We start from the raw sequence: 56,177 nt of genomic DNA, 5'->3' as shown, positions 1-56,177 counted from the left end.
GAGGTAGTGAAGTTTAGCAGCTTCAGGCAAAAATCCGTGCCGCCCAGACGCTGACGTCGTCACCGCTGCCCAGATCCGGCTGTACCAGACCGTTGACCATAAAGGTGGGGGAGACGTGAATCCCATTCTGGCGTGCGTAACGAGCATGCCATTTAATCTCTTTTTGCAGCTCCGGTTCGGCGAACGCTGCGGCTAACTGTACGCCGCTGTAGCGCTCAATCCTCGCGATAATCTCCTGTGGCGTGGCGTCCATATTCGGTCCGCTGCAATGGTCGGTAAACTCAAACTCTTCGCGACGATCGGCGACTGCCTTCATCACCTTATGCGCCGCCGCTTTACCGTCGGGCAGCGTGGAGGCGGCAAGAATGCAACGCACAATCACGCCGGAGAACAGATGCCACGGCTGCGACTGCAAACGAATTTTGACGCTGACATTTTCTTCACCGACGAGGTCGAGCAGCGCGTCCAGCTTGTTGAACGTCTTAACGGAAAATGGGCAGGTGGGTTCCAGAAACACTTCGAAGGTACGTGTTCCATGGCCCCAGACTAGCGGCTGTGCCTGTAAACTCATGTGGACTCCTGATGTTTTTAAGTGGATTTTGGGGATGAATATTTTTGCCTCTTATGGGTCATCCTCGCATACACGGGTGTATGATTAATCCACTTTTGTTGGATTAATTTCAACGTGCGGGCGAGAAAATCGCACGGTATGTTTGAGGAAGGTTCATGAGCAAGGGAAGTACCAATAGTGACGCCCCATTTGGCACGTTGTTGGGGTATGCGCCGGGTGGCGTAGCGATTTACTCTTCAAATTACAGCAGCTTAAAACCGGGCGACATGCCTGACGACGCATCGTTTCGTAGCTATATCGACAACGAATACATGGGCCACAAGTGGCAGTGCGTCGAGTTCGCCCGCCGTTTCCTGTTTATCAACTACGGATTTGTCTTCACCGACGTTGGCATGGCCTACGAGATTTTCTCGCTGCGCTATCTACGCCAGGTGGTCAACGACGCGATTCTCCCGCTTCAGGCCTTCGCCAACGGCTCTCGCCGCGCGCCGCTCGTCGGCTCGTTGCTTATCTGGCAAAAGGGCGGTGAGTTTAATGAAACCGGCCACGTGGCGGTGATTACCCAACTGCTGGGGAACAAAGTGCGTATTGCCGAACAGAATGTGCTGCACTCGCCGCTGCCAGCAGGCCAACAGTGGACCCGCGAGCTGACGCTTGAAGTGAAAGACGGTCACTACACGCTGCATGACACCTTCGACGACACCACCATTCTTGGCTGGATGATCCAGACCGACGATGCACGCTACGGCCTGCCGCAGCCAGCCATTGCCGGTGAAGCGCTGAAGCTTGGCGGCGCGCGTCTTGAGAACCACGGTCAGTTCGACGGCAAATGGCTGGACGAAAAAGATTCGCTCCAGCAGGCGTATATTGCCGCCAACGGTCATGTGATCAACGCTGACCCGTACCAGTATTTCACCATGACCGAAAGCGCCGAGCAGGAGCTGATTAAAGCGACCAACGAGATGCACCTGATGTATCTCCACGCCACCGACAAAGTGATGCGTGACGACAGCCTGCTGGCGTTGTTCGACATTCCGAAAATCCTCTGGCCGCGTCTGCGCCTCTCCTGGCAGCGTCGTCGCCACGACATGATCACCGGGCGCATGGACTTCTGCATGGACGAGCGCGGGCTGAAGGTTTACGAATACAACGCCGACTCCGCCTCCTGCCACACCGAAGGTGGCCTGATCCTCGAACAGTGGCTGAAAACCGGCTATCGCGGCAACGGGCATAATCCGGCGGAAGACCTGCTGAGCGAGCTGGTGGGCGCGTGGAAACACAGCCAGGCCAGACCGTTTGTGCACATCATGCAGGACAACGATCTGGAGGAAAATTACCACGCCCAGTTTATGCAGCGTGCCCTTGAGCAGGCGGGCTTTGAGAGCAAAATTCTCTATGGCCTCGACGAACTGCGCTGGGATGCCGCCGGTCAGCTGATTGACGGCGACGGGCGTCTGGTGAACTGCGTATGGAAAACCTGGGCGTGGGAAACCGCCATTGAGCAGGTGCGTGAAGTCGACGAAGACGAATATGCCGCCGTGCCGATTCGTACCGGTAACCCAAATAACGAAGTGCGCTTGATTGACGTGCTGCTGCGCCCGGAAGTGATGGTCTTTGAACCGCTGTGGACGGTTATTCCTGGCAACAAAGCCATTCTGCCAGTGCTGTGGTCGCTGTTCCCGAACCATCCGTATCTGCTGGATACCGATTTCGACATCAGCGAACACCTGGCAAAAACGGGTTATGCGATTAAGCCTATTTCCGGTCGCTGCGGCAGTAATATCGACCTGGTGAGCGGGAACGATCGGCTGCTGGATCAAACCAGCGGTAAATTTGTCGATAGAAAAAATATTTACCAGCAACTTTGGTGCTTGCCAAACGTCGCTGGAAAATATATTCAAGTATGTACCTTTACCGTCGGCGGTAATTACGGCGGCACCTGTTTACGCGGTGACGAATCTCTGGTGATTAAGAAAGAGAGTGATATTGAACCGCTGGTGGTAATAAAAGATAACGAATTGTAGGTCGGATAAGGCGGAGCCGCCATCCGGCAATCTGCGTCGGGTTGCCTGATGGCGCTTCGCTTATCAGGCCTACGTAAAGAAAGCCTGCAATAAACACAACAACAAGACAGAAAAGGAAATGAATATGCACGATCGGCGACTCGCCGTGCGCGCGGGTGAACTCAAACCCTCCGCCGTCCGCGAACTCTTAAAACACAGTAAACTGCCCGGCGTGATTTCTCTCGGTGGCGGCATTCCTGCCCCGGAGCTTTTTGATACCGAAGGGCTGGAGCTGGCGGTGCAGAAGGTGATGAGCGAACGCTTTAACGACGCCTTTCAGTACGGTTTGACCGAAGGCTACCCGCCGCTGCGTCAGGCCGTCAGCGAGCTGTGTCAGGCGCGCGGTGTGGCGTGTCAGGCAAGTCACGTGTATATCACGTCGGGCTCGCAGCAGTCGCTGGATATCGTCGCCCGCACGTTGCTTGACCCGGGCGATGCCATTGTCGTTGAACGCCCAACCTATCTGGCGGCGCTGCAGGTCTTCCAGCTGGCGCAGGCCAACATTCTGAGCGTCGATACCGACGACAACGGCATGCTGGTAGAACAGCTTGCCGAACTGCTTTCCACCACGCGCGTGAAGGCCGTTTACCTGGTGCCTACCTTCGGCAACCCTGGCGGTAAAACCCTGAGCGATGACCGTCGTCGTCGCCTGGTCGAACTGGCGAAGCAGTATGATTTTGTGATCATCGAAGACGACCCGTACGGTGAAATCAGCTTTACCGATGAAGTGCAGCGTCCGCTGTACCAGCACGCGGTAGAGCTGGGCTGTGAAGACCAGGTGGTTTACACCTCAACCTTCTCCAAAATTCTGGCGCCAGGCATGCGTATTGGCTGGATTGTGATGCCGGACTGGCTGGCTCAGCAGACGGTGATTGTCAAGCAAGCCGCTGATTTGCATACCAATATGCTGTCGCAGGTGATCACCGCCGAGTACCTGAGCCTGGGCCGTCTGGAAAACCAGATTGCGCTTATTCGCGAAGACTACCGTAAGAAGTGTGATGCGCTGGCCGACGCTCTGGAAAGCCGTCTGGGGGAGCATATCGAATTCAGCCGTCCGAAGGGCGGGATGTTCCTGTGGGCGCGCTTCCGCTACCCGTTTGACACCATGAAGTGGCTGGAAAAAACGCTGGAAAACGGCGTGGTGTACGTGCCGGGCGAAGCGTTCTATAACGATAATCCGGATACCCGCACCCTGCGCCTGTCGTACTCTACCGTCTCGCAGGAAGGGTTGATGACCGCCGTGGAACGCCTGGCGAAGTCGCTGTAATTCTGTTTTGCTCCGCGCTGCACTTCAGCGCGGAGTCTCTTCTCTTATTCCTGGTCGGCAATCCGGTCATCAAGCCAGATAAGCATGAGCGACGCCAGAAAGGCGGCTGCCCCAGTACCAATAAATAACAGCATAAAAATATCCCGATTTATTCTTCTTATTATTCTGCTGTTTCCGCAGCGTGATTATTTCTATCCGTGAGGGTTATTTTAATACCATGAGGGGCGGTGGCGAGGGTAAAGAAACTATCGGCATCAATATCGAAATCAAGAATGATTTCCTTATATTTTCCACAGGAAATTAATTCTTTCGCTTCACTAATACTGTTGGCTGTAATGGTAGACATCGTAGGACCCTATTAGAAAACTCAGAAGAAAATAAAAGCTAGCGCTTATCAGATCAACTACTTTTTCCTGGTGTGTTTATCAGATGAAATCCTGATGATGTTAACGGGCAAAACATAATATCTGATTTAACTTAAGCCGCAGATTATCGTTTCACTATGGCGTTTTTATCCGATGAAATCCGGTCAGAAAAGAGCGCTATCTGCTACCTGGAGGGACCGCTATCTAACCCGTTCATTGTAGAGCTAGCGTACCTCGTGAAGAGGAAATCTTTACGCCGGTGAACTTGCTACCGTATTCCCCATTGAAATTGGGTACAAAATAAGCGGTAAAAATGAGCAATGTCGTTCCAGGTGTAAGCGGCTATCAAGGGCCTGCGGGTGGATGGGGGGCCGTCAAAGCGGTGGCAGCCTCGGTGTTTTCACAGAAAGCCGTCGCGCGTGACATCATCGCGATGTTCCGCATGAATCAGGTCAAAGGCTTTGATTGCCCGGGCTGCGCCTGGCCTGACCCTGGCCACCGTTCACCGATGGAGCTTTGCGAAAATGGCGTGAAGGCCGTTTCCTGGGAGACGACCAGCAAGAAAGCCTCACCGGAATTTTTCCGCCAGCACACGGTGGCTGAGCTGTGGCACTACAGCGACTATGAGCTGGAAAATATTGGCCGTCTGACGCACCCGATGAAGTACGACTCCGCGACCGACACCTGGCAGGCCGTTGAGTGGCAGGTTGCGTTTGCCGATATCGGTGAGCAGCTGCGCAATATGGCTTCCCCGGAACAGGTAGAGTTTTATACCTCCGGGCGTACCTCCAACGAAGCGGCGTTCTTGTATCAGCTTTTTGCCCGTGAATATGGCAGCAGCAACTTCCCGGACTGTTCCAATATGTGTCATGGGCCGACCAGCGCAGGCCTGACGCCTTCTATTGGTCTCGGGAAAGGCACCGTCGAGTTGGACGACTTTGAACACTGCGATCTGGTGATTTGCATCGGCCACAACCCTGGCACCAACCATCCACGTATGCTCACCACGCTGCGCGAAGTGGCGCAGCGTGGTGCGCGCATTATCTCCATCAACCCACTGGCGGAAAGGGGGCTTGAGCGCTTTAGCTTCCCACAAAGCCCGACGGATATGCTCCAGGGGCACGCGACGACGCTGAGCAACGAGTATTACCAGGTGAAAATGGGCGGCGATGCCTCGCTGCTTAAAGGGGTGATGAAAGCGCTGATTGAGATGGATGAAGCCCGTATTTTGCTTGGCCAGGAACCGTGCCTCGACCGCGCGTTTCTGGCTGAGCATACCCACGGCTATCAGGAGCTGTATGACGATCTGCATCGCTGCCGTTGGGCGGAACTGGAACAGGACTCCGGCCTGACTCGCCGCCAGATGGAAGACCTCGCGGATCGTTACGATAAATCCAACGCCACCATTATTTGTTATGGGCTCGGCATTACTCAGCACAAGAACGGCACCGAGAACGTTCAGCAGCTGGTAAACCTGCTGCTGCTGAAAGGCAATATGGGCAAGAAAGGGGCGGGGATCTGTCCGCTGCGTGGTCACTCCAACGTACAGGGCGACCGCTCGGTAGGGATTAACGAAGCAGCGTCAGAAGAGTTTCTGGTGCGGCTCGAAGGGCGCTTTAACATCAGCGTCTCTCGCAAACACGGTCGCTCCAGCGTAGAGAGCATTCGCGCCATCGAACGTGGCGATGCTAAAGCGCTTATCTGCATGGGGGGTAACCTGGCGGTGGCGATGCCGCAGCCGCAGCGCACCTTCGAGGCGATGAAAAAGCTCGACCTGCAGGTACACGTCGCCACCAAATTGAATCGCTCGCATCTGCTGATGGCGAAGCACAACTATCTGCTGCCGGCGCTGGGCCGCACGGAACGCGATATGCAGGCGGGGGGGATTCAGTCGGTGACCGTCGAAGATTCCATGTCGATGGTGCACGCTTCCTGCGGGGCGCTGAAACCGGCCTCGCGCTGGCTGAAATCAGAACCGGCGATTGTGGCGGAAATGGCGCGTGCCACGCTGCCGAACTCTCCGGTGAACTGGGAAGCGATGATGAGCGATTATGCGCTGATTCGTGATGCTATAGCCGACGTGATCCCGGCCTTTGCCAACTACAACGCCCGTATTGCCGCACCGGGCGGTTTCCGCATGGATACGCCAGCCTCGCGGCGTGAGTGGAACACGGCAACCGGAAAAGCCAACTTTGTGGTAAGCCGTGAGCGCGCCGTCGAGCGCCAGAATCAGCCTGCTGACTCACTGGTGCTGGCAACGCTGCGCAGCCACGATCAGTACAACACTACTATTTACGGCATGAATGACCGCTACCGTGGGATCACCGGCCGCCGTGACGTAGCGCTCCTGAGCCAGGCAGAAGCGGATGCACGCGGGCTGGTGGAAGGCGATGTGATTAATATTCAAGCGCTGGACGATAGCGGCACACCGAGTACCGATCGCGCGATGTACGGGTTAACGGTGGTTATCTACAGCATGGCGGCAGGCTCCATTGGCGCTTACCTGCCGGAGGCCAACGTGTTGTTGTCGCTCGATGCCGTCGATAGGCAGAGTCTCACGCCGGCCTACAAAAGCGTGCCGGTGCTTATCCGTAAAGCATAAGCCTTGTATTTATCGTCACTAAACCAGCCTTCCGGCTGGTTTTTTCGTTTCTGGATGCCGTCATTTTTGGTAATGAGATTTATTCTCAAATAACGCTTTACAGCCAAATATTAAAGATGTATTTTAAATGCATCTTATGAAGCGGAGGTCATTATGAGCCATCTCAGAATTCCAAAAAACTGGACCATCAAACGTTCCACCCCATTCTTTACGAAAGACAACGTGCCTGCCGCGCTGCTCAGCCACCACAACACCGCTGCCGGCATTTTTGGTCAGCTCTGCGTCATGGAAGGGACGGTAACCTACTACGGTTTCGCCAACGGCGAGGCCACCGAGCCGGAGGTTAAAGTGGTGATTAATGCTGGTAGCTTCGCGACCAGCCCGCCGCAGTACTGGCACCGTATCGAGATGACCGACGATGCGCAGTTCAACATTAACTTCTGGGCCGAACCTGAATTCTCCGGCGACGAAGTCTACAGCGCGAAAAAATCCTAACTCTATTGCTTCCCCATCACCGTTGATGGGGAAGCCCTCCCGATAGTGTAAAACGCCATGATGACATTCTTCACAAACGCATCGACGCGAGTCGATTACGGCGAGCAGGAGTGCTGCCGCGAACAACCTTTACTCCACGCTGCCGAATATCAGGAATATCTATACTGTGAAGGGCCAGACTGTCCTGCTAGCCATACGGAGCGTCCTGCTGACGCCGCATCAATTCGTTAATTCATCAGGATGTCGACATGAAGATTGTTGCTATTGAGGCAAATATTGCCGCAGGTAAAACCACGCTGCTGGACCCTCTGGCTCAGGCGCTATCCGAGAAAACGGGCGACAGCTGGAAAGTCATTCGAGAGCCGGTGGATGAAGACCCGGTGTTTCTTGAACTGCTGCAGGTCTTCGTCGAAAACCCCCACGATGCGGATGCGAGGGTGGCGTTCCAGCTTTATATTACCCGTAGCCGACAGGCGCTTTTACAGGATATTCCGGACGGTAACTACGTGATTGAGCGTTCGTTGTTTAGCGATATCGTGTTCTGCCACGTTAACTTCCTGATGACCGAACAGCCCTCGGCTCGCTATATGTCCTATTTCTATCAAATTAAGCATTACCTGAAGAGCTACCCGCAAATTGACCTGGTGGTGTATGTCGACCGGGACGTGGAGTCATGCTTTAACGCCTGCATGGCGCGGGGGCGGGCGGGGGAGAGCGAATATACGCTGGACTATTTTGCCGATCTTAAAGCCTTCCACGATGCCTGCCTGCCGCAGATTACCCGCCAGTACGGATCTAACCTGCTGACGCATCGCGTAGAGTCAGGGTTTGCCTGTCCGGAAACGCTGGCGGATGCCGTCGTTGAAAGCCTGAAGTAGCAACGTTAAATCTCTTCCACGGCGCAGCGCCATATGAAGGCTGCGCCTGACCTCTTCGAACCTCTCCTGCCGTTCTCTATTCCTCCTTACTGCAAAGCAGCGTCTATACTCCCATTGAGGGGTTTTATTACGACAATAGCTACTCTTAATAGGCTAAATTTATTGGCCTAATTTGGTTTTAATCAATAATTGTATTTTTGTTCAGTTGTTGTTAATTGATCTAGATCAATTTATGTGAATGTGAAAAATAAGTTAAATTATGAATCTGAGCACGCTCTTTACATAAAATTACAAATCGAGTTGCGGACATATCCGTACGTATAAGATCTTATTAATAGAAAAATCCTAAAATATGATTATCTATTTCATTGATCTTCTTGTTTTTATTAAATAATTGATCGATTAAGACGATCTATATTCACCAAATCAATTGATTATAACTATCAATAATAATTAATTGATCGTTTTTGACGATATATATTCACTGCGTATATAATTAAACCGAAATTTAGCAAACAGATTTATAGAATCAGGAACCACAAATATTAGATAAAAACTCAGAACAGGACGTTGGGGTAATATATGAGGCACTGTATTATCTCGGATAACAGTTTTTTTCTTTTGGCATTACAGGATGATGATGTTATCCAGGATGGCAACGTTTCAACGATCAACTCTCGGCAATTGCGGTCGAAGTGCTACTTACGCACATCGGTTCGGGATATCTTCGTTGTTTATATTTCTGATGTTGTAGAACGGCATCGAATACTTGGTTTATTGGCGTCACCGACTTCTCGTTGCCGAATTGTACTGCTATACAAGATGGAAGCTTCTTCCGGGTGCGACTTTCAGGGGCCTTTTCCCTGGCTAGTCTCTGAAAAAATAGGCTTTTCCGATCTTTACTCATGCCTGTATAAGGCGGGTAAATCTATTTACGATCAGAGATTTTTCTCTGAGAAAGAGCTAATTGTTTTTCGCTACCTATGCGAAGGGTATTCAGTATCACAAATAAATAAGCTCGCAGGGTTTAGCGAAAAACACATTTATTATTTGAGGCAGAAAACAAAAAGGATGTTTGGGTTACGTGGCAATAATGCTGCGGCTCTCTCTTTTTATCTTGATATTTCTAAGCTCAACCGACGGTAGGAGTGCCATTTCTGGCAATCAGCAATGGCACTATTGTTGCGAGTAAGGAAATTTCACTTAAGTCATAAAAGTATATCTGGCGGTACGTTCGGTATCACCATTCATCGCTGTTTTTAACAAAATGAGAATAAGATTCTCTATTAATAAGGAGTAGGTTTTATGGGAATTAATAAGGCTGCGCTGGTCATTATCTCTGCACTGTCTATGGCTTCAACGGCTGCATTAGCAGCGGATACCACGACCGTAAATGGCGGTACCGTTCATTTCAAAGGTGAAGTGGTTAACGCGGCTTGTGCCGTTGATGCCGGTTCTATCGACCAGACGGTGCAGATGGGCCAGGTACGCTCTGCAAAACTGGCGACCTCGGGCAGCACCAGCTCTGCAGTCGGCTTTAACATCCAACTGAACGACTGTGATACCACAGTATCGACGAAAGCCTCCGTGGCCTTCTCCGGTACCGCGATTGATACCACCAACACCACCGTTCTGGCGCTGCAGGGTTCAGCTTCCGGTGGCGCGACTAACGTCGGGATTCAGATCCTCGACAACAAGGGCAAACCGCTGGCATTGGATGGCGCAACCTTCAGCAGCGCGACCACGTTGAACGATGGCACCAACGTTATTCCGTTCCAGGCTCGTTACTACGCCACCGGCGCAGCAACGGCGGGTGCGGCGAACGCCGACGCGACCTTCAAAGTGCAATACGAGTAATCCATTCGGCAAGGATGCCACCAGGGCCAGGAAGGCCCGATTATTCGCGAAGGGGTGGAGGGAATAAGTATGCAATGGATGAAATGGGGGCTGCTGGTTTCTTTGCTACCGACCGTTGCTCAGGCTGGGAATCACTGGAACGTCACGGTGCCCGGCGGAAGTATGCGCTTTCAGGGCGTCATTATTGCCGAGGCCTGTAGCGTTGCGGCGAGTGACCGATTGATGACGGTAAAGATGGGACAGGTGAGCAGCCATCGTTTTCATGCGGCAGGTGAAGAGTCTAATCCGATTGCTTTTGATATCCATCTTGAAGATTGCAGCACCGCCGTCAGCCAGCACGTTGGCGTGTCATTTCAGGGCGTCGCGAGCGGTAAAGATCCTGACGTGCTCTCCGTGGGTGAAGGTGCGGGTATCGCGACCGGTATTGGTATTGCGCTGTTTGATGCTCAGGGCGAGCTGATTCCTATCAATCAGGAACCTCGTCGTTGGGTACGGCTTAACGATGGCACGAACACGCTGCATTTTGTTGCGAAGTACCGCTCAACGGACCGTCAGGTCGTCGGCGGCACGGCCAATGCACAAGCCTGGTTTGCTTTGACCTATCAGTAATTAACCGGACACAGGATATGACGGTGAGTACAACAAGGGTAAACATGAATAGAACGTTGATGATGGTGTTCGGAATGCTGTTGATAGCCGCCGGACTGGTTTCTCCTGCACAGGCGGGAGTCGCGCTGGGAGCGACCCGGGTTATCTACCCTGCGGGACAAAAACAGGTACAACTGGCCGTCACCAATACCGATGAGAAAGGCACTTTCCTTATCCAGTCATGGGTAGAAAACGCCGCGGGCGCTAAAGACGGACGCTTTGTGGTGACGCCGCCGCTGTTCGCGATGCAGGGGAAAAAAGAGAACACCCTGCGTATCCTCGATGCCTCAAATAATCAGTTGCCGCAGGACAGAGAAAGTCTGTTCTGGATGAACGTCAAAGCGATCCCTGCGATGGACAAATCAAAGCTTAACGACAACACCCTGCAACTGGCCATTATCAGCCGCATCAAGCTCTATTACCGCCCGGCAAATCTGACGATGCCGCCGGAAGAGGCTCGCGAAAAGCTAACGTTTCGTCGTAGTGCCGGCAAGCTCACGCTGGTCAATCCTACGCCGTACTACCTGACGGTCACTGAACTCAATGCGGGCACCCGAGTGCTGGATAACGCGCTGGTCCCACCTATGGGCGAAACCAGCGTGAAAATTCCGGATGATGCGGGCGGAGAGATTACCTACAGAACCATCAATGACTACGGTGCGCTGACGCCGCGCGTAATCGGCGTGATGCGGTAAACCACGGGAACTTCCCGTATCCCTTGAACAGAATAAGAACAGATAGCCGGGCGATGTCGAACCGGAGGGACTATGTCATATCTGAAATTTGGCCTCGACCATTTGCAGGCCCGACGCATCCGGCTGACGCAACTCTCCGTTGTGACTTTGCTCGCATCACCGGTCTTTCTTGCTCAGGCGGAGCTCTACTTTAACCCGCGCTTTCTGGCCGACGACCCCGCCGCCGTTGCGGATCTCTCGAGCTTTGAGAAGGGGCAGGAGCTGCCGCCGGGCACCTATCGTGTCGATATCTATCTCAATGATGGCTTTATGACGAGCCGCGATGTCACCTTCAGTGCCGGTGAAAACGGCCACGGTTTGATGCCGTGCCTGACGCGCGGCCAGCTTGCCAGCATGGGGCTTAACACGGCGTCGATTAAGGGAATGGATACGCTGGAGCCGCAAGCCTGCGTCCCGTTTACGGACATGATTAAAGACTCGACCGTTCGTTTAGACGTGGGTTTGCAGCGCCTCTATTTGACCATTCCTCAGGCCTTTATGGGGAATCAGGCGCGTGGCTATATTTCACCCGAGCTGTGGGATAACGGGATCACCGCCGGGCTGCTGAACTACAACTTTACCGGCAATAACGTCCAGAACCGCGTCGGCGGCAGCAGCCAGTATGCCTATTTAAACCTGCAAAGCGGGCTCAACGTTGGCGTGTGGCGGCTACGTGATAACAGCACCTGGAGCTACAGCAGCGGGTCAACCAGTCAGAATCAATGGCAGCACGTCAACACCTGGCTGGAGCGGGATATCACCCCGTTCCGCTCGCGCTTGACGCTGGGCGACAGCTACACCAACGGCGACGTCTTTGACGGCATTAACTTCCGCGGCGCGCAGCTGGCGTCCGATGACAATATGCTGCCGGACAGCCAGAAAGGTTTTGCGCCGGTGATTCACGGTATTGCGCGCGGGACGGCGCAGGTCTCTATCAAGCAGAACGGCTATGAGATTTATCACAGCACGGTGCCACCGGGCCCGTTCACTATTAACGATCTCTATGCGGCCGGTAACGGCGGCGATCTCCAGGTCGCTATTAAAGAGGCGGACGGCAGCGTTCAGAGCTTCACCGTGCCGTATTCTTCTGTGCCGGTCTTGCAACGTGAAGGCCACACGCGCTATGCGCTGACCGCCGGGAAATATCGCAGCGGCAACGATCTCCAGGAAGATCCTACGTTCTTTCAAAGTACGTTGATGCACGGGCTACCGGCAGGATGGACGCTTTATGGCGGTACCCAACTGGCAGACCGTTACCGTGCCTTTAACCTTGGCGTTGGGAAAAATATGGGCGAACTGGGCGCGCTGTCGGTGGATATCACCCAGGCCAACGCCACGCTTCCTGATGACAGCCAGCAACAGGGTCAGTCGGTACGATTCCTCTATAACAAATCGCTCAGCGAGCTCGGCACCAATATTCAACTGGTGGGCTACCGCTACTCCACGCAGGGCTACTACAGCTTTGCCGATACCACCTATCAGCGCATGAGCGGCCATAGCGTAATGACCGAAGACGGTCCGGTTTACGTGAAGCCGAAATTCACCGATTACTACAACCTGGCCTACAGCAAACGCGGCAAAGTGCAGGTCAGTATCACTCAGCAGTTGGGACGTACGGCGACCCTGTATTTAAGCGGTAGCCGCCAAAGCTACTGGGGAACCGATAACGCGGACGAACAGTTCCAGGCCGGTTTAAATACCGCCGTCAACGACATCAACTGGACGCTGAGCTACAGCCTGACCAAAAACGCCTGGCAGGACGGGCGCGACCAGATGCTGGCCGTGAACGTCAACATTCCGTTCAGCCACTGGCTGCGTTCAGACAGCCAATCCGTCTGGCGACACGCCAGCGCCAGCTACAGCATGTCTGACGATCTTAATGGTCGCATGAGCAACCTGGCCGGGCTGTACGGCACGCTGCTGGACGATAACAACCTCAGCTACAGCGTGCAGACCGGCTATGCCAGCGGCGGGGAAGGCTCTAGCGGCGGCACTGGCTATGCGGCGCTGAACTATCGCGGTGGCTATGGAAATGCCAACGTCGGTTACAGCCACAGCGACGGCATGAAACAGGTCTATTACGGCATGAGCGGCGGCATTCTGGCACACGCCAACGGCGTCACGCTGAGTCAGCCGCTCAACGATACGGTTGTGCTGGTCAGCGCGCCGGGAGCGGAAGGGACAAGGGTCGAAAACCAGACCGGGGTACGCACCGACTGGCGCGGTTACGCCGTCCTGCCGTACGCCACTGAATACCGGGAAAACCGCGTGGCGTTAGACACCAACTCGCTGGCAGATAACGTCGATTTAGACGAGGCGGTGGTCAACGTGGTGCCAACCCATGGTGCGATTGTGCGTGCGCAATTCAACCCCCGTGTTGGGATGAAGTTGCTGATGACGCTGACCCACAACGGCAAGAGGGTGCCGTTTGGCGCGATGGTGACGTCGGCCGACAGCCAGAACAGCAGCATTGTGGCGGATAACGGCCTCGTTTACCTGAGCGGCATGCCGCTCGCCGGAAAGGTTCAGGCGGTGTGGGGCGAAGGCGACGATGCTCGTTGCGTGGCCGATTACCGCATCCCGAATGAGAGCCAGGAACAGACGCTGATTCAGCTATCGGCCGTGTGCCGCTAAGGACAGAAGAATGAGAAACCCTTTTTACCTGCTCAGCGCGCTCTTTGCGCTGACGGCTACCTGCGCGCTGGCGGCGGACAGCACGATAACCATCACCGGCAACGTCAGGGATAACGGCTGTGCCGTGGCGGGCGAGTCAAAAGACTTTGTCGTCGACCTGATGAACAACGCCGCCAAACAGTTCAACGCCATTGGCGCAACCACGCCCTCCGTCCCGTTTCGCATCGTGCTTTCGCCGTGCGGTGGGGCGGTTTCCGCCGTGAAGGTCGGGTTTATCGGCGTGGCGGATAACGGCAATACCAGCCTGTTAAAGCTGGATAACGGCGCGTCTGCCGCGGCAGGAATGGGGGTTCAGATCCTCAACGGGCAGCAGACCATGCTACCGCTTAACGCCGCGTCATCGACCATTCCATGGACGACGCTCACCCCCGGTCAGACCAATACGCTGAACTTTTACGCTCGCCTGATGGCAACGCAGGTGCCGGTCACCCCCGGTCACGTTAACGCCACGGCGACGTTCACCCTTGAATTTCAGTAAACGGAGGCGCAGATGAAACGCTTTTATTACGGCTGGCTGTGGGCGTTAGCGCTGATGGCCGTCTCTCCGGCGCTTTGGGCTGCCGATGTCACCATCACCGTCAACGGCAAAGTGGTGGCGAAGCCCTGCACGGTATCAACCACTAACGCCAGCGTCGAACTTGGCGACCTCTATACCTTTAGCCTGCTTTCCGCAGGCTCTGTCTCCGCGTGGCACAGCGTGGCGCTTGAGCTCAGCAACTGCCCGGTCGGCACGTCGCGAGTGATCGCGAGCTTCAGCGGCACGGCAGACGCCACCGGCTATTACCAGAATCAGGGCACCGCTAAAAACATCCAGCTTGAGCTCCAGGACAACGGCGGAAACACGCTGAACACCGGCGCGACCACGACGGTGACGGTGGAAGAAGCATCGCAGTCCGCGCACTTCCCATTAAAGGTGAGGGCACTGTCGGTTAACGGCGGCGCGACCCAGGGCACCATTAAGACGGTCATTAACGTCACCTATACCTACGCCTGACCAGGAGAAGAGAGTAATGAAGAACGTGATAGCCCTACTGACGACGCTGCTGCTGGCTGGCTGGTCGTTTAACGCCTGGTCGTTTGCCTGCAAGACCGCCAACGGTACGACGATCCCTATCGGCGGCGGGACTGCCAACGTCTATGTGGATCTCGCCCCGGCGGTCAACGTGGGGCAAAACCTGGTGGTCGATCTCTCGACGCAGATTTTTTGCCATAACGATTACCCGGATACCATTACCGACTACGTGACGCTGCAGCGTGGTTCGGCCTACGGCGGGGTGCTGTCGAGCTTCTCCGGTACCGTGAAATACAACGGCACCAGCTATCCGTTTCCCACCACCACCGAAACGTCCCGGATTATCTATAACTCAAAGACTGATAAACCCTGGCCTACGGCGCTTTACCTGACGCCGATTAGCTCTGCTGGTGGCGTGGCGATAAGCGCCGGTACGTTGATTGCGGTGATGATCCTGCGCCAGACCAACAACAAAAACAGCGATGATTTTCAGTTTATCTGGAACATCTATGCCAATAACAACGTGGTGGTGCCGACCGGCGGCTGCGATGTTTCTGCGCGTAACGTGACGGTGACGCTGCCGGACTATCCCGGCTCCACCGCCATTCCACTAACGGTTTATTGTGCACAGAGCCAGAAGCTGGGCTACTACCTTTCAGGCACCACGGCGGATGCGGCAAACTCTATCTTCACCAATACCGCGTCGGCCTCTCCGGCGCAGGGGATTGGCGTGCAGCTTACGCGCAACGGCAGCGTGCTGCCGGCTAACAATACGGTGTCGCTTGGGACGGTGACGACTTCTGCCGTCAGCCTGGGGTTAACGGCCACCTATGCGCGAACCAGTGGTCAGGTGACGGCGGGGAACGTGCAGTCGATTATTGGGGTGACGTTTGTGTATCAGTGAGGGCGCAGTGTCGGCACGTTTTGCGAGGCGAATTCCAGATTAACGTGATGATTTGATTAGCGTATGAAAATCACTTGCGGCCTGTAAGTGATAGCAGTACCTTTGCCCGGCATCTGCAAAATCAGGTGCCGGGATTGGTCTCCTGAGCATATTCTTACTGGCGGCATATGACGCGCTTTGCGTCTTTTTTATGTCGTTTGCCTAGTCACATCTCAATGGTGGGCTGGGCGGAGGCGTCGTAAGACGCACCGGTGTCCAGTAAGGCCGGCAAGACCAACTCCGTCCGGTTCCGCCACCCGTAGATTGGTCTCTTCGGTGGTGGTTCAAATAATCACTTACTGGAGGTTGCCCCCTATGGCTACGATCCCTACCCAGACTCACCCATCATCCGCCACACCGATAAAAACCGAGCGTCGCTACACCGTCAGCTACGTCCCTCAGCAAGGTAATACCAGCACGCCCTCCCTGAACCTCAGCGGGAAATGGCTAAAAGAGGTCGGTTTCAACATTGGAACAGGCGTCACGGTGAAGATTGCCGGAGGCTGCATTGTGCTGATTCCGGATAACGATGAAATGAAAGCGCTGCGTGAAGAGATTAAGCAGATGAAGCAAGCGGTAAAGGCGGTGAAGGAGGGGGTATTGAACGCGTTGTGATATCCCTGAAAAGCAAAAACCCAGCCATAGGCTGGGTTCTTTAAATAGTGGTGCCCGGACTCGGAATCGAACCAAGGACACGGGGATTTTCAATCCCCTGCTCTACCGACTGAGCTATCCGGGCAACGGGGCGCATTAAACCGTAATCGCCTCGACTCGTCAACGAAATTTATAAAATTTGCGGCGAGTTGCACAATCTATCACCACTTTGCCCGTTTTGCATGTCGGGTCAGGCAAAAAACGCCGTCCAGGCCGCCGAAATCGGCATCGCCAGCAACAGCGCGGGCAGCATATTCACCACCGCAAACATCTTAATCCCGCAGATGCGCAGCCCGGTTGCCAGCAGCAGCAGGCCGCCGACGGCGGTGAAGTCGGCCATCATGGCGGGGGTGGTCAGCGGCAGGATCAGGAATGCGCAGAACGCCAGTGAGAGCTGGATGATAAGCATCGGCACGCTGATGGCGCAAACGGCAAAACCGAGCGAGCAGGCAAAGATCATCGCGGTGAAGAAATCGAGGAACGACTTGGCGATAAGAATGGTCGGGTCGCCGGTCATGCCTTCATGCATCGACCCGAAAATCCCCGTCCCGCTGGCGCAGAACAGCACGATAATCGCCACGAAGCTTTGAATAAAGTTCTCATGCTGGCTGCTTTTGCCCGGCTTGAGCATCCGCTTTTGTACGCTGGAAACGGCTTTATTGATGCCTTTTTCCAGAAAGCAAAACTCGCCAATCAGCGCGCCGACCAGCGTTGCCAGTACCATCACCGGCATATTGGCACATTTGATAACCAGCAGCAGGCCAATCCCCAATGAGGCAAGGCCGAAAATAGAGGTCATTGAAACACGAATACGCTCCGGTAAACGCTGGCTGAGCAGCGCGCCGAGCAAACCACCGACCAGCACCGCGCCGGCATTAATAAATGGGCCTATTACCACGTTAACTCCTGTTACTTATCGATAAGTCCTGCATTATTATGGACTGATTAATCGGTTCAGTGCTTGTTTCTCCGTGGTATAAGTGCATAAAAATTTCGTCTTGCACCCCCTGGTGAATGGTGCCATGATTGCGCGAATTTTCTCCTTTCCTGAATCGGGGCCGCCTGCAATGACATCTTTGCCATTACATCGCCAACGCCACTTCGCCTGCTCGCGAAGGTCTGCCCCTTTCTCATTGCTCACCATGCGGTGAAGCCAACGCACGCTCACTGCAGGACAACAGTAAGATTAGACCATGTCTGCTTTTACTGATGTCTGGCGGTCGGAGCTGTAACCCAGTTGCACCCAGACGCTTTATGGGGCAAAGCCAGCGGCTTTGTCCGGGGCTTTTACTCTCCCTGAGTGGGTCGTTGCGCTTATGAAATCAATGCACATTGCTGCCAGTCGCGAACTGGTCTCCCGTCTCTCCACCCATCGCAGCGTGGTGGCGCTGGACGGCACCGACTTTACCGATGTCGCAGCAGTCGTCATAACGGTGGCAGATAGCCACAGCGGCATCCTGGCATTACTCAAACGTACCGGTTTTAACCTGCCGGTCTTCGTGCTGACGTCGGAAGCTATCAGCGCGCCGGAAGGCGTGAATGCGGTGATTAGCGGAAAAGAGCAGGAGTGGCTGGAGCTGGAAACGGCGGCCTGTCGCTACGAAGAAGACCTTCTGCCGCCCTTCTTCGACACCCTGACCCAATACGTCGAGATGGGCAACAGCACCTTTGCCTGTCCGGGCCATCAGCACGGCGCGTTCTTTAAAAAGCACCCGGCGGGCCGTCAGTTCTATGACTTCTTCGGCGAGAACGTATTTCGTGCCGACATGTGCAACGCTGACGTGAAGCTCGGCGATTTGCTGATCCACGAAGGCTCAGCCAAGCACGCGCAGAAGTTCGCGGCGAAGGTCTTCAACGCCGATAAAACCTACTTTGTGCTGAACGGCACTTCGGCGGCCAACAAGGTTGTGACCAACGCGCTGCTCACTCGCGGCGACCTGGTGCTGTTCGACCGCAACAACCACAAATCCAACCACCATGGCGCGCTGATCCAGGCCGGGGCGACGCCGGTTTATCTGGAAGCGGCGCGCAACCCGTTCGGCTTTATCGGCGGCATTGACGACCACTGTTTTGACGACCGCTATCTGCGCGAGCAGATCCGCGAGGTGGCGCCGGAGAAAGCCGATGACGCGCGCCCGTTCCGCCTGGCGATCATCCAGCTTGGCACCTACGACGGCACGATTTACAACGCCCGTCAGGTGGTGGATAAAATCGGCCATCTCTGCGACTACATCCTGTTTGACTCCGCGTGGGTAGGCTACGAGCAGTTTATCGACATGATGGCGGACACCTCGCCGCTGCTGCTGGATCTTAACGAAAACGATCCGGGGATTTTTGTCACCCAGTCGGTGCACAAACAGCAGGCCGGGTTCTCGCAAACCTCGCAGATCCACAAGAAAGACAACCACATTCGTGGTCAGGCGCGCTTCTGCCCGCACAAACGGTTGAACAACGCTTTCATGCTGCACGCCTCAACCAGCCCGTTTTATCCGCTGTTTGCGGCGCTGGACGTGAACGCCAAAATTCACGAAGGGGAGAGCGGCCGCCGACTGTGGGCGGAGTGCGTCGAGCTGGGGATTGAGGCGCGCAAAGCGATCGTGGCGAACTGCAAGATGATCCAGCCGTTTATCCCGCCGATCGTCGACGGTCGCCCGTGGCAGGATCACCCGACCAAAACCATCGCCAGCGAACGTCGTTTCTTCAGCTTTACGCCGGGGGCACGCTGGCACGGTTTTGAAGGCTACGCGCAGGATCAGTACTTCGTCGATCCGTGCAAGCTGCTGCTGACTACACCGGGCATTGATGCGCAAACCGGGGAGTACACCGAGTTTGGCATTCCGGCGACGATCCTCGCGCACTACCTGCGTGAAAACGGCATCGTGCCGGAGAAGTGCGATCTCAACTCGATCCTGTTCCTGCTGACGCCAGCGGAGTCCGCTCTGAAAATGGCGCAGTTGGTGGCGATGCTCGGCCAGTTTGAGCAGCATATCGAAGACGATACGCCGCTGGCCGATGTGCTGCCGACTATCTACAACAAATACCCGGTACGCTATCGCGACTATACCTTGCGTGAACTGTGCCAGGAGATGCACGACCTGTACGTCAGCTTTGACGTGAAGGATTTGCAAAAGGCGATGTTCCGCAAAGCCAGCCTGCCTGCGGTAGTGATGAACCCGCAGGATGCCAACAGCGAGTTTATTCGCGGCAACGTGGAGCTGGTACGCATCAGCGAAGCGGAAGGGCGCATTGCCGCCGAGGGCGCGCTGCCGTATCCGCCGGGCGTGCTGTGCGTGGTGCCGGGGGAAGTCTGGGGCGGCGCGGTGCAGCGCTACTTCCTGGCGCTGGAAGAAGGGGTGAACCTGCTGCCCGGCTTCTCGCCGGAGCTTCAGGGGGTTTACAGCGAGAAGGATGCTGACGGTATCAGCCGGTTGTACGGCTATGTACTGAAATAAAACGGACCCCTCATCCCGTAGATGAGGGGGTTATGCGGCGCTGCGTCGGTACATACGGCGCGGGTGTCCAATCTTGCCATACAGCATTTCCACGCTTAAAAAGCCCGCTTCTACACAGTGTTCCAGGTAGCGGCGGGCGGTGGTTTTACTCAAACCCGTTTCGCTGACCACTTCATCCACGGAGAAGCAGTGCGCGGCCTGGTCGTTAAACAGCTTTTGCACCAATCCCAGCGTTTTCTCCTCAATGCCTTTACTGCCGCTGTCCTGGCGATAATTTTTGGCCTGAAGCTGGTAGAGCGAATCAACGTTCTGCTGGTCGACGATTTTCCATACCCGCTGCTGCTCGGCAAACTGCACAAAACGTTCCAGCGATTGGCTCAGCCGCTTCCACGATACCGGCTTGAGGATATAGTCAAAGGCGCCGTTACGAATCGCCAGGCTACAGGTGTCCATGTCGCTGGCGGCGGTAATGAAAATGACCGAGCAGTTGGCCTGTACCAGCATGGGGTTGCTGATGAGCGTAATGCCTTTACCGTCGGGCAAATAGTTATCCAGCAGCAATAGCTGCGGCTGCTTGCTCTTGAGCTGTGCCTGAGCGTCCGCCAGTGAAGAGGCTATACCGACGAGCCGCAGGCGCGGGTGCTTGCTGATAAGCTCCGCGTGCAGCTGCGCCAGTTCATGTTCGTCTTCAACAATCAGTACATCGATAAGTTCATGTTGCATAGTCGGTATCTTCCAGTTCCTGTGAGGTACATCTGGCCGTTCCCGTTGCCGGAATAAACAGTGAGAAAATCGTGCCGCGCGGCGTGTTATCGGCAACTTCGATTAAACCGCCAGCCTGGGTGACATAGCTTTCGATCAGATACAGTCCAATCCCGTGATCGCCCCGCGTTTTGGTGGTGATCCCGCGTTCAAATATCCGCTCGCGGATCTCCGGTTTAATGCCGATCCCCTGATCGGCGACCTCGATAATTAACTCTCGATCGTTAAGCTTGATCATCACCTCTACGGGTTCATGCGGAAGCGGGGCGCGCTGCGTCGCTTCAATGGCGTTATCCAGCAGATTACCAATAATGGAGATAACCTCGGACTCCGCCAGCGGGACAAACGGCCTGTCCATCAGGCAGCCGGGGTCAAAGCGCAGTGCGACACCTTTTTCACGGGCGCGAGCGGCTTTCCCCAGCAGCAGGCCACACATTGTTGGCGAGCTAAAGCGTGAGGAGATAAAGTCCAGCAGTTCCTGGGCGTGCTCCGACTGGGCCTGGATAAAGCGAATGGCCTCGTCGTAGCGCTCCATATGCAGTAACCCGGAGAGGGTGGTCATCCGATTGAGCTGCTCGTGGCGCATGATGCGCAGGTTATCAACGTAGCGTTTTACCTGGCTTAGCTGGGCGCTGAGAGAGTCAATTTCGTTACGATCGCGGAAGGTTATCACCCAACCCTGAAGCGAATTCTCCATCATGATCCTTACGCGGCTGGCGATTACTGTTAGATCGTTAAAATGGCAGATCTCATCGTGCGTGTCCTGCTTGAGCATGGTCTCACGGTTGAAGAACGGCATCGGGGTAATGACGTCGCTAATCAACTGTCCCCGCAGCCGACGCGCCGGAAGGCTAAGGCCCAGCAGCTTTCTGGCCGCCTGGTTAATCACCTCGATACGCAGGTTATCGTCAATGGCGATAACGCCTTCGTAGATAGACTCCATCATCGCTTTTTGCTGACGCACCAGCAGCCCTATCTCGCGAGGTTCCAGGGAGAAAATCTGCTTTTTAATACTGCGGGTGAAGAACCACGAGAAGATGAACAGCGCCAGCAGCAGCAGGACGGCGGCAATCAGGATATTCACCACCTTGTTGACGGTGATGCTGTCGAGATAGCTGGTGAGGTAGCCGACGGAGACAATGCCTATCACCTTGCCCTGGTCATCAAAAATAGGGGCTTTGCTGCGTAGCGAAATGCCTAACCCACCCTGGCGAATCGTAGTAGTGCTTTTACCCCGCAACACCTCTTCGTTATCACCGCCGACCAGCGTGGTGCCTACGCGATCGTTAAATACTGAATGAAATAGATGCCGACCTTCATTATCGCCAACGACAATAAAGCTGGCATCGCTGCGTGCGGCTAATCGCTGCATAAAATCATGGATGGCAGGAATATTTTTATCGGCAACCTGTTTACGCAAGCTTGGGATGATAGCAATTTCTTCCGCTTGTATTTTGGCGCGACCGCTCATCTCTTGATAGAGCTGACGACCCATATCGATATAATAATAGCTACCCAGCAGTGCAAACAGCACTGAGAAAAAGGCAACCAGCGAAATAAACAGTTTTATCTGGAATGATACTTTCATTACTCTCACGCAGGGCCGCAATGGATACCGCCAATATATCATCTTTTTTGACGATACCAGCCTGTTTGCCGGAAACTTGTGATCCCTTGCACAGCCGCGCCCTGACAGGGGATTTTCTGAAAAGCGGGTTTAATTAAGGTTAAATTAATAAATGTTATTTATTTGTGCAATTTAGAAAAGAAACCATAAAAACCACGCTTATAAATAAGGCATTAATCACATTAAATAAAAGAAACCATTAAAACCATAGGTGCCATTAAAACTTCGGTTTTAATATGCTTTCACTCACACAAAGTAAGCCTTTAAGCCCTTAGGCTAAACACACAAAATAACCAAAAGGGCTTCATTATGAGCACAACTGATGATTCATTCTCTGTTACCCACGATCCGATAGAAATTCAGCGTCCGGCGCTTAAAGAACGCTGGTGGCATATTATGGATACCTGGAAAGTTGGCATTATTCCACTGCCGCTGTTTTTGCTGGCTGGGGTACTTATCGCGATTGATTGTCTGGGCGGCAAGCTGCCGAGCGATATCGTGGTGATGGTCGCGACGCTGGCGTTTTTTGGTTTTGCCTGCGGCGAGTTCGGTAAGCGTCTGCCGATTGTCGGTAAGCTCGGTGCGGCAGCGATTTGCGCCACCTTTATTCCTTCGGCAATGGTCTATTACGGCCTGCTGCCGGACGTGGTGGTGGCGTCGACCACCACATTCTATAAATCGACCAACATTCTCTATCTCTATATCTGCTGCATTATCGTCGGCAGCATTATGAGCATGAATCGTACGGTGCTGATTCAGGGCTTCCTGCGTATTTTCTTCCCGATGCTGTGCGGCGAAATCGTCGGCATGATTGTTGGCATGGGCGTGGGGATGGCGCTGGGTCTTGAGCCGTTCCAGATCTTCTTCTTTATCATTCTGCCGATTATGGCGGGCGGTGTCGGTGAAGGCGCGATTCCGTTGTCTATCGGTTACGCCACCATACTGCATATGGATCAGGGCGTTGCGCTCGGTCGCGTACTGCCGATGGTTATGCTCGGTGGCCTGACCGCCATTATCATCTCTGGCTGCCTTAACCAACTGGGTAAACGCTATCCGCACCTGACCGGTGAAGGCCAACTGATGCCAAACCGCGCTAACGCAGATACGCAATCTTCGCAGCCAACGGTATCCGGTAAAACCGACGTCACCACCATCGCTTCCGGCGCGCTGCTGGCGGTACTGCTCTACATGCTGGGGATGCTGGGCCACAAACTGATTGGCCTGCCAGCACCGGTTGGCATGCTGTTTATGGCGGTACTGGTGAAGCTGTGCAACGCCGCCTCTCCGCGTCTGCTGGAAGGTTCTCAGGTGGTTTACAAATTCTTCCAGACCTCCGTGACCTACCCCATTCTGTTTGCCGTGGGCGTGGCTATCACGCCGTGGCAGGAGCTGGTTAACGCTTTCACCGTCAGCAACCTGCTGGTCATCGTCAGCACCGTGTCGGCGCTGGTTGCCACCGGCTTCTTCGTCGGTAAAAAAATCGGCATGCACCCGATTGATGTCGCCATCGTCTCCTGCTGCCAGAGCGGGCAGGGCGGTACCGGTGATGTGGCCATTCTGACCGCCGGTAACCGTATGAGCCTGATGCCGTTCGCACAGATTGCAACCCGTATCGGTGGGGCGATTAACGTCTCTATCTCGCTGCTGGTACTGGGCAACTTCCTCGTTTAATCAGGACTGAATAATGAAACTCGCAAGCTTTATCTATCAGGGCGTACGCAGCTACGGCATCGTAAAGACCCAAGGGATGATTGATTTAGGCCGCCGTCTGGGTGACCGCTACGCTGACCTGAAGGCGCTGCTGGAGGGCAACGGGCTGGCGGACGCCACGCGTTATCTCAACGATGCGGTGGATGTACCGATGGATGCCGCGACCTTTTTACCGGTGATTGAACACCCGGAAAAGATCCTCTGCGTGGGCATGAACTACGCCGAAAAACGTAAAGAGTTTGACCAGCATAACCCTGCGCCGACGCTGTTTGTCCGCTTCCCGGACTCCCAGACGGCGCATAACGCACCGGTACTGAAACCGCGTCATTCGCGTGAGTTTGACTACGAAGGCGAGCTGGCGGTGATTATCGGTAAGGGCGGCGAGAACATCAGCCGTGAAGACGCGCTGCGCCATGTAGCAGGCTACAGCTGCTACATGGACGGCTCCGCCCGCGACTGGCAGCACACGTGGTTTACTGCCGGTAAAAACTGGCGTCAGACCGGGGCGTTCGGCCCGTGGATGACCACGGCGGATGAAATTCCTGACCCGCACCAGCTTGCCATCCGCACTTGGTTGAACGGCCGCATGGTGCAGGACGACAACACCAGCAGCATGATCCACAAGGTGGCGGAACTGATTGAATACATCAGCACCTTCACCCGCCTGAGCCCTGGCGATGTGATCATCACCGGCTCCCCTGGCGGCGTCGGCAAAAAGCGTAACCCGCCGCTGTTTATGCAGGAAGGCGACCGTATTGAGGTGGAAATTGAGCACATCGGCCACCTCAGCAACATCATCATGGAAGCGCCAGCGAACACGCTGACGGCAGCGCACTAAGTAAGGCGGCACGATGCACACGCAACCCACTTTCGATTTCCGGGTTACCCAGGTAGCGGAACATCCGGAACGTTTAGATTCGATTCGTTCGCTGCTGGTTGATAGCGGTCTCGGCATGGACAGCGACATCTCGCTGTTTGTTGAAGCCTGGTCCGGGGAAACGCTGGTGGGCTGTGCGGGTCTGGCGGCGAACGTTATCAAATGCGTGGCGGTTGATGAACGCCAGCGCGGCGCCAACCTGAGCGCCCGTCTGCTGGCTGAGGTGGAAAACGTAGCGCTGGCCTTGGGCCATTTCCACCTTTTCCTCTGTACGCGCCCGTGCAACAAAGAGCGCTTTGCCCGTAGCGGTTTCTGGCCCATTGCCCAAAGCGGTAACAACGCGGTGCTGATGGAAAACACCCCGCAGGGAATTCAGCGTTACTGCCGCGCGCTCAGCCAGAAACGCAGGCCGGGGGAAAAGGTGGGCGCCATCGTGATGAACGCGAACCCGTTCACTCTCGGCCACCGTCATCTGGTGGAAACGGCGGCGGCGCAGTGCGACTGGCTGCACCTGTTTGTGGTGCGCGAGGATGCGTCGTTCTTCCCGTTCCAGGCGCGTCTGGAAATGGTGCGGGCGGGCGTGGCGCATCTGCCCAACGTCACGGTGCATGAAGGTTCGCAGTACATCATCTCCCGCGCCACCTTCCCGGCCTATTTCCTCAAAGAGTCCGGGAAAGTGCAGCAGGCGTGGAGTGAAATCGACGTGCTGTTATTTCGCAATAACATCGCGCCGGCGCTGGGCATTACCCATCGTTTCATCGGCTCTGAGCCATTTTGCGATGTCACCCGGCAGTACAACCAGACGCTGCACGCGTTACTCGAGGGCGACATCACGGTGGTGGAGATCCCGCGCATTAAGGTCACGGGTAACGCCATTTCGGCATCGGAAGTGCGCCGCTTACTGAAAACGCAGCAATTTTCTCGAATCCGGGACATTGTCCCGGCATCCACTTTCGCGCATTTAGAAGCGCATTACAGTGCGGAAGTCGCATAACTATCAGGACTAAATCATGAAAATCGTAAGGGAGGCGCTGGCCGGAACGCAGGAGTCCAGCGACCTGATGGTGAAAATCGCCCCCGCCGACGGCGAGCTGGAGATTGTCATCCACAGTGAAGTGATGAAGCAGTTTGGCGAGCAGATTCGCCAGGTCGTAGCCGAGACCCTGCGCACGATGGGCGTGCAGCAGGGGCTGGTTATCGTCGAAGACAAAGGTGCGCTGGACTGTGTTATCCGCGCCCGTCTGCAAAGCGCGGTACTGCGCGCAACGGACGCGCAGCAGATTGCCTGGGAGAAACTGTGATGAGTAAACTTCGCCGCAGTATGTTGTTCCTGCCGGGCGCCAATGCCGCCATGCTCTCTACCGCGTTTATCTATCGTCCCGACTCCATCATGTTCGACCTCGAAGACGCGGTGGCGCTGCGTGAAAAAGACACCGCGCGCCTGCTGGTCTTCCATGCCTTGCAGCATCCGATGTACCAGGACATTGAAACCGTTGTGCGCATCAACCCGCTCAGCACGCCGTTTGGTCTGCTGGATTTGGAAGCGGCGGTTCGTGGCGGCGTTGACGTGATTCGCCTGCCGAAAACCGATACCCCGGACGATATTTTCGAGCTGGAAGGCCACCTTGAGCGCATTGAACGTGAGTGCGGGCGCGAAGTGGGCTCCACCCGGGTGATGGCGGCCATTGAATCGGCGATTGGCGTGATTAACGCCGTGGCGATTGCCCGCAGCTCCCCGCGGCTTATCGGCATTGCGCTGGCGGCCTTTGACTACGTGATGGACATGCAGACCGAACGCGGCGACGGCACCGAACTGTTCTACGCCCGCTGTGCCGTGCTGCACGCCGCGCGCGCCGCGCATATTGATGCCTTCGACGTGGTGTGGTCAGACGTTAACGATGAAGCCGGGTTCCTGCGGGAAGTTGAGCTGATCCGCAAGATGGGCTTTAACGGCAAATCACTGATTAACCCACGACAGATTGACCTCTTACACAACGCCTACGCGCCAACGCAGCAGGAAGTTGACCATGCGCAGCGAGTGATTGAAGCCGCGGAAGAGGGCGAGCGTAACGGGCTGGGCGTCGTGTCGCTCAACGGCAAAATGGTGGATGCGCCGATTATTGACCACGCGCAGCGGGTGCTGGAACGCGCGGCGGCTTCCGGCGTGCGTCGTTAAGGATAAAACAATGAATCAGACAGAACTTCTTCACGAAAATTTCCCCCATCTGCGGGCGCTTCAACCTTTTGATACGGCACACAGTACTACGCCGTGGCTGGGCGATATCGAGGCCAAACATCACCGCAAGCTGTGCGACTCGGTCGAGCAGGCGGTGGCGCGCTGCGGCCTTAAAGACGGCATGACCATTTCGTTCCATCACGCGTTCCGTGAGGGCGACCGGGTCATCAACAACGTGGTGGCGAAGCTTGCGCAGATGGGCTTTAAGAACCTGACGCTGGCCTCAAGCTCGCTGATGACCTGCAACGATGCGCTGATTGAGCATATCGAAAGCGGCGTGATTACCCGCATCTACACCTCCGGTATGCGCGGCAAGCTGGCGGATGCCATCTCCCACGGGTTAATGGAGGAGCCGGTACAAATCCACTCACACGGCGGCCGCGTGAAGTTGTTGCAGGACGGTGAGTTGCAGATAGACGTCGCGTTTCTCGGCGTACCGTGCAGCGACGAGTTTGGCAACGCCAACGGCACGCACGGCAAGTCCTGCTGCGGTTCGCTGGGCTACGCCATGGTCGATGCGCACTTTGCCCGCAAGGTGGTGCTGCTGACCGAAGAGTTGGTGCCGTTCCCCAATATGCCCGCCAGCCTGGTGCAGGATCAGGTCGATTATATTGTGCAGGTTGAGAGCGTCGGCGACCCGGCGAAAATCAGCGTTGGCGCAGCACGCGTCACCAGTAACCCGCGTGAGCTGAAAATTGCCCGCGATGCAGCAGAGGTGATTGAACACTCCGGCTACTTCAAACCGGGCTTCTCTATGCAGACCGGCTCCGGCGCGGCGGCAACCGCCTGTACCCGCTTTATGGAAGAGAAAATGGAGCGCAGCGGCGTCACCGCCCGCTTTGCGCTCGGCGGTATTACCGGCAGCCTGGTGGATCTGCATGAAAAAGGGCTGATCGAAAAGCTGCTCGATACCCAATGCTTTGACGGCCAGGCGGCGGCTTCACTGGCGCGTAACCCGAACCACGTGGAGATCTCGACTAACGTTTACGCCAACCCCGGCAGCAAAGCGGCCTGCTGTGACCAGCTTGATGTGGTTATCCTCAGCGCGCTGGAGATTGACATCGACTTCAACGTTAACGTGATCACCGGTTCTGACGGTGTGATGCGCGGCGCGTCCGGCGGGCACTGTGACGTTGCTGCGGCGGCGAATCTGACCATCGTGGTGGCCCCGCTGCTGCGTAGCCGTATTCCGACGGTGGTGAAGCGGGTGACCACGCGCCTGACGCCGGGGGAGAGCATTGATGTGCTGGTTACCGACCACGGCATTGCGGTGAATCCAGCGCGTCCGGAGATCCGTGAACGGCTGGTAGCGGCTGGGCTGAAGGTGGTGGATATCGAAACCCTCTACGACCGCGCGGTCTCACTGACCGGCCTGCCGAAGCCGATTGAATTTACCGATAAAATTGTTGGGGTAATCCGCTATCGCGACGGTAGCGTGATTGACACCGTACGTCAGGTGAAGGAGTAACATCATGACCACCGCGACACCCGTGCAGACGGGTGTCAGCCTGGAGGCGCTGCTGGCGGCGAAAGAGAGCCGCGCGGCGCGTCAGGCTGACTGGCTAACGCATTATCAACAACCGATTATCTCACTCACGCTGGTGACGCCGGGGGCGGTTAAAAACAGTCTGCGCTATCGCAATACCATGGGCGTGGCGCTGCAGATGTGCGATCAACTGCTCTGGCAAAACGGCTGGCAGGTATTGGATCGCCAGGTCTTCTGGCTGCCTACCGGGCCGGAAGCCATGTGGTGCGTGGCGCATCAGGCGCCGGAAATCAAAGCCCACTGTGCGGCGCTGGAACAGAGCCATCCGCTAGGGCGGCTGTGGGATCTCGACGTTATCTGCCCACGGGCCGGGCACGTGGGGCGTTTATCGTTGGGGAGTCATATGCGACGCTGCCTGATTTGCGATGAACCGGCGCATGCCTGCTCTCGCTCGCGTAAGCATCCGCTTGAGCAGGTGGTTGGCTGCGTGGAGAAGATGATTGATGACTGGTTTATTCGCGACTAAATCCAACGCCACGGGCATCGCGGCGCTGGCGGAAGAGGCACTGTGGCAGGAGCTTGAGCTGACGCCAAAGCCGGGGCTGGTGGATAAATACAACAACGGCGCGCACCGGGATATGGACCACGCGCTGTTTGTTCGCAGCATTGCCGCCATTTCTCCATGGTTCCCTCGGTTTGCCGAGCTGGGCGATAAGCACGCGCATCTTCCTGCCAGCGAGCAACTGCGAAGGATTCGTCCGATGGGCATCGCCTGTGAGCAGGCCATGTACGCGGCAACCGGCGGCGTGAACACCCATAAGGGCGGTATTTTCGCGCTGGGGCTACTTTGCTTTGCCGCGGGCCGATTGGGTGAGGTCAACCCGCAGCGGCTGTGCAGTGAAGTGAGTGATATCTGCCGTGGGCTGGTTGAGCGAGAGCTGGCCGCTCGCTCATCGCAGGCGACCGCGGGCGAACGTCAGTTCCATCAGTTTGGCCTGACCGGCGCGCGCGGGGAAGCGGAGAGCGGATTCGCCACGGTTCGCAAGGCGCTGGTGGGCTGGAATCGCCGCCATCTGCACGCGCTGCTGCTGCGTTTAATGGCGGTGAACCCGGATAGTAATCTGGTCTCGCGCGGCGGGATGAACGGCCTGCGTTACGTGCAGGATTATGCCCAGAACTTACTGGAGAACGGTTGGGATGAAGGCGCGCTGTTAGCAATGGATAACGCGCTGATTACGCGGAATTTAAGTCCCGGCGGCAGCGCCGATTTACTGTCAGTAGGATGGGTGCTATCAAGGATGTAGGCCTGATAAGCGCAGCGCCATCAGGCAGAATGGTGCAGGTTGCCGGATGGAGGCGAAGCCTTATCCGGCCTACCATTTTGAACCCGGCGTCGCTTTGCTCGGCCGGGCTACGTTACTACGTTAGTGGGCAACCGTCTGTACACCGGCAGGCGTACGTTCATGTTTGTATTTAAACAGCCCAACAAACGCCACCGCCAGAACCAGAGAGTAGCCGGCGAAAATCAGCCATACGCTCTGCCAGTCGGTGATGCCCTCTACGGTGTACATCTCAACCACCTTACCGCTCGCCATACCGCCGAGGATACAGCCGAAGCCGTTGGTCATCATCAGGAACATACCCTGCGCACTGGCGCGGATTTCCGGGCGAACCTCTTTCTCCACGAACACCGAACCGGAGATGTTGAAGAAGTCGAAGGCGCAGCCGTAAACAATCATCGACAGTACCAGCAGCACGGTGCCGAACGGCGTTGGGTCGCCGTAGGCGAACAGGCCGAAGCGCAGCATCCATGCGAAGATACTAATCAGCATCACGTTCTTGATGCCGTAACGGCTTAAGAAGAACGGAATGGTCAGGATGAACAGGGTTTCGGAAATCTGCGAAATCGACATCATCACCGACGCGTGCTGCACGATAAAGCTGGTAGCAAACAGCGGGTCTTTATCGAAGCTGTGCAGGAAGGTGTTGCCGAACATATTGGTGATTTGCAGCTCTGCGCCTAGCATCATGGAGAAGATAAAGAAAATCGCCATGCGCTTGTTTTTAAACAGCGCGAACGCATCGAGTCCCAGCATGCTGGTCCAGCTCTGTTTTTGCTGCTGGTTAGAAACCGGAATATGCGGCAGGGTCAGGGTAAACAGCACCAGCACAACCGACAGCGCGGCACCGATATACAGCTGCATATGGCTCAACTCGAAGCCTGAGAAGCTCACTGCCCACATCGCCAGAATAAAGCCGATGGTGCCCCAGATACGAATCGGTGGGAAATCGTTAACGATATCCATACCGGCCGTTTTCAGGCGGTAGTAAGAGATGGTGTTAATCAGGCCCAGCGTTGGCATATAGGCCAGTGAGTTGAGCAGGATAACGAAGAACATCGCCCCCGGCGTGGTGACTTCGGCCGCCATAAACAGCGTACCGGCCCCGACCAGGTGACAGAAAGCGTAAACCCATTTGGCGCTGATCCACTTATCCGCCACGATGCCGAGCAGCGTAGGCATAAACACGGCGGCGATACCGAGGGAACTATAAACAGCGCCAATAGCTGCGCCGTCGAATTTCAGCGTGACAAACATGTATGAGCCGAGCGTGGTGAGCCAGCTCCCCCAAAGACAGAACTGCAGGAACGACAGTATCTTAAGCTGCAGCTTTAAATTCATGTTACTTTCCTCACAAAATTTGGCGTGGTGTGTTGCTTGGATAACATTCAGAGGCGTTATTTGCGCTGATTCTATCAATGCTGGTGATGGGACATTGTTAAGCGCCGCAAAATTTTGCAATTATTTTTACTTTGCAAAACGATTTAGTGACAAAAGTAACATTTTTACAGAGAGGGTCGGTGGCGCGTCGCTCTCACCCTGATGGATTCAGGATGAGAGCGCTTGAACGTGTGACAATTATTACTTGCGACGATAGCTCTTCTGCGCGGTATTCACCTTGTACAGATAGCGACGTGATTCCGCAGACGGATGGCGGGTGGTCAGGGTCTGGTAAACGTCGCCCGGCGCCATGCTGTTGATAATATTCGCCGCCTGAACTTTATCGTTGGAGAAGACGCGCAGTACGCTGCCCGCGCCGCCGTTATAGGCGGTGATCACCGCATAGCGACGTGACGTTGGGTTATCGATACCGCCCAGATAGACATTGCTCAGCATCGCCAGATAGGCGGTACCGGTGTCGATGTTGCTGGCCGGGTCGAACAGATAGCTACGGCTTGGCGTGCCGGATTTCCCCTGCGAACGGAATACGTCTTTCCCGGCGGTATGCTGCACCACCTGCATCAGTCCCATCGCGTCGGAACGACTGACCGCATACGGGTTGAAGGAGGATTCGGTCTGCATAATCGCCAGAATCAGCGACTCGTCGACGCCGTATTTACGCGACGCCTGACGCACCATGCCCAGATATTTATGCGCACGCTTATCCAGGTGGTTTGGCACCAGATTAATGGTCACGCTGTAGATAATGTGTAGGCCGCTGGTGCGTTTTTTCATTCGCGTTTGCAGCAGGTAGTCGGCAAAGCGCTCGGCGCGCCACTGCCAGCGAATGGCTTCGCCGGTGTTATCGACCACCTGGCCGTAGAGGAACGGCTCTTTGGAAATCTGAATATCGTCGGCGTCGGAGTAAAGGTCGACCGAGCCGGGGTCATCGCCCATTAACAGTGTGGTGACGATGGCCTGACGCAGACGCGCGGCGGGATCGGTACCCGCGATGGTTTCAACGGTGATGGTACCGTCGTCGAAGTTGATGTGGCTACGGGTTTGATAGCCGTCGGAATATTTAACGTAGTCTTTTGGACCTGCGATCAGAACTTCGTTAAAACCCCAGATGTTTTCAATGTTATGGGCGAACTGCCCCATCAGAATGTCAAAACCGTTGGTGTCTTTTACCCACGCCTCGTTATAGGTATCGCCTTTCTTATTCGAGGAACAGGAGACCAGCAGCGGCGCTATCAGTGCCAGAGCGAGTAATTTTTTCATTATTCCGGGAGCGCGTGTTGTGGTTGTCTTGAAGGGCCGTCGGGCCCCTACTGTTTTTCAGGCGGCGTGTAGCCTTCAATGTGCACATCTTTGCCCTCAAACAGGAAATTGATCATTTCCTCTTCCAGCAGCTTACGGTGCTCCAGGTTCATCATGTTCAGTTTCTTTTCATTGATGAGCATGGTCTGCTTCTGCTGCCACTGCTTCCAGGCCTCTTTAGAGATCTCGTTATAGATACGCTTTCCCAGATCGCCGGGATAGAGCTGGAAATCCTGTCCTTCGGCATCGCGCTGCAGGAAAGTACAAAAAATGGTTCTGCTCATAATCAATCCTCTTATGTCGCCGCTCGCTAAACGAGTGAATCGGCGCGTAACTGCTGCAACAGGCGCTCAACCGGTGCGGCCAGCCCAACGACGGGCGGCTGCGCTAAGTTATACCAGAGAGCGCTGCCTTCATCCATGCATGACGTGAATGAGGACACAGTAAGCCACATTGGCACAATGTCCAGATGGAAATGGCTGAAAGTGTGGCGGAACGCGGTAAGCTGGGTCAGCGTATCGGCAGGGATATGCCGTGCTTCCAGCCAGTCTCGCAGCGCCTCTTCGGTTTCAAACTGCGGGAAACAGTATAGACCGCCCCACAGCCCGCTGGGTGGACGCTGCTGCAGAAAGACGTCGCGGTCGTTTTGCATCATCAGGAAATAGCCGGTACGTTCCGGGATGGTCTGCTTTGGTTTTTTGCCCGGATATTGCGCCCAGCTGCTATTCGCGGTAGCGAGACAGCCGTTCTCCAGCGGGCAGAGCGAACACTTCGGCTTCGAGCGGGTACAGACCAGCGCGCCGAGATCCATCATCGCCTGATTAAAGCGCGATACGCCAACGGCGGGGGTGACCTGTTCGCTGATATCCCACAGCTTTTTCTCCACCTCTTTTTTACCCGGCCAGCCGCCCACGGCGTAGCAGCGCGCCAGCACGCGCTTGACGTTGCCGTCGAGAATCGGGAAGTGTTTGCCGAGCGACAGCGACAAAATTGCCCCCGCGGTGGAGCGCCCAACGCCCGGCAGCGCGGCCACTTCTTCGAAGGTTTCCGGGAAGCGTCCCTGATGAAGCGTAGCGACCTGCTGCGCGGCTTTGTGCAGATTACGCGCGCGGGCGTAGTAGCCGAGCCCGGTCCACAGGTGCAGCACATCGTCGAGCGGCGCGTTGGCGAGATCGGTCACGGTGGGAAAACGTGCCATAAACCGTTCAAAGTAAGGAATGACGGTGGTAACCTGCGTTTGTTGCAGCATTACCTCTGACAGCCATACTTTGTAAGGCGTCTTTTCAATTTGCCAGGGCAGGGTTTTACGCCCGTATTTGTCGTACCAGTCCAGCACCTGGGCTGAAAATTGAGACGCTTGCATGGTCAAAGCAGTGCTTCCAGTATTGTACTATCAGGGGGCCAGATTGCAGCACAGCGGTACTATGCTGTAAACAGGAACTTTCCGGTGCTTGCATCCGGCAACTAACTTTGGATAATGCCCGTTTCCCGAACACTCTCACAAGCAGACTTAATTTTTATGAAGAACGACGTCATTTCACCGGATTTTGATGAAAACGGCCGCCCACTGCGCCGCATTCGTAGTTTTGTTCGTCGCCAGGGGCGACTGACCAAAGGGCAGGAACACGCGCTGGAAAACTACTGGCCGGTGATGGGCGTTGAATTCAGCGAAGAGCCTGTCGACTTCGCCGCCCTGTTTGGCCGTGAAGCGCCAATCACGCTGGAGATTGGTTTTGGGATGGGGGCTTCGCTGGTGGCAATGGCCAAAGCGCGCCCGGATCAGAACTTCCTCGGTATTGAAGTACACTCACCGGGCGTAGGCGCATGCCTGGCATCCGCTCACGAAGAGGGCGTCGATAACCTGCGCGTGATGTGTCACGATGCGGTCGAAGTGCTGCACAAGATGATCCCGGACAACTCCCTGAACATGGTGCAGCTCTTTTTCCCTGACCCATGGCATAAAGCGCGTCATAATAAACGCCGTATCGTTCAGGTACCTTTTGCCGAGCTGGTAAAAAGCAAACTGAAGCTGGGCGGTGTGTTCCACATGGCAACCGACTGGGAAGCCTATGCAGAACACATGCTGGAAGTGATGTCCTCCATTGACGGATACCAGAACCTGTCTGAAAGTAAAGACTATGTACCGCGTCCGGAATCACGCCCGGTAACCAAATTTGAACAGCGTGGCCATCGTCTTGGCCACGGCGTATGGGACTTAATGTTCGAGAGGGTGAAATAAAATGGCAAAGAATCGTAGCCGTCGTTTGCGTAAAAAAATGCACATCGATGAGTTTCAGGAAATTGGCTTCTCCGTGGCATGGCGTTTCCCGGAAGGCACCAGCGCAGAGCAGATCGATCAGGAAGTCGACCAGTTTATCGATGAAGTGATCGAGCCGAACAAACTGGCCTTTGACGGCAGCGGCTATCTGGCTTGGGAAGGTCTGATTTGCACCCAGGAAATCGGTAAATGCACCGAAGAACACCAGGCTCTGGTCCGTAAGTGGCTGGAAGATCGCAAGTACGAAGAGGTCCGTACCAGCGAACTTTTCGACGTTTGGTGGGACTAATAAAGCATATAGGGTCAGCATTCGCTGGCCCGATTTGTATTAAGGGAAAGTGATGATGCGCAAAACGCTGCTGACGGCAGTTTTAACCTTCACGGCGATGTCCGCCCATGCTGACTACCAGTGCAGCGTAACCCCCCGCGATGACATCGTGCTGAGCCCGAAAACCGTGCAGGTAAAAGGCGAAAACGGCAACCTGGTGATTACCCCAACCGGCGATGTGACCTACAACGGTAAGGTCTACACGCTGAGCGCCGCCCAGCGCGAGCAGGCGAAAGACTACCAGAGCGAACTGCGCAGCGCGCTGCCGTGGATTGACGATGGCGCACGTAGCCGCGTTGAAAAAGGCCGCGTGGCGCTGGATAAAATTATCGCCAAAGAAGTGGGCGAGAGCAGCAATATGCGCGGGCGTCTGACCAAGCTCGACGCGCAGCTCAAAGAACAAATGAACCGCATTATTGAACACCGCACCGACGGCCTGACTTTCCACTATAAAGCTATCGATGAAGTTCGTGCCGATGGTCAGCAACTGGTGAATCAGGCGATGGGCGGCATTCTCCAGGACAGCATCAACGAAATGGGTGCCAAGGCCGTGCTGAAAGGCGGCGGTAATCCGCTTCAGGGCGTGCTGGGGAGTTTAGGCGGTTTGCAAACGGCTATTCAGAACGAATGGAAAAACCAGGAGGCGGATTTCCAGGCCTTCGGTAAAGACGTGTGTGGCCGCGTGGTGTCGCTGGAAGAGAGCCGTAAGGCGCTGGTGGGCACGCTAAAATAACGACATGGTAGGCCGGATAAGCGCAGCGCCATCCGGCAATTAGCACCGAATTGCCTGATGGCGCTGCGCTTATCAGGCCTACCGTCACAACGTAGCCCGGCCAAGCGAAGCGCCGCCGGGCAAACCCATTACTCGCTTAAAAACAGCTCCAGCAGCGAGTTCAAAAACAGCTTACCGTGCTCGGTAATCTGCCAGTACTCCTCGCACTCCGTCAGATAGTTCTGCGCCAGCGCTTCATCAAGCTGCGGGCGAATCACGCTTTCATCGAGACCGGTGTAGGCGCTGAACTCCGCGCGCGGCGCTGGCTCCAGCAGACGAAAACGGTTCATGAAGAACTCGAACGGCTTATCCGCGTTTTCGACATCATGCTGACGCTCCATGTAACGCCCTTCCATATAACCGCGCGGGTGGCGAGTCTTCGCCGTGCGCAGAATACGCCCGTCCGGGAAGGTTACCTTACCGTGCGCGCCGCAGCCGATACCGAGATAGTCACCAAAGCGCCAGTAGTTGAGATTGTGCTGACACTGGTAGCCCGGTTTGGCGTAGGCCGAGGTTTCATACTGCTGATAGCCTGCGGCGGTCAGAAGTTGATGCCCCTGCTCGAAGATATCCCACAGCGAATCGTCGTCCGGCAAAACCGGTGGGCGAGAGCCGAACAGCGTATTCGGTTCAATGGTCAGCTGATACCAGGAGAGATGCGGCGGCGAAAGCTCAATCGCCTGACGCAGGTCGCTCAACGCCTCTTCCAGTGATTGATCCGGCAGCCCATGCATCAGATCGAGGTTGAAGCTACGTAGCCCCAGCTCGCTTGCCAGACGCGCGGCGCGCTTCGCCTCTTCCGGCCCGTGAATACGCCCCAGCCGCTGCAGCTTGCTGTCGCTGAAGCTCTGCACGCCGATGGAGATGCGGTTCACCCCCGCACGCTGATACTCCACAAAGCGGTCTGCTTCGACGGTGCCGGGGTTGGCTTCCATGGTGATTTCCGCGTCGCTTGCCAGGTTCAGGCGCGCACGCACGCCGTCGAGCAGGGTTTGCATTGCCGGGCCTGAAAGCAGGCTCGGCGTACCGCCACCGATAAAGATAGTCTTCACTTCACGTCCCTGTGCCCAGGCGGCATCGGCGTCTAAATCGCTCAGCAGATGCTGGACGTAGTCGTCGTGCGGCACTTCACCCTTGAGCGCGTGCGAGTTGAAGTCGCAGTACGGGCATTTCTGCACGCACCACGGGATATGAATGTAGAGACTCAGCGGGGGCAGATTAACCATTACGCATCGCTTCCAGTAACAGCTTCAGCGCCTGACCGCGGTGGGAGATAGCAATCTTCTCTTCGCGCGTGAGTTCGGCGGCGGTTTTGCCTTCCGACGGCACGAAGAAGATAGGATCGTAACCAAAGCCGCCTTCACCTGCTGGCGCGCGGGTAATCACGCCAGGCCAGCTACCGTGGCACACCAGCGGCGTTGGATCTTCGGCGTGGCGCATATACACCAGTACGCAATGGAACTGCGCCTGACGCTGGTCGTCCGGTACATCTTTCAGCGTCTCCAGCAGTTTTTCCAGGTTTTGCTGGTCGCTGGCATCCACACCGGAATAGCGGGCGGAATAGATACCCGGCGCGCCGCCAAGCACGTCAACGGCGAGGCCGGAGTCATCGGCAATCGCCGGTAACCCCGTCACCTGCGCGGCATGGCGCGCTTTGAGGATTGCATTTTCAATAAAGGTCAGCCCGGTCTCCTCGGCGGATTCCACGCCAAGCTCGGTCTGGGCAACGATATCAAGACCAAAATCAGCGAGCAGCGAGGCAAGCTCGCGCACTTTACCGGCGTTACCGGTAGCGAGGACAACTTTTTGCATGGGATATCCTAATTTGTCAGGGCAGCGATGCCCGCAGGAATGTTTTGCGGATGAATAATTTTAACCTGTTTATGCCGCCCCAGTTCACCTTTCTCAATGATGACCTGGCTTTTGGCGACCTTAAACTGCTTGGCGAGAAACTTCACCAGATGGGCATTGGCCTGCCCATCAACGGGTGGGGCGGTGATGGCGACTTTTAACTCGTCGCCATGTTCCCCGACAATCGCGTCACGGCTGGCCTTTGGCTGAATATACAGCCTCAGTACCAGCCCGTCATCACAGGGTGTGATGGCACTCATAGCGCCATCCACAGCCCTGGCAGCAGCATATTACCGGTCGCCTGCAGGACTTCAGCGATGCCCATATTGGCCGCGTACAGCAGCAGCACCAGTATCATTGGGGAGAAATCGATGCCCCCCATGGACGGCAGCAGTCGGCGAATAGGGCGCAGCAGCGGGTCGGCCAACTGCATCAGCACGAACTCCACCGGGCTACGGCCCTGGCTGACCCAGCTCATGATAGCCATCAGCAGCAGAACCCAGAAGATCAGCAGACCAATGGTTTTCAGCAGGATCAGCACCGCCGAGATCCAGATGATCGGCTGGAAGGTCACTACCATAAACAGCACGATAGCTTTGATAACGCAGAGGATAAACGCCAGCAGCAGCGACGAGCTGTCCAGCGGCCCCATCGGCGGAATGATGCGGCGCAGTGGGCCAACGATAGGCTGAGTTATCTTCACCACGAACTGAGAGAACGGGTTGTAAAAATCACAGCGCGCCCACTGCATCCAGACGCGCAGCAGTAGCACCATTGTGTACAGTTCGATAACTGTCGAGAGCAGGAAGGTCAACGTCTTCATGGCGTTCCTTGAGGTTCCTTATTTTTTTGTGTAATCACGCGCACCGAAAATGGCGGTGCCGATGCGTACCATTGTACTACCCGCCGCGATGGCGGCTTCCATATCGTCAGACATACCCAGAGATAATGTGTCGACGCTTGGGTAGTCTGCTTTCAGCCGCGCAAGAGCGGCTGCCATCTGTTGAGCGACGGCAAGTTGCCGCTCGTACTCTGTTTCCGGAGCCGGAATGGCCATCAGGCCGCGCAGGCGGACGTTTGGCAGCGCGGCAATGTCGGCGGCCAGGGCATCCAGCGCGTCCAACGGAATGCCGGATTTGCTCTGCTCATCGCTGATGTTGATTTGAATCAGCACGTTAAGCGGTGGCATCTCTGGCGGGCGTTGCTCGCTAAGACGTGTGGCTATCTTGAGGCGATCGACGGTGTGGCACCAGTCGAAATGCTCGGCAACCAGACGACTTTTGTTGGACTGCAACGGGCCGATAAAGTGCCATTGCAGTGAGGTAACGCCTTTTTCACGAAAGTGGAGGATCTTTTCCACCCCTTCCTGAACATAGTTTTCGCCAAATGCACGCTGCCCGGCGGCGACGGCTTCTTCGACCGCGCTCGCAGGTTTGGTTTTGCTCACTGCAAGCAGCGTAACTTCTTCTGAATCCCGGCCGCAACGTGCTGCTGCCGCTGAGATTTTCTCCCTGACCTGTGCCAGGTTATGCGCAATATCGTTCATATGTGCTGGTGGGTCTATGGATATACAAGAAATGGTGTCGCTTAGTGTAAAGCATAACGTATCGGATCTACACCTATGTAGCAGCGGGATGGCACGCTGGCGGCAGGCTGGTAAGCTGTTAACCGCGCCGTTTTCCTCTCCTGAACCGCAAATGCTGCTGGAAACATGGTTGAATGAAGCGCAGCAACGCGAGTGGCAGCAGCGCCATCAGCTTGATTTTGCGCTATCGCTTGCGGGCTGCCCGCGCATGAGGGCCAGCGCTTTTGCTCATAGCGGCGGAGTTTCATTGGTTCTGCGGCTGTTATCAACACGCTGCCCGGGGCTTGATGAATTGCACACGCCGGTAGCGCTGGCGGAATTACTGCGGGAAGAGAGCGGGCTGATTCTGGTGACAGGGTCCACCGGTAGCGGTAAATCAACCACCCTCGCCGCGATGGTTGATCACCTCAACCATCAGCTTGCCGGGCATATTGTGACGCTTGAAGATCCTGTTGAGTTTCTGCATGAAAGCGGAAGCTGTTTGATTCATCAGCGGGAAGTCGGGCTGCACTCCTCCTCATTTTCCGAGGCGCTACGGGCAGCGCTACGCCAGGACCCCGATGTGATCCTACTGGGTGAGCTACGTGATAGTGACACCATTAGGCTGGCGCTAACGGCTGCCGAGACCGGGCATCTGGTGCTGGCCACACTGCATACGCGAGGGGCTGCTCAGGCTATCGAACGGTTGATTGACGTGTTTCCCGCGCAGGAAAAAGATCCGGTGCGTAATCAACTGGCGAGCAGTTTATGCGCGGTGCTATCCCAAAAGCTGCAGCCGGATAAACATGGAGGGCGGGTCGCGCTGTTTGAAATGCTGATTAACACGCCGGCCGTCGGCAATCTGATTCGCGAAGGCAAGACGCATCAGCTTGCTGGCGTGATGCAAACCGGGTTACAGAGTGGAATGCAGACTTTTAGCCAGAGCTATCAACAGAGAGTAAAAGCCGGGATGCTATAACTGTGCAAAGGGAGTATAATTTTTATCCCAGCTTCGGGCAGATGAATCTACGCTTATTCTGAAACATTTTTGCCTACCACAATGTATACATTAATAACGTGATGTATTTCTTATTTTTTGAAAAATACCGCTTAAGTCATTATGTTTTAAAGCAGGTTTGTAAATATAATTATTTATACTGTTGCGTGAATGTATTCTTTTGTAATTTACGAGTGATGGTTAACAAAACATTTTTATAACGTCATACTATTTTTATTCTAATATGATGGTTGTAGCTAATCCTTTAGGATGAGTTATTTGTAATGACCCAATTACATTATGTTGCGTAGGCTTACAAAAAAAGGTTGATATTCTTTTGACACTTCTTGGCTCTTCGTTCTATTCTATTTGGGTAATTAGGACTAATCTTATGAAATATTATTTCACTTCTTAAGGTGTCCTTATTATTAATGGTATTAGGTTTACCTTTGCTTTGACTTATAAAACACCATGATGGTGGATATAGACTATGGAGAGTTTCAAAATGTTTGAAGTAACAGAGAGTGCATCTAATTCCCGCAAGATTATCCTAATCACCCATCCGTCAGTACAAGCAAACGCATTTGCCAACTACCTTGCTGAATTACTGTCCGTTTCTGTAGACGTCCACAACATCAACAAGCCACTGATGCAGCGCCTGAACAAAGGCACTGTGGTGCTGTTCGATATCGCGGTATCTAACAAGAAATTGAACGGTATCTGGCGCGATATTATTCGTACCCAGTTCGATTCTCCACGCCTGCTTATTATTAATAGTGCGCAGAAGTATGAATTATACGAAATGGCTCAATGGCCAGCATTGTACGGCGTTTTCCGTCATGATGACGAAGAATCGCGCTTAATTGAGGGCGTCAAAGCGGTCTTAAACGGCGAGCAGACGGCTGAATTGAGCGTGATGCACCCGGCGATGTATGCAGTTGAACATACAGAAGAATCCCATGACAGTGTTCCTCTGACTGAACGTGAATGCGAAATTCTGAATGAATTACGTCATGGTGCGACCAATATGGATATTGCTCGCGCACTGTTCATCAGTGAAAATACCGTACGTACCCACCTGTATAATGTATTCCGCAAGCTCAGCGTGAAAAACAGAACTCAGGCGGTAAGCTGGGCGAACGAAAATCTGCGCCACTAATCTCTGATTTCAGATTGTCAAAGCGTGGGCTGTGCGTATTCGCCACAGCCGCGTAAAACAGGTCTGTTCCCGGGAATTAATTTCCCGGGGGCTGCCGCCCTAGAAACCCTGGTCGAAATAACTTTCCAGAATCACCACCGCAGACGCTGAGTCGACGCTACCTTTGTCCAGCGCGCGAAATCCCCCGTGTTCAAACAGCCCAGCACGAGCCTCGACGGTGCTTAATCTCTCGTCATGCAGCGTAATTGCGACGCCAAAGCGGCCATGGATCTTGTTGGCAAAATTGCGCGCGCGGGCGGTCAGCGGTTGCTCGGTGCCGTCCATATTGAGCGGTAAACCGACAATCACCGTCTCTGGCTGCCACTCTTTGAGCAAGCGAGCAATCAGATTCCAGTCCGGCGTGCCGTCCTGCGCTTTCAGCGCGGCCAGCGGGCGTGCCGTTCCGGTAATGCGTTGCCCAATGGCCACGCCAATGCTGCGCGTGCCGAAATCAAAAGCCAGCAGTGTTCCACTACTCATTATGCGTGCCCCGCAGCGCCAGACATGGTCAGTATGTTGATACCAATCAGCTTAGCGGCTTCTTTCCAGCGCTCGCCAATTGGCGTTTTAAACAGAATATTGAGATCCGCAGGCGCAGTCAGCCAGGCGTTATCGAGGATCTCTTGCTCCAGCTGTCCTTTCTCCCACGAGGCATAGCCCAGCGCGACCAACACGTCATTTGGCTGGCGCGCGGTGCCGAGGGTTTCCAGCACATCGCGTGAGGTGGTGACAATGGTGTTGTCAGAGATGCGGATACTCGATGAGAACGATGCCGGCGGTGTGTGCAGAATAAAGCCACGATCTTCCGCCAGCGGGCCACCCAACATGACGGGTTTATCCAGCCGAATGGCAGGATCGCGCGGTTCAGCGGTGATCTTCAGCTTCTCGAGGATGCCATCGATCTGCAAATTTTCCAGAGGCTTATTAATGATGATGCCCATCGCGCCATCGTCGTTGTATTCGCAGATGTAAACCACGGAACGGCGGAAGATAGGATCCTGAAGGGACGGCATAGCAATAAGGAAGTGATGCTGTAAATTCATTATCAGAGGTTCTTGTCCTGTTTCAATACGCAGCTATGCCCAGTATGCGGGGAAAGTGCACGGCTGTCACCAGGCTTGCCCGTTTGCGGTGGGGCGAAAAACCTGATTGGCGGCGGGTTCCCTCCCGCCGTGTAAAGGCAATAGCTTATTTTTGCAGGCGTTTTTCAATCGCGTCCATCAGCATGCCGGTGATAGAAATCGGATATTCCGCTTCGATTTCGCGCACGCAGGTTGGGCTGGTGACGTTAATTTCCGTCAGGCGATCGCCGATGATGTCGAGGCCTACGAAGATAAGACCTTTGGCTTTCAGCGTCGGGCCGACTTTGCGGGCGATAGCCCAGTCGCTTTCGCTCAGCGGACGTGGTTCGCCACGACCACCGGCGGCCAGGTTGCCACGGGTTTCGCCGCCCTGTGGGATACGCGCCAGGCAGTAAGGCACCGGCTCGCCGTCGATGACCAGCACGCGCTTATCGCCGTCTTTGATGGCTGGCAGATAGTTCTGCGCCATGCAGTAGCGGCTGCCCAGTTCGGTCAGGGTCTCAGCGATAACGCCAATGTTCGGATCCCCTTCCTTCACGCGGAAGATAGAAGCGCCGCCCATGCCGTCCAGCGGCTTCATGATGATGTCACCGTGTTTTTCCCAGAACGCTTTCAACTGGGCTTTGTTGCGGGTCACCAGTGTTTCCGGCGTTAAGTCGGAGAACCAGGCGGTGAACAGCTTCTCGTTACAGTCGCGCAGGCTCTGCGGCTTGTTGACGATAAGCGTCCCTTTCTCTTCGGCACGTTCCAGAATGTAGGTGGCGTAGATAAATTCGGTGTCGAATGGCGGATCTTTACGCATCAGGATAACGTCGAGGTCGGCGAGCTTAATATCCTGCTCGCTGCCGAACTCGTACCATTTATCGTAGTTCTGCTCAACGCTCAGAAGACGCGTGCGGGCGTGGGATTCGCCGTTGATCAGATAAAGATCGTTCATCTCCATATAGTGGAGTTCATAGCCGCGACGCTGTGCTTCCAGCAGCATAGCGAAGCTGGTGTCTTTCTTGATGTTGATGCTTGCGATGGGATCCATCACGATGCCGAGCTTGATCATTATTGTTCTCCTTTAACCCAAATCACCAAAACGCACCTGCAGTGCGGTGATGGCGGTGAGTGCGGTAGTCTCTGTGCGCAAAACGCGAGGCCCCAACAGAATATCAGTAAACTGGTAGCGTGCGGTCATGGCAATTTCATCCGCCGACAGGCCGCCTTCCGGGCCAATCAGCAGGCGAACGCGCTCAACCGGCAGCGGCAGTGTGTTGATGCTGGCGCTGGCGCGCGGATGCAGATTGAGCTTCAGCGCATCATCCTGCTCGGCGCACCATGCCTCAACGTCCATCGCCGGGCGAATCTCCGGAACCTGGTTGCGACCGCACTGCTCGCAGGCGGCAATCGCGATTTTTTGCCACTGCTGAATCTTCTTATTCAGACGCTCGGCATCCAGTTTAACCCCGCAGCGCTCGGAAAAAAGTGGCGTAATGAGGCTTACACCCAGTTCAATCGATTTCTGGATGGTGAATTCCATTTTATCGCCGCGCGACATCACCTGGCCTAAGTGAATATGGATAGGGGATTCGCGGTCATCAAGCGTGCTGCTCTGGATTTCAACCGTCACGTTCTTTTTACCGGCGTCGGTGATAACGGCCTCAAAGACGTGATTGCTACCGTCAAACAGCTGAATGGCCTGGCCTTTGCCCATGCGTAAAACGCGCCCGACGTGGTTCGCCGCATCTTCGCATAGGGCAACCTGCGTGCCGACGGTGAGTGATTCTGGGTGATAGATGCGAGGGATGCGCATAGTCTGAATTCCATCTGTGGCTACGCCCTCTCCGCCAGGAAGAGGGCTGGGCAAAATAACAATTGCCGCTAGTGTAGGTTAGCTCTTTTGCGCCTGGCAAGCCTGCAGCACATATGGATTATGGTTGCCCTGAATTTTGGCGATGCGCTGGTCGCGTTCGCACTCCCATTGGCTGACGGGATACATTTTGTCCCAGGCGTTAAACAGTTGGGTTTGCTGGCGGGAAAGATTCAGCTGATAGCGGTCGCGCATATAGAAGTAGATACGGGCGATGGCGCCGCGTGAACGTTCCGGCGGCTCGGCGACTTTCTCTTTAAAGTCGACCTTCATGGCGCACTGGCCGTACTGACCTTCACCGCCGTTCCACTGCCCGTACATAAAGTTGCCGCGATCGCCGTTCACCTCACCGACGGCGGGCTGCAGGTTATGCATATCGCTCTCCATCTTGCGGTATTCCGGGTCTTTGGCGCAGTTCTTACGACCACCGTCCTGCCAGCACTGACGCTGATGGCCGAACTGCCACGCCGGCACGACGTGCTCCCACTCGACGCGGCTGGCGCGGTTTTCATTTTTACGCACTTTATAGCCGCAGGATTCCAGATCGATAACGCCTTTCTTACCTTGCCAGTTAATTTTACAGCCGCAGTAGAAATCGCCGGGAACGTCGCTATTCACTTTTACGCCCGCGCTTTTCGCCTGGGAAAAACTGTTAATACCTTCGGCTAGCGCCTGCCCAGAGAGTGCCGCCGCGACAAACGCCACGGCAAAAGACAAATTACGGTACATCACGAACTCCATCTCAAAACGAGCCCGCAACGTAACGAATGTGGTTGTCAGATGCAATCAGTCAGGTCAGAAAACTTCCAGATATTTCCGTTAGTTACATTTCGGCAACTAATGGTTCGCCGCAGTGGACGCAGCGGTAGGTGGCTTCACCACGCACGACGCGATTATGACGGCGAACGGTGAGCTGATGCTGCTGGCAGCGGCAGCGATAGGGGAAGGTGTTTTTGCGCACGGACTCCAGCTCGAACTGATGGGTACGCCGCGCCGGTACGCCTAGCACGCTTTCCATCATCCATTTCCACTCTTTACCGTGCGGCGCGACGCGGCCAAAGTGCTTCCAGACCAGCAGGTGCGCCAGTTCGTGCGGCACCACTTCATCGATAAACGCCTGCTGATTTTCCTGCAACAACACGGGATTGAGGCGAATTTCATACTGCTGAAGCCAAGCGGTACCCGCAGAGGTGCCGCGCTGCTGATAGACCAGTTTCGGTTCAGGGTAGTTACGCCCCAGCGCCAGGTTGGCCTGGGCGAGTTTTTCCCGCAGGCTGCGCATGACGTTTTGCTGGACGGCGATAGGAATTCGAGGGGTTTTCATAACGGCTGAGGATAGAGCGTGAAGCGGGGTGGTGCAAGGGGAAGCTTCCTCCCAGGTGGGAGGAAGCGGGATGAAGGTTAGTCGCGAGCGCCAATTTCGCGCAGCGGACGGCCCTGCATCAGGTTACGTTCAATGTGTTCCAGAGAGACGTTTTTGGTTTCTGGAATCAGCCACAGGGTCAGGAAGATGAACAGTACGTTCAGGCCGCCGTATACCCAGAAGGTGTTGGCGCTGCCGAGCGAGTTCAGCATGGTCAGGAAGGTGGCCCCGACAATCATGTTCGCAATCCAGTTGGTGGCGGTAGAGCAGGTGATACCGAAATCGCGGCCTTTCAGCGGCTGGATTTCAGAGCACAGTACCCAAATCAGCGGACCGGCGCTCATGGCGAAGCCAACGATAAACATCAGCAGCATCAGCACGGCGAAGTACTGGGCCACGGCGGAGTGAATGCCGATATGCATCATCGAGCCCAGCACGCCCATACCAACGGCCATCACGATAAAGCCGAGGATAAGGGTTGGTTTACGGCCCCAGCGGTCAACCAGGCCAATCGCAATAAAGGTCGCTAGCACGTTGGTCAGGCCAACGATAACGGTACCCCACATCTGTTCGGTGGTATTGGTGTAGCCTGCCAGTTCAAAGATCTTCGGTGCGTAGTACATGATGACGTTCATACCGGTGAACTGTTGCATTACCTGCAGCAGCACGCCGAGGAACACCGCGCGGCGGAAGTTGCTGTTCTCTTTGAACAGCGCCCAGCCGCTCTGTTTTACCTTCAGGCTTTCACGGATTTCATCCAGCTCGCGTTTGGCTTCTGCGCTGGTATCACGCAGACGCATCAGGACACGCTCGGCATCGTTAAAGCGACGTTTAGCGGCAAACCAGCGCGGGCTGTCCGGCAGGAAGATAACGCCTATCAGCAGCAGTACCGCAGGAATGATGATAACGCCGAGCATCCAGCGCCATGCGCCGCTATAGCTGAACGCGGTATCGGACAGGTACGCGCCGAGAATACCGATAGTAATCATCAGCTGATACATGGAAATCATGCTGCCGCGGATTTTTTCCGGCGCGATTTCAGACAGGTACAGCGGTGCGGTGTAGGAAGCCACACCCACTGCCAGGCCAAGCAGCACGCGGGAAAGCAGCAGCACTTCAACGTTCGGCGCGGCGGCGGAGAACAGGGAACCGGCAACGAACAGGATCGCACCGATCATCAGGCTTTTCTTACGGCCCAGCTTGAAGGAAAGCCAGCCGCTGCCGACCGCCCCGACCGCTGCGCCGAACATCATGGAACTGACCACCCACTCCTGCGTATGCGGGCTGAGTTGGAAATCGGTAGTAATAAAGGGCAGTGCACCGGCAATAACGCCGATATCAAGGCCAAACAGCAGTCCGGCCAGCGCCGCTAAGAAGCAGACAAAGAAGGTCATTGTCTTGTTCGAGCGACCCTGTTTTTTATTGTTAGGCATGATGCTCTCCAATTGAGTCATTGATTCTATCGATGCTTAGGGTAGGAGAGTATGTAGTAAAAAAATGTGATTACAATCACGACTGTGTAATCGGTTACACTGATGTTTAGGTTATGGTTTGGTTAAATATCAATAAAATCATGATGTTGATTGTGTTTTAAGAAAAATGAAAATACCAATAATGAGACTTTACTGAAACATGAAGCATTAATATGAAAAGGTGTTTCATGGCTTGCGATGAAGGCTTGTGTAGCGCGGTACTATTAATGTAATCGCTTTCACAAAATTGTGTGTAACTGTAAATTGTTACGTAAAAGAGATGAATGCTGTGGTGCGGGTATTTCCCCGGTACATGGCTCGTAGCCCGGCCGAGCGCAGCGACGCCGGGAACAGCTCCCAAAGCTACAGGCATAAAAAAAGCCAGCACAAGGCTGGCTTTCATCAAAACGGGTAAACCTTATTTCAGGCCAGCCGCTTCGCGCAGCTGAGCTGCTTTGTCGGTTTTTTCCCATGGGAAGGTTTCGCGACCGAAGTGACCGTATGCTGCCGTCTCTTTGTAGATTGGGTGCAGCAGATCCAGCATCTGGATAAGGCCATATGGACGCAGGTCGAAGAACTCGCGAACCAGACCAATCAGCTGCTCAGCAGGCACTTTCTCAGTACCGAAGGTTTCCACCATGATGGACGTTGGTTCAGCCACGCCGATAGCGTAGGAAACCTGAATCTCACAGCGGTCAGCCAGGCCAGCGGCAACGATGTTTTTCGCCACATAGCGTGCTGCGTAGGCTGCAGAACGGTCAACTTTAGAAGGATCTTTACCGGAGAATGCACCGCCACCGTGACGAGCCATGCCGCCGTAGGTATCCACGATGATTTTACGACCGGTCAGACCACAGTCACCCATTGGGCCACCGATAACGAAACGACCGGTTGGGTTGATAAAGAATTTGGTCGATGCGTTCAGCCATTCGGTAGGCAGAACAGGCTTGATGATCTCTTCCATCACTGCTTCTTGCAGGGATTTCTGATCGATGCTTTCAGCGTGCTGAGTAGACAGAACCACCGCATCAATACCAACAACTTTACCGTCGTCGTACTGGAAGGTGACCTGGCTTTTAGCGTCAGGACGCAGCCATGGCAGGGTGCCGTTTTTACGCACTTCAGCCTGACGCTGCACCAGACGGTGTGCGTAGGTGATTGGCGCTGGCATCAGCACGTCGGTTTCGTTGGTCGCATAGCCAAACATCAGACCCTGGTCGCCTGCACCCTGTTCCAGCGGATCGGCACGGTCAACGCCCTGGTTGATGTCCGGAGACTGCTTACCGATAGCGCTCAGTACGGCACAAGAATTGGCATCAAAGCCCATATCAGAATGCACATAGCCAATTTCGCGAACGGTTTTACGGGTGATCTCTTCGATATCAACCCATGCGCTAGTGGTGATTTCACCACCGACCAGCACCATACCGGTTTTGACGTAGGTTTCACACGCTACGCGGGCTTTCGGATCCTGCTCGAGGATGGCATCCAGCACGGCGTCGGAAATTTGGTCAGCGATTTTGTCAGGATGCCCTTCAGATACAGACTCGGACGTAAAAAGGTGTTTTGCCATATTTAATATCACCCAATGAGAATTTGGTTAGCTCAAACTGTTGTATTGAATAATCACGATGGAAGATTATACCACGGACTTAATGGTTGCCGTCACTGGCAGTCTGAGTGTTAATCGGTATAGATGGATTAACATCTGGACGGCTATTTTAGGTCACATCTTCACCTCATTGCCAGTTTTTTTTGAGATAGCTCGCATTCTGTTGCAATGGTTAACGGAAATTTTTCCTGACACTGCTGGCAATGCGCGCATTTATATTTTGCATTTTAGGTAGGTTATCGGTATAAAACGCCGCGCGCGGCTCATACAAAAAAGCACACGTCATTTTTCGTGTTGCCACTTCCAGCCGGGCTAAGACTTTTGCTTTGGCTTGAGGTTCGTCTTTCGGGGCGGCCGTGGAGGTGATACGAGATAATGAACCGTTGTATTCTGCTGATTCTACCGTGCCGTCCTGGCGCGACTATGTTCCCCGCAACCCTCCATTCTGCTTTGCATACCAGCCGATGTTATACCCATTTCGGCGCTTCTCAGGACTCCAGAGCCGGTAGGTAACTGAAGACTGAACAAGGGCGCTCTTGTCAAAACAAGAGTTTTCTCGTGGTTTCTCTGAACCGTCATAATGTGTTCAGGTGCTTGTTTTATAATGATATGAATAAGAAACCGGTCGCACAGTCGGGGCGCCAGCATGTTCTGCTGCCTATTCAGGCTGTATATGGGTTGTTATCGCAACGTCACGCTGCGATAGTAGTTAACTGTTTTACACTTGTTATAAATAATTGAGGTTCGCTATGTCTGACGACATTTCATTCGATTCGCATTCGTCAGCAGGCGAACGCGGTGTACTACGTTCCATGCAGGAGGTTGCGATGAGCTCCCAGGAAGCCAGCAAAATGCTACGCACATACAACATTGCCTGGTGGGGCAATAACTACTACGACGTCAACGAGCTTGGCCACATCAGCGTCTGTCCAGACCCGGATGTACCGGAAGCGCGCGTTGACCTCGCCGAGTTGGTAAAAGCACGTGAAGCACAGGGGCAGCGTCTGCCTGCGCTGTTCTGCTTCCCGCAGATCCTGCAGCATCGTCTGCGCTCGATTAACGCGGCGTTCAAACGCGCGCGTGAATCTTACGGCTACAACGGCGACTACTTCCTGGTTTACCCTATAAAGGTTAACCAGCATCGTCGCGTCATTGAATCCCTGATCCACTCCGGCGAACCGCTGGGTCTGGAAGCCGGTTCTAAAGCTGAACTGATGGCGGTGCTGGCACACGCGGGCATGACCCGTAGCGTGATCGTCTGTAACGGCTATAAAGACCGTGAATACATTCGTCTGGCGCTGGTTGGCGAGAAGATGGGCCACAAGGTCTATCTGGTTATCGAAAAGATGTCCGAAATCGCCATCGTACTGGAAGAAGCCGAACGTCTGAACGTGGTACCACGCCTTGGCGTGCGTGCGCGTCTGGCCTCTCAGGGTTCCGGTAAATGGCAGTCTTCCGGCGGCGAAAAATCCAAGTTCGGCCTGGCGGCAAACCAGGTGCTGCAACTGGTGGAAATTCTGCGCGAGCGTGGCCGTCTGGACAGCATTCAACTGCTGCACTTCCACCTCGGCTCGCAGATGGCGAACATTCGCGATATCGCCACCGGCGTACGTGAATCCGCCCGTTTCTACGTTGAGCTGCACAAGCTTGGCGTGAACATTCAGTGCTTCGACGTGGGCGGTGGCTTGGGCGTGGACTACGAAGGTACCCGCTCGCAGTCCGACTGCTCCGTGAACTACGGCCTGAACGAATATGCCAACAACATCATCTGGGCGATTGGCGACGCGTGTGAAGAGCACGGTCTGCCGCATCCGACGGTGATTACCGAATCGGGTCGTGCGGTTACCGCGCACCACACGGTGCTGGTTTCTAACATTATCGGCGTTGAGCGTAGCGAACATACCGAAGCCACTCCACCTGCAAACGATGCGCCGCGCGCGCTGCAAAGCATGTGGGAAACCTGGCAGGAGATGCACGAGCCGGGCAATCGCCGCTCGTTGCGCGAATGGCTGCACGACAGCCAGATGGACCTGCACGATATTCACGTCGGCTACTCTTCAGGCACCTTTAGCCTGCATGAGCGCGCGTGGGCCGAGCAGCTTTATCTGAATATGTGCCACGAAGTGCAGAAACAGCTCGACCCGAGCAACCGCGCGCACCGTCCGATTATCGACGAACTCCAGGAACGTATGGCGGATAAGATTTACGTCAACTTCTCGCTGTTCCAGTCTATGCCGGATGCGTGGGGTATCGATCAGCTGTTCCCGGTGATGCCGCTGGAAGGGCTGAATCAGGTGCCGGAGCGCCGTGCGGTGCTGCTGGATATTACCTGTGACTCCGACGGTGCTATCGACCACTACGTCGACGGCGACGGGATTGCGACCACCATGCCGATGCCGGAATACGACCCAGAGAACCCGCCGATGCTGGGCTTCTTCATGGTTGGGGCATATCAGGAGATCCTCGGTAACATGCACAACCTGTTCGGCGATACCGAAGCGGTTGACGTGTTTGTCTTCCCTGACGGTAGCGTGGAAGTGGAGCTGTCTGATGAAGGCGATACCGTGGCGGATATGCTGCAGTACGTACAGCTAGACCCGAACACCCTGCTGACGCAGTTCCGTGACCAGGTGAAAAACACCGATCTCGACGCTGAGCTGCAGCAGCAGTTCCTGGAAGAGTTTGAGGCCGGTTTGTACGGCTATACTTATCTGGAAGACGAGTAACGGTAAATGCCCGGTGGCGCTGCGCTTACCGGGCCTACGAAAGTAGGCCGGATAAGGCGAAGCCGCCATCCGGCAGTCGGGTTCAGCGGCGGCCACATTTACGGCACTCACTTGAATCCGTACAAATTAACGGCGATAATCCGCCGCAAATATGCAGTTACCAAATCAATCCCTTCCTCGTCGGGCCTAACGACGCGGAGGGGATTTTTTTTACAGTGATTTTAAAAGAGGTCAGCACATGAGCACCTTGGGTCATCAATACGACAACTCCCTGGTTTCCAACGCGTTTGGTTTTCTTCGTCTGCCGATGAACTTCATGCCGTACGACAGCGACGCGGATTGGGTTATTACTGGCGTACCGTTTGATATGGCGACCTCAGGTCGCGCCGGTGGCCGTCACGGTCCGGCGGCCATTCGTCAGGTTTCCACCAACCTGGCCTGGGAGCACAACCGCTTCCCGTGGAACTTCGACATGCGCGAGCGCCTGAACGTAGTGGACTGCGGTGACCTGGTTTACGCCTTCGGCGATGCCCGCGAGATGAGCGAAAAATTGCAGGCACATGCGGAAAAACTGCTGGTGGCGGGCAAGCGCATGCTCTCCTTCGGCGGCGACCACTTCGTCACGCTGCCGCTGCTGCGCGCGCACGCTAAGCACTTCGGCAAAATGGCTCTGGTGCACTTCGATGCCCACACCGATACCTACGCTAATGGCTGCGAGTTCGACCACGGCACCATGTTCTTCACCGCGCCAAACGAAGGTCTGATCGATCCGAACCATTCCGTCCAGATTGGTATCCGTACCGAGTTCGACAAAGACAACGGCTTCACCGTGCTCGACGCTGGTCAGGTGAACGATCGTACCGTGGACGACATCATCGCGCAGGTGAAGCAGATCGTTGGCGATATGCCGGTCTACCTGACCTTTGATATCGACTGCCTGGATCCCGCGTTTGCACCGGGTACCGGTACGCCGGTGATCGGCGGTCTGACTTCCGATCGTGCCATTAAACTGGTGCGCGGTCTGAAGGATCTGAACATCGTCGGGATGGATGTGGTTGAAGTGGCTCCGGCCTACGATCAGTCCGAAATTACCGCATTGGCAGCGGCGACGCTGGCGCTGGAGATGCTGTATATCCAGGCTGCGAAGAAGGGCGAGTAAGGCCTTCGCGGAGGTTCCCCGGCGTCGACGTAAACGCCTCGGCCGGGCTACGATTAACATGTAGCCCAGCCGAGCGCAGCGACGCCGGGAACCACCCAACGATTAGAACGCGTTGAACGGATACTCTACATAAACGCGTACTTCATTACCGCTGACGTTATAGTCGCTGGCGTTGCTGGAAACGCGCAGCACCGAGTAGCGGACCTTAAACTTCAGATCTTTCGCCGGGCCGTCCTGGACCTGGTACTGCACCTGGTTAAACCACTCGTGCTCTTTACCGTTATTGGTTTCCGCCGTTTTGATGTTATCGCCGCGAACGTACGCGGTGGTCCAGCTCAGACCCGGTAAGCCCAGTCTGCCAAAGTCCAGCGCATAAGATGCCTGCCATGAACGTTCGTCTTCACCGTTAAAATCAGACCAGTAAGAGTTTGCCAGCCAGATGGTATTGCCGCCGTCACCGACGCCGCCCTGATCCTGGTAGCTGCCGTAGTGATAGCCGGTGCTGCCGCTGCTTTGCTGGTAAGCAATTTTGAAGGTGTGAATATCCCAGATATAGCTGGTGGCCAGGCTCCAGATACTGTTGCTGCGGCCGGTATCCAGCGAGTCGGCGTATTCCTGAACCAGGCGAGAGTTATAGCCGTTGAAGTCGAAGACCAGTTTCTGACTAGTCGTCAGCGGCTGTGCGTAGTTCAGGCCGAGGTACTGCTTGTTCAGCACGTCTTCAACGTTAGAGGCGTACAGTGCACCACTCAGTTGGTCGTTAAACTGATAGCTCGCGCCGCCGAAGGTGATGCTCGTCAGGCCGCTGTTGTGGCTGTCGTCGCTTTTACGCTGCTCGTCGGTGAAGTAACCGGCGTTCACTTCCAGACCGTCGATCTCTTTAGAGGTCAGCATGGTCCCGGTGAAGGTTTCATACAGCAGACGCGAATCGTCGGCGTAGAGAATCGGTAACGCCGGGCGCTGGGTACCGTAGCTCAGTACGGTATTGGAGAAGCGCATTTTGGCGGTTGCGCCGAATTTAGCTAAATCAGATTTTGCTCGGCCGTCGTTATCCTGGGCGAAAAAGTCGATACCGCCCGCGCCGCTGTTTCCGCGGCCGCCGTCCAGACGCACGCCGTACTGGGCGATACCGTCTACGCCAAAGCCGATAGGGCCCTGGGTGAAGCCGGACTCAAAGGTCGCGATAAAGCCCTGGCCCCATTCGCTCTTATCGTGCAGCCCATCGCGATAATCGCGTTTGATATAAGCGTTACGTAAGAAGAGATCCAGGTGGCTGTCATCAATAAAACCCTGGCTGTCGGATTGTTGGCTCGCAAAAGCTGGCGCAGAGGCAATAATACTTAAAGCAATTAACGTTAATTTCTTTTTCACGGAGGGAACTTCTCTGTTTATCTGACGGTCGAATTGTGTTGTTACAATTCGGATATTCGCCTGAATAAGTATCAAAAGCAATCATTGTATGAATGGATGTGTCGCTGAGAGGTACTACGCAGGGTGCGCCGCGTCTGGCTTTGCTAAAACCCTCTGGACTATTTAAAAATACGGCGAATGAACTTCCTGAAAGGTAAATAGTATATTTTTGATTTAATACCCAGGATAAATGTTTGAGTGTGGCGGGAGCGGCTTATATATTTGACGGATGCTATATCTGCGTATATTTAACGGTTCGTGCGCTTAAATTATCAATTCATGCCATTTAGCCATTATTAATATTTTTTTCTTATCAAAGCAAGAGGGGCAATATTGCCCCTCTGAATAATTATTTAATGCCGTCCGCCTGTAAGCGGTCGCGGATATGCTGGGCACGCGCCTGAGAAGCAGGGTGATCGTCAAACATGGAGCTTTGACGACCATCTTCGAGTTTAGACAGCTTCTCGAAGCTGGTGGCAAGCCCGGTCGGGTTGATCCCTCGCTTGCGCAGCAGATCATAAGAGTAGTCATCGGCTTCCGACTCCTGACGCTGAGAGAACTGCGAGTTCACCAGTTTTTCGCCAAGATCGCCAAGCTGTGACTGCGACAAGCTTCCCACGATGCCGCCAGCGGATGCCGCTGCAGCGCGTAGGGCGTTGGTGCCAATCGCCACCTGCATTCCTTTCTTCACGTGGCCGAGCGCAACGTGGCCCATTTCGTGGCCAACCACAGCTTCGACTTCATTATCATTCATCAGATCCATCAGGCCGCTATACACACGGATACAGCCGTTGGCCATGGCGAAGGCGTTGACGTCTTTCGCCACGTAGACTTTGTAGTTCACTGGCTGACCGTTAATGTTATCGCCAAGCGCCGCCGCTATCTTATTGAGTCGCTGAACATAAGCGCTGTCTGCTGGTGCGATGGTAGCCTTACTGTCCATATCCTTACAGGCCTGGTCGCTTAGCGCCTGAACCTGTTGATCGCTCAAGGAAAATGCCTGCAAAGCGCCGGTGCTCGAGCTTAATAAGCCATTTGAATCCATATTCTGGCAGCCGCTTAGCAGTAAAGTCGCGCCAAACGCCAGAATCATCGCCCGTTTCTTCATGAGATTGCTTCCAAAGTCGTTTATCTGAAAATGCTCTGGAACTGCACCACCAGAGTTAAGCGTAAGTATAAAGAATATCGCGGCTTACGAGCGAGTGGATTACATCTTGTTAACCTCTGTTCCAGAGATTTCTGAAGTGGCAAAAGGATGCTCCATGTACATGCTTTGTCGCATAGGTTACATTGTTGACACTTTTTTCTGGCATAGCCCGTAACGTGCGCCTCTCGTGACGTTAGGGTTGCCTTCAACAGTCCGAACTGGAGTCAAAATGTCCTCACGTAAAGAGCTTGCTAATGCTATTCGTGCGCTGAGCATGGACGCAGTACAGAAAGCCAATTCCGGTCACCCGGGTGCCCCTATGGGTATGGCTGACATTGCCGAAGTCCTGTGGCGTGATTTTCTGAACCATAACCCACAGAACCCGTCCTG

General features: G+C 55.0%; 56 protein-coding genes and 1 tRNA gene. 32 read left to right on the top strand and 25 right to left on the bottom strand.

What is annotated here, in order from left to right; translation table 11 throughout:
* Positions 1-22 precede the first annotated feature (22 nt).
* A complete protein-coding gene (locus tag ACH1XZ_RS12860; protein WP_395595880.1) occupies positions 23-571 on the bottom strand; it encodes a DsbA family protein in 549 nt (182 codons plus the stop codon).
* 155 nt (positions 572-726) lie between these two features.
* Here ACH1XZ_RS12860 and gss point away from each other — a divergent pair, with 155 nt between their 5' ends.
* Both gss and ACH1XZ_RS12850 read left to right on the top strand, forming a co-directional pair.
* Positions 727-2,595, top strand: a complete 1,869-nt coding sequence (gene gss, locus ACH1XZ_RS12855) for a bifunctional glutathionylspermidine amidase/synthase (protein ID WP_395595879.1) — start codon at positions 727-729, stop codon at positions 2,593-2,595.
* Positions 2,596-2,719: 124 nt separating this feature from the next.
* Entirely contained in the window at positions 2,720-3,901 is a 1,182-nt protein-coding gene (locus ACH1XZ_RS12850; RefSeq protein WP_395595878.1) for an aminotransferase-like domain-containing protein, read from the top strand.
* 160 nt (positions 3,902-4,061) lie between these two features.
* Here ACH1XZ_RS12850 and ACH1XZ_RS12845 read toward each other — a convergent pair whose 3' ends face one another.
* A complete protein-coding gene (locus tag ACH1XZ_RS12845) occupies positions 4,062-4,247 on the bottom strand; it encodes a hypothetical protein (RefSeq protein WP_395595877.1) in 186 nt (61 codons plus the stop codon).
* Between the two features lie 332 nt (positions 4,248-4,579).
* On the opposite strand from ACH1XZ_RS12845, the gene ACH1XZ_RS12840 reads away from it, so the two are divergent.
* The 11 genes from ACH1XZ_RS12840 to ACH1XZ_RS12790 all read left to right on the top strand — a co-directional run bounded on the left by ACH1XZ_RS12840 (position 4,580) and on the right by ACH1XZ_RS12790 (position 16,744).
* On the top strand, positions 4,580-6,868 hold the full coding sequence (locus tag ACH1XZ_RS12840; RefSeq protein WP_395595876.1) for an FdhF/YdeP family oxidoreductase: 2,289 nt from the start codon (positions 4,580-4,582) through the stop codon (positions 6,866-6,868).
* Positions 6,869-7,021: 153 nt separating this feature from the next.
* A complete protein-coding gene (locus ACH1XZ_RS12835; RefSeq protein WP_035892065.1) occupies positions 7,022-7,363 on the top strand; it encodes a DUF1971 domain-containing protein in 342 nt (113 codons plus the stop codon).
* 248 nt (positions 7,364-7,611) lie between these two features.
* Positions 7,612-8,241: a deoxynucleoside kinase gene (locus ACH1XZ_RS12830; RefSeq protein ID WP_395595875.1), complete on the top strand. Its 630-nt coding sequence runs from the start codon at positions 7,612-7,614 to the stop codon at positions 8,239-8,241.
* A 1,305-nt stretch (positions 8,242-9,546) separates the two neighbouring features.
* Positions 9,547-10,098: a type 1 fimbrial major subunit FimA gene (fimA, locus tag ACH1XZ_RS12825; RefSeq protein ID WP_395595874.1), complete on the top strand. Its 552-nt coding sequence runs from the start codon at positions 9,547-9,549 to the stop codon at positions 10,096-10,098.
* Between the two features lie 69 nt (positions 10,099-10,167).
* Positions 10,168-10,707, top strand: coding sequence for a type 1 fimbrial minor subunit FimI (gene fimI / locus ACH1XZ_RS12820; protein ID WP_395595873.1), 540 nt, complete (start codon positions 10,168-10,170; stop codon positions 10,705-10,707).
* Between the two features lie 44 nt (positions 10,708-10,751).
* Positions 10,752-11,441: a fimbria/pilus periplasmic chaperone gene (locus tag ACH1XZ_RS12815; protein WP_395595872.1), complete on the top strand. Its 690-nt coding sequence runs from the start codon at positions 10,752-10,754 to the stop codon at positions 11,439-11,441.
* Positions 11,442-11,513: 72 nt separating this feature from the next.
* On the top strand, positions 11,514-14,114 hold the full coding sequence (locus ACH1XZ_RS12810) for a fimbrial biogenesis usher protein (RefSeq protein WP_395595871.1): 2,601 nt from the start codon (positions 11,514-11,516) through the stop codon (positions 14,112-14,114).
* Between the two features lie 10 nt (positions 14,115-14,124).
* Entirely contained in the window at positions 14,125-14,652 is a 528-nt protein-coding gene (fimF, locus tag ACH1XZ_RS12805; protein ID WP_395595870.1) for a type 1 fimbrial adaptor subunit FimF, read from the top strand.
* 12 nt (positions 14,653-14,664) lie between these two features.
* Positions 14,665-15,168 (top strand): type 1 fimbrial minor subunit FimG, encoded by a 504-nt coding sequence (gene fimG / locus ACH1XZ_RS12800; RefSeq protein WP_395595869.1) that lies wholly within the window; start codon positions 14,665-14,667, stop codon positions 15,166-15,168.
* A 16-nt stretch (positions 15,169-15,184) separates the two neighbouring features.
* Entirely contained in the window at positions 15,185-16,090 is a 906-nt protein-coding gene (locus ACH1XZ_RS12795) for a fimbrial protein (protein ID WP_395595868.1), read from the top strand.
* 354 nt (positions 16,091-16,444) lie between these two features.
* Positions 16,445-16,744: a SymE family type I addiction module toxin gene (locus ACH1XZ_RS12790; RefSeq protein WP_395595867.1), complete on the top strand. Its 300-nt coding sequence runs from the start codon at positions 16,445-16,447 to the stop codon at positions 16,742-16,744.
* Between the two features lie 48 nt (positions 16,745-16,792).
* On the opposite strand, the gene ACH1XZ_RS12785 is transcribed toward ACH1XZ_RS12790, so the two are convergent.
* Together ACH1XZ_RS12785 and ACH1XZ_RS12780 are read right to left on the bottom strand one after the other, a co-directional pair.
* Positions 16,793-16,868, bottom strand: a tRNA-Phe gene (locus ACH1XZ_RS12785).
* A 105-nt stretch (positions 16,869-16,973) separates the two neighbouring features.
* Positions 16,974-17,681 carry a DUF554 domain-containing protein gene (locus tag ACH1XZ_RS12780; RefSeq protein WP_333011296.1) on the bottom strand — a complete coding sequence of 236 codons (708 nt, stop codon included), beginning with the start codon at positions 17,679-17,681 and terminating at the stop codon, positions 16,974-16,976.
* Between the two features lie 418 nt (positions 17,682-18,099).
* On the opposite strand from ACH1XZ_RS12780, the gene ACH1XZ_RS12775 reads away from it, so the two are divergent.
* Positions 18,100-20,235, top strand: coding sequence for an ornithine decarboxylase (locus ACH1XZ_RS12775; protein WP_395595866.1), 2,136 nt, complete (start codon positions 18,100-18,102; stop codon positions 20,233-20,235).
* Between the two features lie 30 nt (positions 20,236-20,265).
* Here the strand turns inward: ACH1XZ_RS12775 and ACH1XZ_RS12770 are convergent, their stop codons facing one another.
* Positions 20,266-20,958: a response regulator gene (locus tag ACH1XZ_RS12770; RefSeq protein WP_395595865.1), complete on the bottom strand. Its 693-nt coding sequence runs from the start codon at positions 20,956-20,958 to the stop codon at positions 20,266-20,268.
* On the bottom strand, positions 20,948-22,585 hold the full coding sequence (locus tag ACH1XZ_RS12765) for an ATP-binding protein (protein ID WP_395595864.1): 1,638 nt from the start codon (positions 22,583-22,585) through the stop codon (positions 20,948-20,950). Before ACH1XZ_RS12765 ends, ACH1XZ_RS12770 begins: the two co-directional genes overlap by 11 nt.
* A 348-nt stretch (positions 22,586-22,933) precedes the next feature.
* On the opposite strand from ACH1XZ_RS12765, the gene ACH1XZ_RS12760 reads away from it, so the two are divergent.
* The 8 genes from ACH1XZ_RS12760 to citG are packed head-to-tail and all read left to right on the top strand — an operon-like array spanning position 22,934 to position 30,237.
* The gene (locus ACH1XZ_RS12760; RefSeq protein WP_395595863.1) at positions 22,934-24,295 is read left to right on the top strand and encodes a 2-hydroxycarboxylate transporter family protein; all 1,362 of its coding nucleotides are present in this window, start codon (positions 22,934-22,936) and stop codon (positions 24,293-24,295) included.
* Between the two features lie 13 nt (positions 24,296-24,308).
* The gene (locus tag ACH1XZ_RS12755; RefSeq protein WP_271458561.1) at positions 24,309-25,172 is read left to right on the top strand and encodes a fumarylacetoacetate hydrolase family protein; all 864 of its coding nucleotides are present in this window, start codon (positions 24,309-24,311) and stop codon (positions 25,170-25,172) included.
* Positions 25,173-25,185: 13 nt separating this feature from the next.
* Positions 25,186-26,205, top strand: a complete 1,020-nt coding sequence (gene citC / locus ACH1XZ_RS12750; RefSeq protein WP_395595862.1) for a [citrate (pro-3S)-lyase] ligase — start codon at positions 25,186-25,188, stop codon at positions 26,203-26,205.
* A 16-nt stretch (positions 26,206-26,221) separates the two neighbouring features.
* Positions 26,222-26,512: a citrate lyase acyl carrier protein gene (gene citD / locus ACH1XZ_RS12745; RefSeq protein ID WP_395595861.1), complete on the top strand. Its 291-nt coding sequence runs from the start codon at positions 26,222-26,224 to the stop codon at positions 26,510-26,512.
* On the top strand, positions 26,512-27,387 hold the full coding sequence (gene citE, locus ACH1XZ_RS12740) for a citrate (pro-3S)-lyase subunit beta (RefSeq protein ID WP_035892044.1): 876 nt from the start codon (positions 26,512-26,514) through the stop codon (positions 27,385-27,387). The genes citD and citE overlap by 1 nt, the downstream gene beginning before the upstream one ends.
* A 10-nt stretch (positions 27,388-27,397) precedes the next feature.
* Complete coding sequence (gene citF, locus ACH1XZ_RS12735) at positions 27,398-28,915, top strand: citrate lyase subunit alpha (RefSeq protein WP_395595860.1); 1,518 nt, start codon at positions 27,398-27,400, stop codon at positions 28,913-28,915.
* Between the two features lie 4 nt (positions 28,916-28,919).
* The gene (gene citX / locus ACH1XZ_RS12730; protein ID WP_395595859.1) at positions 28,920-29,459 is read left to right on the top strand and encodes a citrate lyase holo-[acyl-carrier protein] synthase; all 540 of its coding nucleotides are present in this window, start codon (positions 28,920-28,922) and stop codon (positions 29,457-29,459) included.
* The gene (citG, locus tag ACH1XZ_RS12725) at positions 29,437-30,237 is read left to right on the top strand and encodes a triphosphoribosyl-dephospho-CoA synthase CitG (protein ID WP_395595858.1); all 801 of its coding nucleotides are present in this window, start codon (positions 29,437-29,439) and stop codon (positions 30,235-30,237) included. The genes citX and citG overlap by 23 nt, the downstream gene beginning before the upstream one ends.
* Positions 30,238-30,357: 120 nt before the next feature.
* Here citG and ACH1XZ_RS12720 read toward each other — a convergent pair whose 3' ends face one another.
* The 4 genes from ACH1XZ_RS12720 to mutY all read right to left on the bottom strand — a co-directional run bounded on the left by ACH1XZ_RS12720 (position 30,358) and on the right by mutY (position 34,336).
* A complete protein-coding gene (locus tag ACH1XZ_RS12720; protein ID WP_395595857.1) occupies positions 30,358-31,614 on the bottom strand; it encodes a nucleoside permease in 1,257 nt (418 codons plus the stop codon).
* Between the two features lie 240 nt (positions 31,615-31,854).
* Positions 31,855-32,934, bottom strand: a complete 1,080-nt coding sequence (gene mltC / locus ACH1XZ_RS12715) for a membrane-bound lytic murein transglycosylase MltC (RefSeq protein ID WP_395595856.1) — start codon at positions 32,932-32,934, stop codon at positions 31,855-31,857.
* Between the two features lie 47 nt (positions 32,935-32,981).
* Positions 32,982-33,257 (bottom strand): oxidative damage protection protein, encoded by a 276-nt coding sequence (locus tag ACH1XZ_RS12710; protein WP_035892037.1) that lies wholly within the window; start codon positions 33,255-33,257, stop codon positions 32,982-32,984.
* A gap of 26 nt (positions 33,258-33,283) precedes the next feature.
* Positions 33,284-34,336, bottom strand: coding sequence for an A/G-specific adenine glycosylase (mutY, locus tag ACH1XZ_RS12705; RefSeq protein ID WP_395595855.1), 1,053 nt, complete (start codon positions 34,334-34,336; stop codon positions 33,284-33,286).
* A gap of 156 nt (positions 34,337-34,492) precedes the next feature.
* On the opposite strand from mutY, the gene trmB reads away from it, so the two are divergent.
* Genes trmB through ACH1XZ_RS12690 form a run of 3 tightly spaced genes read left to right on the top strand, consistent with a single transcriptional unit; the run spans position 34,493 to position 36,312 of the window.
* Positions 34,493-35,212 carry a tRNA (guanosine(46)-N7)-methyltransferase TrmB gene (gene trmB / locus ACH1XZ_RS12700; RefSeq protein ID WP_395595854.1) on the top strand — a complete coding sequence of 240 codons (720 nt, stop codon included), beginning with the start codon at positions 34,493-34,495 and terminating at the stop codon, positions 35,210-35,212.
* A gap of 1 nt (position 35,213) precedes the next feature.
* Positions 35,214-35,540, top strand: a complete 327-nt coding sequence (locus ACH1XZ_RS12695) for a YggL family protein (protein WP_395595853.1) — start codon at positions 35,214-35,216, stop codon at positions 35,538-35,540.
* Positions 35,541-35,592: 52 nt separating this feature from the next.
* Complete coding sequence (locus ACH1XZ_RS12690; RefSeq protein ID WP_395595852.1) at positions 35,593-36,312, top strand: YggN family protein; 720 nt, start codon at positions 35,593-35,595, stop codon at positions 36,310-36,312.
* 128 nt (positions 36,313-36,440) lie between these two features.
* On the opposite strand, the gene hemW is transcribed toward ACH1XZ_RS12690, so the two are convergent.
* The 5 genes from hemW to ACH1XZ_RS12665 are packed head-to-tail and all read right to left on the bottom strand — an operon-like array spanning position 36,441 to position 39,748.
* The gene (gene hemW / locus ACH1XZ_RS12685) at positions 36,441-37,577 is read right to left on the bottom strand and encodes a radical SAM family heme chaperone HemW (protein WP_395595851.1); all 1,137 of its coding nucleotides are present in this window, start codon (positions 37,575-37,577) and stop codon (positions 36,441-36,443) included.
* Positions 37,570-38,163, bottom strand: a complete 594-nt coding sequence (locus ACH1XZ_RS12680) for an XTP/dITP diphosphatase (RefSeq protein ID WP_395595850.1) — start codon at positions 38,161-38,163, stop codon at positions 37,570-37,572. Before ACH1XZ_RS12680 ends, hemW begins: the two co-directional genes overlap by 8 nt.
* An 8-nt stretch (positions 38,164-38,171) precedes the next feature.
* Positions 38,172-38,462, bottom strand: coding sequence for a DUF167 family protein YggU (gene yggU, locus ACH1XZ_RS12675; protein ID WP_395595849.1), 291 nt, complete (start codon positions 38,460-38,462; stop codon positions 38,172-38,174).
* A complete protein-coding gene (locus tag ACH1XZ_RS12670) occupies positions 38,459-39,025 on the bottom strand; it encodes a YggT family protein (protein WP_395595848.1) in 567 nt (188 codons plus the stop codon). Before ACH1XZ_RS12670 ends, yggU begins: the two co-directional genes overlap by 4 nt.
* Positions 39,026-39,043: 18 nt before the next feature.
* A complete protein-coding gene (locus ACH1XZ_RS12665) occupies positions 39,044-39,748 on the bottom strand; it encodes a YggS family pyridoxal phosphate-dependent enzyme (protein WP_395595847.1) in 705 nt (234 codons plus the stop codon).
* Positions 39,749-39,764: 16 nt separating this feature from the next.
* On the opposite strand from ACH1XZ_RS12665, the gene ACH1XZ_RS12660 reads away from it, so the two are divergent.
* Both ACH1XZ_RS12660 and ACH1XZ_RS12655 read left to right on the top strand, forming a co-directional pair.
* Complete coding sequence (locus tag ACH1XZ_RS12660) at positions 39,765-40,745, top strand: type IV pilus twitching motility protein PilT (RefSeq protein ID WP_395595846.1); 981 nt, start codon at positions 39,765-39,767, stop codon at positions 40,743-40,745.
* A 523-nt stretch (positions 40,746-41,268) separates the two neighbouring features.
* Complete coding sequence (locus tag ACH1XZ_RS12655; RefSeq protein WP_395595845.1) at positions 41,269-41,922, top strand: LuxR C-terminal-related transcriptional regulator; 654 nt, start codon at positions 41,269-41,271, stop codon at positions 41,920-41,922.
* A 99-nt stretch (positions 41,923-42,021) separates the two neighbouring features.
* Here ACH1XZ_RS12655 and ruvX read toward each other — a convergent pair whose 3' ends face one another.
* The 8 genes from ruvX to metK all read right to left on the bottom strand — a co-directional run bounded on the left by ruvX (position 42,022) and on the right by metK (position 49,306).
* Positions 42,022-42,441 (bottom strand): Holliday junction resolvase RuvX, encoded by a 420-nt coding sequence (gene ruvX / locus ACH1XZ_RS12650; RefSeq protein ID WP_035892025.1) that lies wholly within the window; start codon positions 42,439-42,441, stop codon positions 42,022-42,024.
* Positions 42,441-43,004 carry a YqgE/AlgH family protein gene (locus ACH1XZ_RS12645; protein WP_333496526.1) on the bottom strand — a complete coding sequence of 188 codons (564 nt, stop codon included), beginning with the start codon at positions 43,002-43,004 and terminating at the stop codon, positions 42,441-42,443. The genes ruvX and ACH1XZ_RS12645 overlap by 1 nt, the downstream gene beginning before the upstream one ends.
* A gap of 145 nt (positions 43,005-43,149) precedes the next feature.
* Complete coding sequence (gshB, locus tag ACH1XZ_RS12640) at positions 43,150-44,097, bottom strand: glutathione synthase (protein ID WP_035892023.1); 948 nt, start codon at positions 44,095-44,097, stop codon at positions 43,150-43,152.
* A gap of 12 nt (positions 44,098-44,109) precedes the next feature.
* A complete protein-coding gene (gene rsmE, locus ACH1XZ_RS12635; protein ID WP_185668318.1) occupies positions 44,110-44,841 on the bottom strand; it encodes a 16S rRNA (uracil(1498)-N(3))-methyltransferase in 732 nt (243 codons plus the stop codon).
* Positions 44,842-44,919: 78 nt separating this feature from the next.
* Positions 44,920-45,627 carry a deoxyribonuclease I gene (gene endA / locus ACH1XZ_RS12630; RefSeq protein ID WP_333496527.1) on the bottom strand — a complete coding sequence of 236 codons (708 nt, stop codon included), beginning with the start codon at positions 45,625-45,627 and terminating at the stop codon, positions 44,920-44,922.
* A gap of 94 nt (positions 45,628-45,721) precedes the next feature.
* Positions 45,722-46,222, bottom strand: a complete 501-nt coding sequence (locus tag ACH1XZ_RS12625) for a SprT family zinc-dependent metalloprotease (protein ID WP_074398731.1) — start codon at positions 46,220-46,222, stop codon at positions 45,722-45,724.
* A 77-nt stretch (positions 46,223-46,299) separates the two neighbouring features.
* A complete protein-coding gene (locus tag ACH1XZ_RS12620; protein WP_395595844.1) occupies positions 46,300-47,694 on the bottom strand; it encodes a sugar porter family MFS transporter in 1,395 nt (464 codons plus the stop codon).
* 457 nt (positions 47,695-48,151) lie between these two features.
* Positions 48,152-49,306 (bottom strand): methionine adenosyltransferase, encoded by a 1,155-nt coding sequence (gene metK / locus ACH1XZ_RS12615; RefSeq protein WP_395595843.1) that lies wholly within the window; start codon positions 49,304-49,306, stop codon positions 48,152-48,154.
* Positions 49,307-49,720: 414 nt separating this feature from the next.
* Between metK and ACH1XZ_RS23370 the strand changes: the two genes are divergently transcribed.
* From ACH1XZ_RS23370 to speB, 4 genes are all read left to right on the top strand, one after another.
* Positions 49,721-49,858, top strand: coding sequence for a hypothetical protein (locus ACH1XZ_RS23370; protein ID WP_459253853.1), 138 nt, complete (start codon positions 49,721-49,723; stop codon positions 49,856-49,858).
* A 96-nt stretch (positions 49,859-49,954) separates the two neighbouring features.
* Positions 49,955-50,086, top strand: coding sequence for an acid stress response protein YqgB (yqgB, locus tag ACH1XZ_RS12610; RefSeq protein WP_395595842.1), 132 nt, complete (start codon positions 49,955-49,957; stop codon positions 50,084-50,086).
* An 8-nt stretch (positions 50,087-50,094) separates the two neighbouring features.
* On the top strand, positions 50,095-52,071 hold the full coding sequence (gene speA, locus ACH1XZ_RS12605) for a biosynthetic arginine decarboxylase (protein WP_395595841.1): 1,977 nt from the start codon (positions 50,095-50,097) through the stop codon (positions 52,069-52,071).
* A gap of 238 nt (positions 52,072-52,309) precedes the next feature.
* Positions 52,310-53,230: an agmatinase gene (gene speB / locus ACH1XZ_RS12600; protein WP_395595840.1), complete on the top strand. Its 921-nt coding sequence runs from the start codon at positions 52,310-52,312 to the stop codon at positions 53,228-53,230.
* Between the two features lie 102 nt (positions 53,231-53,332).
* Here the strand turns inward: speB and ACH1XZ_RS12595 are convergent, their stop codons facing one another.
* The gene (locus ACH1XZ_RS12595) at positions 53,333-54,601 is read right to left on the bottom strand and encodes an OprD family outer membrane porin (RefSeq protein WP_395595839.1); all 1,269 of its coding nucleotides are present in this window, start codon (positions 54,599-54,601) and stop codon (positions 53,333-53,335) included.
* Positions 54,602-54,989: 388 nt separating this feature from the next.
* Positions 54,990-55,748, bottom strand: a complete 759-nt coding sequence (gene loiP, locus ACH1XZ_RS12590; RefSeq protein WP_395595838.1) for a metalloprotease LoiP — start codon at positions 55,746-55,748, stop codon at positions 54,990-54,992.
* 268 nt (positions 55,749-56,016) lie between these two features.
* Between loiP and ACH1XZ_RS12585 the strand changes: the two genes are divergently transcribed.
* Positions 56,017-56,177: hypothetical protein (locus ACH1XZ_RS12585; protein WP_395596054.1), on the top strand; the 161-nt coding region annotated here is incomplete at its 3' end.

It is taken from the genome of Kluyvera chengduensis, from assembly GCF_044197065.1.
Taxonomy (GTDB): Bacteria; Pseudomonadota; Gammaproteobacteria; order Enterobacterales; family Enterobacteriaceae; genus Kluyvera; species Kluyvera ascorbata_C.
The sequence above is the reverse complement of the archived record's forward strand: the minus strand, read 5'-3'. Positions and strand labels throughout refer to the sequence as shown.

What these genes read in the sequence shown, in the direction of transcription:
- ACH1XZ_RS12860 (WP_395595880.1), bottom strand. Translation starts at nt 571, where the DNA reads ATGAGTTTACAGGCACAGCCGCTAGTCTGGGGCCATGGAACACGTACC.
- gss (WP_395595879.1), top strand. Translation starts at nt 727, where the DNA reads ATGAGCAAGGGAAGTACCAATAGTGACGCCCCATTTGGCACGTTGTTG.
- ACH1XZ_RS12850 (WP_395595878.1), top strand. Translation starts at nt 2,720, where the DNA reads ATGCACGATCGGCGACTCGCCGTGCGCGCGGGTGAACTCAAACCCTCC.
- ACH1XZ_RS12845 (WP_395595877.1), bottom strand. Translation starts at nt 4,247, where the DNA reads ATGTCTACCATTACAGCCAACAGTATTAGTGAAGCGAAAGAATTAATT.
- ACH1XZ_RS12840 (WP_395595876.1), top strand. Translation starts at nt 4,580, where the DNA reads ATGAGCAATGTCGTTCCAGGTGTAAGCGGCTATCAAGGGCCTGCGGGT.
- ACH1XZ_RS12835 (WP_035892065.1), top strand. Translation starts at nt 7,022, where the DNA reads ATGAGCCATCTCAGAATTCCAAAAAACTGGACCATCAAACGTTCCACC.
- ACH1XZ_RS12830 (WP_395595875.1), top strand. Translation starts at nt 7,612, where the DNA reads ATGAAGATTGTTGCTATTGAGGCAAATATTGCCGCAGGTAAAACCACG.
- fimA (WP_395595874.1), top strand. Translation starts at nt 9,547, where the DNA reads ATGGGAATTAATAAGGCTGCGCTGGTCATTATCTCTGCACTGTCTATG.
- fimI (WP_395595873.1), top strand. Translation starts at nt 10,168, where the DNA reads ATGCAATGGATGAAATGGGGGCTGCTGGTTTCTTTGCTACCGACCGTT.
- ACH1XZ_RS12815 (WP_395595872.1), top strand. Translation starts at nt 10,752, where the DNA reads ATGAATAGAACGTTGATGATGGTGTTCGGAATGCTGTTGATAGCCGCC.
- ACH1XZ_RS12810 (WP_395595871.1), top strand. Translation starts at nt 11,514, where the DNA reads ATGTCATATCTGAAATTTGGCCTCGACCATTTGCAGGCCCGACGCATC.
- fimF (WP_395595870.1), top strand. Translation starts at nt 14,125, where the DNA reads ATGAGAAACCCTTTTTACCTGCTCAGCGCGCTCTTTGCGCTGACGGCT.
- fimG (WP_395595869.1), top strand. Translation starts at nt 14,665, where the DNA reads ATGAAACGCTTTTATTACGGCTGGCTGTGGGCGTTAGCGCTGATGGCC.
- ACH1XZ_RS12795 (WP_395595868.1), top strand. Translation starts at nt 15,185, where the DNA reads ATGAAGAACGTGATAGCCCTACTGACGACGCTGCTGCTGGCTGGCTGG.
- ACH1XZ_RS12790 (WP_395595867.1), top strand. Translation starts at nt 16,445, where the DNA reads ATGGCTACGATCCCTACCCAGACTCACCCATCATCCGCCACACCGATA.
- ACH1XZ_RS12775 (WP_395595866.1), top strand. Translation starts at nt 18,100, where the DNA reads ATGAAATCAATGCACATTGCTGCCAGTCGCGAACTGGTCTCCCGTCTC.
- ACH1XZ_RS12770 (WP_395595865.1), bottom strand. Translation starts at nt 20,958, where the DNA reads ATGCAACATGAACTTATCGATGTACTGATTGTTGAAGACGAACATGAA.
- ACH1XZ_RS12765 (WP_395595864.1), bottom strand. Translation starts at nt 22,585, where the DNA reads ATGAAAGTATCATTCCAGATAAAACTGTTTATTTCGCTGGTTGCCTTT.
- ACH1XZ_RS12760 (WP_395595863.1), top strand. Translation starts at nt 22,934, where the DNA reads ATGAGCACAACTGATGATTCATTCTCTGTTACCCACGATCCGATAGAA.
- ACH1XZ_RS12755 (WP_271458561.1), top strand. Translation starts at nt 24,309, where the DNA reads ATGAAACTCGCAAGCTTTATCTATCAGGGCGTACGCAGCTACGGCATC.
- citC (WP_395595862.1), top strand. Translation starts at nt 25,186, where the DNA reads ATGCACACGCAACCCACTTTCGATTTCCGGGTTACCCAGGTAGCGGAA.
- citD (WP_395595861.1), top strand. Translation starts at nt 26,222, where the DNA reads ATGAAAATCGTAAGGGAGGCGCTGGCCGGAACGCAGGAGTCCAGCGAC.
- citE (WP_035892044.1), top strand. Translation starts at nt 26,512, where the DNA reads ATGAGTAAACTTCGCCGCAGTATGTTGTTCCTGCCGGGCGCCAATGCC.
- citF (WP_395595860.1), top strand. Translation starts at nt 27,398, where the DNA reads ATGAATCAGACAGAACTTCTTCACGAAAATTTCCCCCATCTGCGGGCG.
- citX (WP_395595859.1), top strand. Translation starts at nt 28,920, where the DNA reads ATGACCACCGCGACACCCGTGCAGACGGGTGTCAGCCTGGAGGCGCTG.
- citG (WP_395595858.1), top strand. Translation starts at nt 29,437, where the DNA reads ATGACTGGTTTATTCGCGACTAAATCCAACGCCACGGGCATCGCGGCG.
- ACH1XZ_RS12720 (WP_395595857.1), bottom strand. Translation starts at nt 31,614, where the DNA reads ATGAATTTAAAGCTGCAGCTTAAGATACTGTCGTTCCTGCAGTTCTGT.
- mltC (WP_395595856.1), bottom strand. Translation starts at nt 32,934, where the DNA reads ATGAAAAAATTACTCGCTCTGGCACTGATAGCGCCGCTGCTGGTCTCC.
- ACH1XZ_RS12710 (WP_035892037.1), bottom strand. Translation starts at nt 33,257, where the DNA reads ATGAGCAGAACCATTTTTTGTACTTTCCTGCAGCGCGATGCCGAAGGA.
- mutY (WP_395595855.1), bottom strand. Translation starts at nt 34,336, where the DNA reads ATGCAAGCGTCTCAATTTTCAGCCCAGGTGCTGGACTGGTACGACAAA.
- trmB (WP_395595854.1), top strand. Translation starts at nt 34,493, where the DNA reads ATGAAGAACGACGTCATTTCACCGGATTTTGATGAAAACGGCCGCCCA.
- ACH1XZ_RS12695 (WP_395595853.1), top strand. Translation starts at nt 35,214, where the DNA reads ATGGCAAAGAATCGTAGCCGTCGTTTGCGTAAAAAAATGCACATCGAT.
- ACH1XZ_RS12690 (WP_395595852.1), top strand. Translation starts at nt 35,593, where the DNA reads ATGATGCGCAAAACGCTGCTGACGGCAGTTTTAACCTTCACGGCGATG.
- hemW (WP_395595851.1), bottom strand. Translation starts at nt 37,577, where the DNA reads ATGGTTAATCTGCCCCCGCTGAGTCTCTACATTCATATCCCGTGGTGC.
- ACH1XZ_RS12680 (WP_395595850.1), bottom strand. Translation starts at nt 38,163, where the DNA reads ATGCAAAAAGTTGTCCTCGCTACCGGTAACGCCGGTAAAGTGCGCGAG.
- yggU (WP_395595849.1), bottom strand. Translation starts at nt 38,462, where the DNA reads ATGAGTGCCATCACACCCTGTGATGACGGGCTGGTACTGAGGCTGTAT.
- ACH1XZ_RS12670 (WP_395595848.1), bottom strand. Translation starts at nt 39,025, where the DNA reads ATGAAGACGTTGACCTTCCTGCTCTCGACAGTTATCGAACTGTACACA.
- ACH1XZ_RS12665 (WP_395595847.1), bottom strand. Translation starts at nt 39,748, where the DNA reads ATGAACGATATTGCGCATAACCTGGCACAGGTCAGGGAGAAAATCTCA.
- ACH1XZ_RS12660 (WP_395595846.1), top strand. Translation starts at nt 39,765, where the DNA reads ATGGATATACAAGAAATGGTGTCGCTTAGTGTAAAGCATAACGTATCG.
- ACH1XZ_RS12655 (WP_395595845.1), top strand. Translation starts at nt 41,269, where the DNA reads ATGTTTGAAGTAACAGAGAGTGCATCTAATTCCCGCAAGATTATCCTA.
- ruvX (WP_035892025.1), bottom strand. Translation starts at nt 42,441, where the DNA reads ATGAGTAGTGGAACACTGCTGGCTTTTGATTTCGGCACGCGCAGCATT.
- ACH1XZ_RS12645 (WP_333496526.1), bottom strand. Translation starts at nt 43,004, where the DNA reads ATGAATTTACAGCATCACTTCCTTATTGCTATGCCGTCCCTTCAGGAT.
- gshB (WP_035892023.1), bottom strand. Translation starts at nt 44,097, where the DNA reads ATGATCAAGCTCGGCATCGTGATGGATCCCATCGCAAGCATCAACATC.
- rsmE (WP_185668318.1), bottom strand. Translation starts at nt 44,841, where the DNA reads ATGCGCATCCCTCGCATCTATCACCCAGAATCACTCACCGTCGGCACG.
- endA (WP_333496527.1), bottom strand. Translation starts at nt 45,627, where the DNA reads ATGTACCGTAATTTGTCTTTTGCCGTGGCGTTTGTCGCGGCGGCACTC.
- ACH1XZ_RS12625 (WP_074398731.1), bottom strand. Translation starts at nt 46,222, where the DNA reads ATGAAAACCCCTCGAATTCCTATCGCCGTCCAGCAAAACGTCATGCGC.
- ACH1XZ_RS12620 (WP_395595844.1), bottom strand. Translation starts at nt 47,694, where the DNA reads ATGCCTAACAATAAAAAACAGGGTCGCTCGAACAAGACAATGACCTTC.
- metK (WP_395595843.1), bottom strand. Translation starts at nt 49,306, where the DNA reads ATGGCAAAACACCTTTTTACGTCCGAGTCTGTATCTGAAGGGCATCCT.
- ACH1XZ_RS23370 (WP_459253853.1), top strand. Translation starts at nt 49,721, where the DNA reads ATGAACCGTTGTATTCTGCTGATTCTACCGTGCCGTCCTGGCGCGACT.
- yqgB (WP_395595842.1), top strand. Translation starts at nt 49,955, where the DNA reads ATGAATAAGAAACCGGTCGCACAGTCGGGGCGCCAGCATGTTCTGCTG.
- speA (WP_395595841.1), top strand. Translation starts at nt 50,095, where the DNA reads ATGTCTGACGACATTTCATTCGATTCGCATTCGTCAGCAGGCGAACGC.
- speB (WP_395595840.1), top strand. Translation starts at nt 52,310, where the DNA reads ATGAGCACCTTGGGTCATCAATACGACAACTCCCTGGTTTCCAACGCG.
- loiP (WP_395595838.1), bottom strand. Translation starts at nt 55,748, where the DNA reads ATGAAGAAACGGGCGATGATTCTGGCGTTTGGCGCGACTTTACTGCTA.